The sequence below is a fragment of the Streptomyces sp. SID14515 genome, from assembly GCF_010548505.1.
GTDB classification, from domain to species: domain Bacteria; phylum Actinomycetota; class Actinomycetes; order Streptomycetales; family Streptomycetaceae; genus Streptomyces; species Streptomyces caviscabies.
The window spans coordinates 1-54821 of sequence record NZ_JAAGMH010000085.1; the positions used below are offsets into that span (position 1 = coordinate 1).

Annotated in this window: 54 protein-coding genes and 1 tRNA gene (1 of these 55 running past the window's edge); 23 read left to right on the top strand and 32 right to left on the bottom strand. The window is 73.3% G+C overall.

Translation table 11 applies throughout. The features are described from left to right. A partial coding sequence (locus G3I54_RS18215) for a serine/threonine-protein kinase (RefSeq protein ID WP_343240358.1) occupies positions 1–909 on the bottom strand: 909 nt, incomplete at its 3' end. 260 nt (positions 910–1169) lie between these two features. Beyond that, positions 1170–1979, bottom strand: coding sequence for a VOC family protein (locus tag G3I54_RS18220; protein WP_164615920.1), 810 nt, complete (start codon positions 1977–1979; stop codon positions 1170–1172). Between the two features lie 380 nt (positions 1980–2359). Between G3I54_RS18220 and G3I54_RS18225 the strand changes: the two genes are divergently transcribed. Continuing rightward, positions 2360–3007 carry a TetR family transcriptional regulator gene (locus G3I54_RS18225; RefSeq protein ID WP_006126763.1) on the top strand — a complete coding sequence of 216 codons (648 nt, stop codon included), beginning with the start codon at positions 2360–2362 and terminating at the stop codon, positions 3005–3007. Positions 3008–3213: 206 nt separating this feature from the next. On the opposite strand, the gene G3I54_RS18230 is transcribed toward G3I54_RS18225, so the two are convergent. Together G3I54_RS18230 and G3I54_RS18235 are read right to left on the bottom strand one after the other, a co-directional pair. Then, positions 3214–3699 (bottom strand): nitroreductase/quinone reductase family protein, encoded by a 486-nt coding sequence (locus G3I54_RS18230; protein ID WP_164615921.1) that lies wholly within the window; start codon positions 3697–3699, stop codon positions 3214–3216. After that, complete coding sequence (locus tag G3I54_RS18235) at positions 3696–4931, bottom strand: acyl-CoA dehydrogenase family protein (protein WP_164615922.1); 1236 nt, start codon at positions 4929–4931, stop codon at positions 3696–3698. Before G3I54_RS18235 ends, G3I54_RS18230 begins: the two co-directional genes overlap by 4 nt. Before the next feature lie 163 nt (positions 4932–5094). On the opposite strand from G3I54_RS18235, the gene G3I54_RS18240 reads away from it, so the two are divergent. The 4 genes from G3I54_RS18240 to G3I54_RS18255 all read left to right on the top strand — a co-directional run bounded on the left by G3I54_RS18240 (position 5095) and on the right by G3I54_RS18255 (position 8713). After that, on the top strand, positions 5095–6282 hold the full coding sequence (locus G3I54_RS18240) for an acetyl-CoA acetyltransferase (protein ID WP_164615923.1): 1188 nt from the start codon (positions 5095–5097) through the stop codon (positions 6280–6282). Positions 6283–6359: 77 nt separating this feature from the next. Next, positions 6360–7052, top strand: a complete 693-nt coding sequence (locus G3I54_RS18245) for a pyridoxal 5'-phosphate synthase (protein ID WP_164615924.1) — start codon at positions 6360–6362, stop codon at positions 7050–7052. 128 nt (positions 7053–7180) lie between these two features. Beyond that, positions 7181–8089, top strand: a complete 909-nt coding sequence (htpX, locus tag G3I54_RS18250; protein ID WP_018510731.1) for a zinc metalloprotease HtpX — start codon at positions 7181–7183, stop codon at positions 8087–8089. Between the two features lie 39 nt (positions 8090–8128). Next, positions 8129–8713 (top strand): hypothetical protein, encoded by a 585-nt coding sequence (locus G3I54_RS18255; RefSeq protein ID WP_164615925.1) that lies wholly within the window; start codon positions 8129–8131, stop codon positions 8711–8713. A gap of 25 nt (positions 8714–8738) precedes the next feature. Here G3I54_RS18255 and G3I54_RS18260 read toward each other — a convergent pair whose 3' ends face one another. Next, positions 8739–9956 carry a cytochrome P450 gene (locus G3I54_RS18260; protein ID WP_343240359.1) on the bottom strand — a complete coding sequence of 406 codons (1218 nt, stop codon included), beginning with the start codon at positions 9954–9956 and terminating at the stop codon, positions 8739–8741. Between the two features lie 356 nt (positions 9957–10312). Between G3I54_RS18260 and G3I54_RS18265 the strand changes: the two genes are divergently transcribed. Further along, complete coding sequence (locus tag G3I54_RS18265; protein WP_164615927.1) at positions 10313–11566, top strand: cytochrome P450; 1254 nt, start codon at positions 10313–10315, stop codon at positions 11564–11566. Between the two features lie 93 nt (positions 11567–11659). On the opposite strand, the gene G3I54_RS18270 is transcribed toward G3I54_RS18265, so the two are convergent. From G3I54_RS18270 to fepB, 5 genes are all read right to left on the bottom strand, one after another. Then, entirely contained in the window at positions 11660–12106 is a 447-nt protein-coding gene (locus G3I54_RS18270; protein ID WP_164615928.1) for a Zn-ribbon domain-containing OB-fold protein, read from the bottom strand. Continuing rightward, positions 12103–12555, bottom strand: a complete 453-nt coding sequence (locus tag G3I54_RS18275) for a DoxX family protein (protein ID WP_164615929.1) — start codon at positions 12553–12555, stop codon at positions 12103–12105. Before G3I54_RS18275 ends, G3I54_RS18270 begins: the two co-directional genes overlap by 4 nt. 108 nt (positions 12556–12663) lie before the next feature. Beyond that, complete coding sequence (locus G3I54_RS18280; RefSeq protein ID WP_164615930.1) at positions 12664–13743, bottom strand: iron chelate uptake ABC transporter family permease subunit; 1080 nt, start codon at positions 13741–13743, stop codon at positions 12664–12666. Beyond that, positions 13740–14783: an iron ABC transporter permease gene (locus G3I54_RS18285; RefSeq protein WP_164615931.1), complete on the bottom strand. Its 1044-nt coding sequence runs from the start codon at positions 14781–14783 to the stop codon at positions 13740–13742. Before G3I54_RS18285 ends, G3I54_RS18280 begins: the two co-directional genes overlap by 4 nt. Positions 14784–14785: 2 nt before the next feature. Then, entirely contained in the window at positions 14786–15817 is a 1032-nt protein-coding gene (gene fepB, locus G3I54_RS18290) for a Fe2+-enterobactin ABC transporter substrate-binding protein (RefSeq protein ID WP_164615932.1), read from the bottom strand. A 226-nt stretch (positions 15818–16043) separates the two neighbouring features. Between fepB and G3I54_RS18295 the strand changes: the two genes are divergently transcribed. From G3I54_RS18295 to G3I54_RS18310, 4 genes are all read left to right on the top strand, one after another. Beyond that, positions 16044–17240 (top strand): NAD(P)/FAD-dependent oxidoreductase, encoded by a 1197-nt coding sequence (locus G3I54_RS18295; RefSeq protein ID WP_164615933.1) that lies wholly within the window; start codon positions 16044–16046, stop codon positions 17238–17240. Between the two features lie 52 nt (positions 17241–17292). Continuing rightward, entirely contained in the window at positions 17293–17790 is a 498-nt protein-coding gene (locus G3I54_RS18300) for a hypothetical protein (protein WP_164615934.1), read from the top strand. Next, positions 17790–18149, top strand: coding sequence for a VOC family protein (locus tag G3I54_RS18305; protein WP_164615935.1), 360 nt, complete (start codon positions 17790–17792; stop codon positions 18147–18149). The genes G3I54_RS18300 and G3I54_RS18305 overlap by 1 nt, the downstream gene beginning before the upstream one ends. 109 nt (positions 18150–18258) lie before the next feature. After that, positions 18259–18741: a carboxymuconolactone decarboxylase family protein gene (locus tag G3I54_RS18310; protein WP_164615936.1), complete on the top strand. Its 483-nt coding sequence runs from the start codon at positions 18259–18261 to the stop codon at positions 18739–18741. Between the two features lie 209 nt (positions 18742–18950). On the opposite strand, the gene G3I54_RS18315 is transcribed toward G3I54_RS18310, so the two are convergent. Further along, positions 18951–19802 (bottom strand): NAD(P)H-binding protein, encoded by an 852-nt coding sequence (locus G3I54_RS18315; RefSeq protein ID WP_164615937.1) that lies wholly within the window; start codon positions 19800–19802, stop codon positions 18951–18953. A 102-nt stretch (positions 19803–19904) separates the two neighbouring features. Between G3I54_RS18315 and G3I54_RS18320 the strand changes: the two genes are divergently transcribed. Then, positions 19905–20864 (top strand): AraC family transcriptional regulator, encoded by a 960-nt coding sequence (locus G3I54_RS18320; protein ID WP_164615938.1) that lies wholly within the window; start codon positions 19905–19907, stop codon positions 20862–20864. 192 nt (positions 20865–21056) lie between these two features. On the opposite strand, the gene G3I54_RS18325 is transcribed toward G3I54_RS18320, so the two are convergent. Both G3I54_RS18325 and G3I54_RS18330 read right to left on the bottom strand, forming a co-directional pair. Next, entirely contained in the window at positions 21057–21932 is an 876-nt protein-coding gene (locus G3I54_RS18325) for an NAD(P)H-binding protein (RefSeq protein ID WP_203686628.1), read from the bottom strand. 144 nt (positions 21933–22076) lie between these two features. Then, positions 22077–22150: transfer RNA gene (locus tag G3I54_RS18330), tRNA-Met, on the bottom strand. A 202-nt stretch (positions 22151–22352) separates the two neighbouring features. Here G3I54_RS18330 and G3I54_RS18335 point away from each other — a divergent pair. Together G3I54_RS18335 and G3I54_RS18340 are read left to right on the top strand one after the other, a co-directional pair. Further along, on the top strand, positions 22353–24581 hold the full coding sequence (locus G3I54_RS18335; RefSeq protein ID WP_164615939.1) for an acetate--CoA ligase family protein: 2229 nt from the start codon (positions 22353–22355) through the stop codon (positions 24579–24581). Beyond that, positions 24578–25399: an enoyl-CoA hydratase-related protein gene (locus G3I54_RS18340; protein WP_343240360.1), complete on the top strand. Its 822-nt coding sequence runs from the start codon at positions 24578–24580 to the stop codon at positions 25397–25399. The genes G3I54_RS18335 and G3I54_RS18340 overlap by 4 nt, the downstream gene beginning before the upstream one ends. A 26-nt stretch (positions 25400–25425) precedes the next feature. On the opposite strand, the gene G3I54_RS18345 is transcribed toward G3I54_RS18340, so the two are convergent. Together G3I54_RS18345 and G3I54_RS18350 are read right to left on the bottom strand one after the other, a co-directional pair. Next, positions 25426–26364, bottom strand: coding sequence for a pyridoxamine 5'-phosphate oxidase family protein (locus tag G3I54_RS18345; RefSeq protein WP_164615941.1), 939 nt, complete (start codon positions 26362–26364; stop codon positions 25426–25428). Between the two features lie 26 nt (positions 26365–26390). Continuing rightward, a complete protein-coding gene (locus G3I54_RS18350; protein WP_164615942.1) occupies positions 26391–26846 on the bottom strand; it encodes a VOC family protein in 456 nt (151 codons plus the stop codon). Positions 26847–27015: 169 nt separating this feature from the next. Between G3I54_RS18350 and G3I54_RS18355 the strand changes: the two genes are divergently transcribed. Next, positions 27016–27621: a CGNR zinc finger domain-containing protein gene (locus tag G3I54_RS18355; RefSeq protein WP_164615943.1), complete on the top strand. Its 606-nt coding sequence runs from the start codon at positions 27016–27018 to the stop codon at positions 27619–27621. Positions 27622–27727: 106 nt separating this feature from the next. Continuing rightward, positions 27728–28327, top strand: coding sequence for a flavin reductase family protein (locus G3I54_RS18360; RefSeq protein ID WP_164616012.1), 600 nt, complete (start codon positions 27728–27730; stop codon positions 28325–28327). Here G3I54_RS18360 and G3I54_RS18365 read toward each other — a convergent pair. The 3 genes from G3I54_RS18365 to G3I54_RS18375 all read right to left on the bottom strand — a co-directional run bounded on the left by G3I54_RS18365 (position 28317) and on the right by G3I54_RS18375 (position 31667). Continuing rightward, positions 28317–29636 (bottom strand): MFS transporter, encoded by a 1320-nt coding sequence (locus G3I54_RS18365; RefSeq protein ID WP_164615944.1) that lies wholly within the window; start codon positions 29634–29636, stop codon positions 28317–28319. The two genes, G3I54_RS18360 and G3I54_RS18365, sit on opposite strands and share 11 nt — an antisense overlap. A 121-nt stretch (positions 29637–29757) precedes the next feature. Further along, positions 29758–30276, bottom strand: coding sequence for a DUF2809 domain-containing protein (locus G3I54_RS18370; RefSeq protein WP_343240361.1), 519 nt, complete (start codon positions 30274–30276; stop codon positions 29758–29760). 29 nt (positions 30277–30305) lie between these two features. Next, on the bottom strand, positions 30306–31667 hold the full coding sequence (locus tag G3I54_RS18375; protein WP_164615945.1) for an MFS transporter: 1362 nt from the start codon (positions 31665–31667) through the stop codon (positions 30306–30308). A 73-nt stretch (positions 31668–31740) separates the two neighbouring features. Between G3I54_RS18375 and G3I54_RS18380 the strand changes: the two genes are divergently transcribed. After that, entirely contained in the window at positions 31741–32733 is a 993-nt protein-coding gene (locus G3I54_RS18380; protein WP_164616014.1) for a helix-turn-helix domain-containing protein, read from the top strand. Positions 32734–32751: 18 nt separating this feature from the next. Here G3I54_RS18380 and G3I54_RS18385 read toward each other — a convergent pair whose 3' ends face one another. Further along, positions 32752–33417, bottom strand: coding sequence for a TetR/AcrR family transcriptional regulator (locus tag G3I54_RS18385; protein WP_164615946.1), 666 nt, complete (start codon positions 33415–33417; stop codon positions 32752–32754). A 140-nt stretch (positions 33418–33557) separates the two neighbouring features. On the opposite strand from G3I54_RS18385, the gene G3I54_RS18390 reads away from it, so the two are divergent. Continuing rightward, the gene (locus G3I54_RS18390; protein ID WP_164615947.1) at positions 33558–34169 is read left to right on the top strand and encodes an SRPBCC family protein; all 612 of its coding nucleotides are present in this window, start codon (positions 33558–33560) and stop codon (positions 34167–34169) included. Between the two features lie 13 nt (positions 34170–34182). On the opposite strand, the gene G3I54_RS18395 is transcribed toward G3I54_RS18390, so the two are convergent. The 3 genes from G3I54_RS18395 to G3I54_RS18405 form a co-directional block, all read right to left on the bottom strand. Beyond that, positions 34183–35232, bottom strand: coding sequence for a Zn-dependent alcohol dehydrogenase (locus tag G3I54_RS18395; RefSeq protein WP_164615948.1), 1050 nt, complete (start codon positions 35230–35232; stop codon positions 34183–34185). Next, positions 35229–36347 carry an acyl-CoA dehydrogenase family protein gene (locus tag G3I54_RS18400; protein WP_164615949.1) on the bottom strand — a complete coding sequence of 373 codons (1119 nt, stop codon included), beginning with the start codon at positions 36345–36347 and terminating at the stop codon, positions 35229–35231. The genes G3I54_RS18395 and G3I54_RS18400 overlap by 4 nt, the downstream gene beginning before the upstream one ends. Before the next feature lie 127 nt (positions 36348–36474). Next, a complete protein-coding gene (locus G3I54_RS18405; protein ID WP_164615950.1) occupies positions 36475–37452 on the bottom strand; it encodes an SDR family oxidoreductase in 978 nt (325 codons plus the stop codon). 84 nt (positions 37453–37536) lie between these two features. Between G3I54_RS18405 and G3I54_RS18410 the strand changes: the two genes are divergently transcribed. After that, positions 37537–38463: a cyclase family protein gene (locus tag G3I54_RS18410; protein ID WP_164615951.1), complete on the top strand. Its 927-nt coding sequence runs from the start codon at positions 37537–37539 to the stop codon at positions 38461–38463. A 27-nt stretch (positions 38464–38490) separates the two neighbouring features. Here G3I54_RS18410 and G3I54_RS18415 read toward each other — a convergent pair whose 3' ends face one another. The 4 genes from G3I54_RS18415 to G3I54_RS18430 form a co-directional block, all read right to left on the bottom strand. Beyond that, complete coding sequence (locus tag G3I54_RS18415) at positions 38491–38991, bottom strand: ATP-binding protein (protein ID WP_164615952.1); 501 nt, start codon at positions 38989–38991, stop codon at positions 38491–38493. A gap of 407 nt (positions 38992–39398) precedes the next feature. After that, entirely contained in the window at positions 39399–40445 is a 1047-nt protein-coding gene (locus G3I54_RS18420; protein WP_164615953.1) for an acyl-CoA dehydrogenase family protein, read from the bottom strand. 7 nt (positions 40446–40452) lie between these two features. Further along, positions 40453–41610, bottom strand: a complete 1158-nt coding sequence (locus tag G3I54_RS18425) for an acyl-CoA dehydrogenase family protein (RefSeq protein ID WP_164615954.1) — start codon at positions 41608–41610, stop codon at positions 40453–40455. An 11-nt stretch (positions 41611–41621) separates the two neighbouring features. Then, positions 41622–42821 (bottom strand): amidohydrolase family protein, encoded by a 1200-nt coding sequence (locus G3I54_RS18430; RefSeq protein WP_164615955.1) that lies wholly within the window; start codon positions 42819–42821, stop codon positions 41622–41624. Between the two features lie 170 nt (positions 42822–42991). On the opposite strand from G3I54_RS18430, the gene G3I54_RS18435 reads away from it, so the two are divergent. Then, complete coding sequence (locus tag G3I54_RS18435; RefSeq protein ID WP_164615956.1) at positions 42992–44563, top strand: AMP-binding protein; 1572 nt, start codon at positions 42992–42994, stop codon at positions 44561–44563. Between the two features lie 87 nt (positions 44564–44650). Here G3I54_RS18435 and G3I54_RS18440 read toward each other — a convergent pair whose 3' ends face one another. After that, positions 44651–45172 carry an EF-hand domain-containing protein gene (locus G3I54_RS18440; RefSeq protein WP_164615957.1) on the bottom strand — a complete coding sequence of 174 codons (522 nt, stop codon included), beginning with the start codon at positions 45170–45172 and terminating at the stop codon, positions 44651–44653. Positions 45173–45256: 84 nt separating this feature from the next. Then, on the bottom strand, positions 45257–45631 hold the full coding sequence (locus G3I54_RS18445; RefSeq protein ID WP_030083270.1) for an STAS domain-containing protein: 375 nt from the start codon (positions 45629–45631) through the stop codon (positions 45257–45259). A 330-nt stretch (positions 45632–45961) separates the two neighbouring features. Between G3I54_RS18445 and G3I54_RS18450 the strand changes: the two genes are divergently transcribed. Together G3I54_RS18450 and G3I54_RS18455 are read left to right on the top strand one after the other, a co-directional pair. Continuing rightward, on the top strand, positions 45962–46555 hold the full coding sequence (locus tag G3I54_RS18450; RefSeq protein ID WP_164615958.1) for a sigma-70 family RNA polymerase sigma factor: 594 nt from the start codon (positions 45962–45964) through the stop codon (positions 46553–46555). Next, a complete protein-coding gene (locus tag G3I54_RS18455) occupies positions 46552–48027 on the top strand; it encodes a zf-HC2 domain-containing protein (protein WP_164615959.1) in 1476 nt (491 codons plus the stop codon). Before G3I54_RS18450 ends, G3I54_RS18455 begins: the two co-directional genes overlap by 4 nt. Positions 48028–48057: 30 nt before the next feature. On the opposite strand, the gene purU is transcribed toward G3I54_RS18455, so the two are convergent. Beyond that, positions 48058–48954, bottom strand: a complete 897-nt coding sequence (purU, locus tag G3I54_RS18460) for a formyltetrahydrofolate deformylase (protein WP_164615960.1) — start codon at positions 48952–48954, stop codon at positions 48058–48060. 28 nt (positions 48955–48982) lie between these two features. Continuing rightward, positions 48983–49429 (bottom strand): hypothetical protein, encoded by a 447-nt coding sequence (locus tag G3I54_RS18465; RefSeq protein WP_010061054.1) that lies wholly within the window; start codon positions 49427–49429, stop codon positions 48983–48985. A 174-nt stretch (positions 49430–49603) separates the two neighbouring features. Here G3I54_RS18465 and G3I54_RS18470 point away from each other — a divergent pair, with 174 nt between their 5' ends. Next, entirely contained in the window at positions 49604–50875 is a 1272-nt protein-coding gene (locus G3I54_RS18470) for an ABC transporter substrate-binding protein (RefSeq protein ID WP_164615961.1), read from the top strand. 40 nt (positions 50876–50915) lie between these two features. On the opposite strand, the gene G3I54_RS18475 is transcribed toward G3I54_RS18470, so the two are convergent. Both G3I54_RS18475 and G3I54_RS18480 read right to left on the bottom strand, forming a co-directional pair. Further along, positions 50916–52523, bottom strand: a complete 1608-nt coding sequence (locus tag G3I54_RS18475; protein WP_343240362.1) for a hypothetical protein — start codon at positions 52521–52523, stop codon at positions 50916–50918. A gap of 186 nt (positions 52524–52709) precedes the next feature. Further along, positions 52710–54092: a transcriptional regulator gene (locus tag G3I54_RS18480; protein ID WP_164615962.1), complete on the bottom strand. Its 1383-nt coding sequence runs from the start codon at positions 54090–54092 to the stop codon at positions 52710–52712. Between the two features lie 289 nt (positions 54093–54381). Between G3I54_RS18480 and G3I54_RS18485 the strand changes: the two genes are divergently transcribed. Then, positions 54382–54821 carry the 5' portion of a bifunctional DNA primase/polymerase gene (locus G3I54_RS18485; RefSeq protein ID WP_164615963.1) on the top strand. The gene runs 247 nt beyond the window's last position, so 440 of the gene's 687 nt are visible here — the first part of the coding sequence; its start codon is at positions 54382–54384; the stop codon falls past the right edge of the window.

Sequence of the window (54821 nt, forward strand, 5' to 3'; positions counted from 1 at the left end):
CGGGGCGGTGCGCCCGCCGCCCCTGCGCCGCTCGATCATCGCGGTGGCGCGGGACGGCAGCCAGGCCGAGGCCGTGCCGCTGTCGTCGCTGCCGGAGGCGAAGAGGTGCGGGGCGAGCTGGGCCTGGAGGTCGGCGGGGCTGGGCCGCTGGGTGGCGTCCATCTGCATGCAGGACTCGATCAGCGGCCGCAGGTCGTCCGGCAGGCCCTCGGTGTCGGGGCCCTCGCGCAGCAGCATGAACACCGTCTCGACCGGGTTGGCCCCGTGGAAGGGGGCGTGGCCGGTGGCGGCGAAGACGAGCGTGGAGCCCAGCGAGAAGATGTCGCTGGCCCCGGTGACGCTGCGGGAGTCCCGGGCCTGCTCGGGCGACATGTACGCGGGCGTGCCGACGGCGACGTTCGTCATGGTCAGCCGGGTGTTGGAGACGCCGGACGCGATGCCGAAGTCGATCACCCGGGGGCCGTCCTCGACGACGAGCACGTTGGACGGCTTCAGGTCGCGGTGGACCAGGCCCGCGCCGTGGATGGACTGGAGGGCCTCGGCGATGCCTGCGGCCAGCCAGCGCACCGCCTGGGTCGGCATGGGACCGCACTCGTTCACTATCTCTTCGAGCGAGGGCGCGGGCACATAGGCGGTGGCGAGCCAGGGCACGGCGGCACGCGGGTCGGCGTCGACCACGGCGGCGGTGTAGAAGCCGCTGACCGCGCGGGCGGCCTCGACCTCGCGCGTGAAGCGGACCCGGAAGAGCTGGTCCTCGGCGAGTTCGGTCCGCACCGTCTTGATCGCCACCCGTCGGCCGGACGCCGAGCGCGCGAGATAGACCAGCCCCATGCCGCCGGCCCCGAGTCGTCCCAGCACCTCGAACGGGCCGATCCGTCTCGGGTCGTGCTGCGTCAGCTGCTCCACCACTTGCCTGCCACCTCCCCGTAACGAACCTCGGCGACGAAGTCCGCGAATTTCCGGCCGTTGCTGCCCGGTCGAATCCCGCCCTGCGCAGCGCGCCCTGTGCAGGGTCTCACCACTGGGCATCACCTGGCGGTACGCACCCCGATTCTTCCTGGCTCGGGCTCCGGTTGCGAACCCGGGGGCGGATCGGGGTGTCCCATGTCACTTCATCCCGTATCCGTCCACACCGGGCCTCCCCTGCACGGAATCTCCACCCGCGCCGGTTACGGAAGCAGTTCGGCGGGCTGCAGTACGGCGAAGGCGGCCCCCTGGTCGTCGTGCAGGACGGCCATCCGCCCGTACGGGATGTCGAAGGGCGGCTGGGCGACCCGGCCGCCGAGCTGTACGGCGAGTTCGGCGGCGGCGTCGCAGTCGGCGACGGCGAAGTAGACGAGGAAGTAGCTCGGCATCTCGGCCGGGAACGCGTCCGTGATGACGCTGCGGCCGCCGACCGCGGAGTCCGGGCCCGGTTCGGCGCCCTCGGGGGTCCACATCCGGAAGTCGACCAGCGCCTCGGTGTCGTCGGAGACGTCGTGGCCCGCCTCGTCCAGGTCGGTGCCGTGGAAGCCGAAGACCTTCTCGTAGAAGGGGTCCACCCGGTCCGGCTGCCGGGTGTAGACCTCGGTCCAGCAGAAGGAGGCGGGGTCGTTCTGCTTCTCGAAGCCCGCGCGCTCCTCCGGCTGCCAGAGCCCGAAGACCGCGCCCCCGGGGTCGGCCGCCTGGGCCACGATCCCGGCGCGTCCCGCCCGTACCGGGTCGGTGATGATCTGGCCGCCGTGCTCGCGGATCGCGGCGACGGTGGCCCGGATGTCGTCGGTGGCGAAGTAGACGCCCCAGGCCGTGGGCATCCGGCCGTCCTTCTTGGCGGCGAGCGCGGCGACCAGGCGGCCGTCGCTGAGCGCGTCCGCGAAGGGCATGCCGTCGCCCGCCCGGAAGGTCCAGCCGAAGAGCCCGCCGTAGAAGCGCTTGCCCGCTTCGAGGTCGGAGAGCTGCACGTCCGCCCAGCACGGCGCGGAATGCGCGAATACGGCCATGGGACCGGGTCCTTCCGTAGCAGTGACGCCCGTCACAGTCAACGTAACGTCGCCTCCGGTCCGGCGCGCCCCGAAGCGCGGCGGGTGCACCTGAAGGGAACCTTTGACCGATTGATGAAGGATGCGCCCACCATGTGGACGAAAGTTGTCCACCGAAGTTGTCCACAGGCTGTTGATAACATTTACTCCCGGCGGCATCCCCAGCTCCGGGCCGGCTCCGACCCCGCCTCCGGGCCCACCTGCGCGGCCGACTCCGAGGTCCCGCGCGCCGCGGCCGAAAACCGCCGCTTCCCGCCCCCGCGCACCCCGCCGGTCCTGCGGCGTTCCCCATTTGCAGTCGGCCGAATCGCGCTCCCATCGCCCCTCGGTAAGCTGACGGCATGACAGGACAAGTACGCACCGTCGACGGCCGCGTGGCCGGTCGACGCGGTCAGGCGACGCGGCAGAAGCTGCTCGACTGCCTCAGCGAGATGCTCAGCTCCTCGCCGTACCGGGACGTCAAAGTCATCGACGTCGCCCGGAAGGCCGGGACTTCACCCGCGACTTTCTACCAGTACTTCCCCGACGTGGAGGGCGCCGTCCTCGAAATCGCCGAGGAAGTCGCCAAGGAGGGCGCCGGACTGACCGAACTGGTCGCCGGGCGCTCCTGGGTCGGCAAGGCCGGCTGGACGACCTCCGAGCAACTCGTCGAGGGATTCCTCGACTTCTGGCGGCACAACGACGCGATCCTCCGCGTGATCGACCTCGGCGCGGCCGAGGGGGACAAGCGGTTCTACAAGATCCGCATGAAGATCCTGAACTCGGTCACCAACTCCCTCACGGATTCCGTGAAGGAGCTCCAGAGCAAGGGCAAGGTCGACAAGGACGTCAGCCCCGCCGCGATGGCGGGCTCCCTGGTGGCGATGCTGGCCGCGGTCGCCTCGCACCAGAAGGGCTTCACCACCTGGGGTGTGAAGCAGGCCGAACTGCGGCCCAACCTGGCGCTGTTGGTCCACCTCGGCATCACCGGCAAGAAGCCGACGAAGTAGGCCCGGGTGCCGGAGGCCCACCGGCCCCGGACGCCCCGCGCCACCGGGCGGGCACCCGCTCGCCCGGACGCCCCACGTCCTGTCTCACCGACGGCGGACCACCCACGCACCCCTGCGGGTGGTCCGCCGTCGGCGTTCCCGGAGGACGTCGGCGTTCCCGGAGGACCGGGCCGACTTCGGGGCGGCCCGCGGGCAGCCGGCAGCCGCTACCTCCGCTCCAGCCGGAAGAGCCGTATCTGCCGCTCCACCCGTCGCTGGTACGCCGCGTACGGCGGCCAGAACACCAGCGCGGCCTCCCACACCCGGGCCCGCTCCTCGCCCTCCAGCAGGCTCGCGCGCACGGGGATGTCCCGGCCGCGCCAGTTGACGACGGCCTCGCCCCCGTGGGCCAGCAGATTCGTGGTCCAGGCCGGATGCCCCGGACGGCCGAAGTTGCTGCCGACCAGGATCCAGCCGCTCTCCGCCTCGCCCTCGGGCATGCAGGCCAGCGGGGTGGTCCTCGGCCGGCCCGTGCGCGCCCCGGGCACCGTGAGGACGAGCCCCGGCAGCATCCGGGCGCTGAGCAGCACCTTGCCCCGGGTGAGCCGGTGCACGGACCGGTCCAGGGTGGGGACCACGTGCGGGGCGATCCGTGCGAAGGCCCGGGTGGCGGAGACCTTCTGGATCAGGCGTGCCCCTCGGGCGCCGGTCATCGGACGCCCGCCCCGGGCGCTACGGCGAGCGGTGTCCGCTCGGGCCCGAAGAGGCCGGCCCGCCGTGCCGCGTGGTCGCGCAGCCGGTGGACGGGGCCGAACAGCAGCTCGTCGCCCGCCGCCCGTTTGAGGTAGCGGTGCGCCTCGTGCTCCCAGGTGAAGCCGATGCCGCCGTGCAGCTGGACGGCCTCGCCCGTGGTGATCCGGGCGGCCTCCAGGGCCTGGGCCAGCGCGAGCGGTCCGGCCTCCGGCTCCCGGGCGGCGTGGTACGCGGCGGAGCGGGCCGCCTCGACCCGTACGTACAGGTCGGCGAGGCGGTGCTTGACGGCCTGGAACGAGCCGACGGTCCTGCCGAACTGTTCGCGCGTCTTCACGTACTCCACGGTGCGCTCCAGGGCGCTCGCCGCCGTCCCGACGGCCTCGGAGGCGAGGATCGCGGCGGCCGTACGCCCGACGGCGGCGAGCGCGTCGGCCGTGTCGGCGGTGTCGTCCGCGCCGAGGAGCGTGGCGGGGGTGTCGCGGAGTTCGACGCGGGCCAGTGGGCGGGTCTCGTCGAGGGCGGTGAGCCGGGTACGCGCCAGCCCGGCCGTGTCACGGGGAACCAGGAACAGGAGCGTACGGCTGCGCGGATAGCCGCCGGTATGGGCGGCGACCAGGAGCAGTCCGGCGCTGTGGCCGTCCAGGACCCGGTCGGCCTCCCCGTAGAGCCGCCAGCCGGGGCCCTCGCCGTCACCGCCGCGCCCGCCGTCACCGGATCTGCGGGCCTGGATGCCGCCCGCCCGGCCGCCGCCCGCCCAGGCCCCGTCGCGGTTGTCGCCGGTGAGACCGAGGGCCCCGGCGAGCGAGCCGCCGGGGACGGCGAGGGCGGCGGTCAGGGCCCCCTCCGCGATCCGGGGCAGCAGGGCGGCGCGCTGGTCCGGAGTGCCGAGGGCGGCGATCAAGGGTGCGGCGAGGGCGGCGGTGGCGAGCAGCGGTGAGGGCAGCAGTGCGCGCCCGGTCTCCTCGCAGGCGAGGGCCAGCTCGGTGGCCGTGCAGCCGGCCCCGCCGTACTCCTCCGCGAGCGCGAGGCCCGGCAGCCCGAGGTCCCGGGCCAGCCGACGCCACAGGACCGGGTCGTGGCCCTCCGCGGTGCCCACGGCGGCGGGGATCGCTTCGGGTCCGGCGGCCCGGGCGAGCAGTTCGCGCAGGGTGCGGCGGATCTCGTGCTGTTCCGCGGTGAAGGCGGCGTCCATCTGCGGGCTCCTTCCACCCAGGGGCCGGCGGCCCCTGATCTGACGAGCCGTCATATTAGGTGCGGGGTACGGGAATTCCCAGGGTCGCGCAGTCATGCGGGCCGAAGGAAGACGTCGCACGCACGAGGTTGCGGCCACCCTCATCTGATGTACCGTCAGATTCATGACGCCCGCCTCGATCCCTTCCCGTCGTCCGCGCAGGGTCGCCGTCGTCGGCGTATCGCTCGCGGACTGCGGTCGCGTCGACGACGCCACCCCGTACGCCCTGCACGCCCAGGCCGCCCGCCGCGCCCTGGCCGACTCCGGACTCGACCGCTCGGTCGTCGACGGCTTCGCCTCCGCCGGGCTCGGGACGCTCGCCCCCGTGGAGGTCGCCGAGTATCTGGGGCTGCGGCCCACCTGGGTCGACTCCACGGCGGTGGGCGGCGCCACCTGGGAGGTGATGGCCGCCCACGCGGCGGACGCCATCGCCGCGGGCCGCGCCCGTGCCGTGCTCCTGGTCTACGGGGCGACGGCCCGGGCCGACATCAAGGCGGGCCGCCGTACGTCGAACCTGTCGTTCGGGGCGCGGGGGCCGGCGCAGTTCGAGGTGCCGTACGGGCACTCGCTGATCGCCAAGTACGCGATGGCCGCCCGCCGCCACATGCACGAGTACGGCACGACCCTGGAACAGCTCGCCGAGGTGGCGGTGACGGCGCGGGCGAACGCGGCGGCGAACCCGGAGGCGATGTTCCGGGAGCCGATCACGGTGGACGACGTCCTGTCCGGCCCGATGATCGCGGACCCGTTCACCAAGCTGCACTGCTGCATCCGCAGCGACGGCGGCTGCGCGGTGCTGCTGGCCGCCGAGGAGTACGTACCCGACACGGCGAAGCGTCCGGTGTGGATCCTGGGCGCCGGCGAGCACGTCTCGCACTCCACGATGTCCGAGTGGGAGGACTTCACGGTCTCCCCCGCCGCCGTCTCCGGCCGCCTCGCCTTCGAACGGGCCGGGGTGCGGCCCGCCGACATCGACCTGGCCGAGATCTACGACGCGTTCACGTACATGACGCTGGTGACGCTGGAGGACCTGGGCTTCTGCGCGAAGGGCGAGGGCGGCGCGTTCATCGAGAAGGGCCGCACCGGGCTGCGCGGCGAGCTCCCGGTGAACACGGACGGCGGCGGCCTGTCCGCCTGCCACCCCGGGATGCGCGGGCTGTTCCTGCTGGTGGAGGCGGTACGCCAACTGCGCGGCGAGGCCGGCGAACGCCAGGTGCACCGGCCCGGTGGCGGACTGCCGGAGCTGGCGGTGGCCTCCGGGACGGGCGGCTGGTTCTGCTCGTCGGGGACGGTGGTGCTGGGGCGCGGGTGACGGCCGGCGGGCCCGGCGGCCTCACAGCCCGACGACGGTGACCGCGCTCTCCGGCCCCGTACGGTCCAATGGCCACCATGACCGACACCACCGACGCGTCCGCCCCGCGTCCCTCCCCCGGCTTCCGCGACCTCCTGCACGCCCAGCGCGTCTGGGACGTCGAGCTGCCGTCCTTCGACCCGGCGGCGGCCCCGCCCGCCCCGGTCCTGCTCTTCCACGCCTGGTTCGCCGAGGCCGTGGCCGCGGGGCAGCCGGAGCCGCACGCGATGTCGCTGGCCACAGCCGACGCCGAGGGTTTCCCCGACGTACGCACACTGCTTCTGCACGGCGCGGACGAGCGGGGCTTCCACTTCGCCTCGCACGCCACCAGCGCCAAGGGCCACCAGCTCGCCGCCCGGCCGCACGCCGCGCTCGGCTTCTACTGGCCCGTGCAGGGCCGGCAGGTGCGGGTCCGGGGCCCGGTCGTCCGCTGCACGCCCGCCGAGAGCCACGCCGACCTGCACGCCCGGTCCACCGGGGCGCTCGCCGCCGCGCTGACCGGGGCGCAGAGCGAGGTCGTCGACTCCGTGGCGGAGCTGCACCGGGCGGCGGACGCCGCCTGGGAGCGGGCCCGGGCGGAGCCGGACACCGAGGCGCCGACCTGGACCCGGTACGTGGTCGAGCCGGCCGAGGCCGAGTTCTTCCAGGGCGACGCCCGGCGACGCCACATCCGGCTGCGCTACCGCCGTACGGGAGGCGGCGACTGGACGCGCGAGCTGCTCTGGCCCTGAACGAGGCGGCTCCGGGCCGGACCGGAGCCGCCCCCGCCCCGACCGGTGTAGGCGGCACTTTTATCCGGTTCACACCGTCAAGGGGCACTATGGGAGTCAGGTGAGAGGTGAGCTGTCAGGAGGCACCGATGCCACGAGCCCGTTCGCGCTACGCCCCCGACCGGGGCCTGACCGGTCGCATGGTCACCACCATGTTCCTGATCGGTCTGCTCTACGTCGTCTTCGTGGGCGTACTCCTCGCGGCCCTGCGGGGCTCCTGGCCGATCATCCTGATCATCACGGGCGGTCTGTTCATCGCCCAGTTCTGGTTCAGCGACCGCATCGCCGCGTACGGCATGGGCGCCCGCGAGGTCACGCCCGAGCAGGCCCCCGAGCTGCACGGCACCATCGACCGCATCTGCGCGCTGGCCGACATGCCGAAGCCCAAGGTGGCCATCGCCGAGAGCGACGTACCGAACGCGTTCGCCACCGGCCGCAGCGAGAAAACGGCCCTGGTCTGCGCGACGACGGGCCTGCTGCGCCGACTGGAGCCGGAGGAGCTGGAGGGCGTCCTCGCCCACGAGATGTCGCACGTCGCGCACCGGGACGTCGCCGTCATGACGATCGCCTCGTTCCTCGGCGTCCTGGCGGGCATCATCACCCGGATCGCCCTGTGGGGCGGCTTCGCCCGCAGCCGGCCGGGCAACGACCCGGCAGGCATCCTGCTCCTGCTGATCCCGCTGATCAGCGCCGTCGTGTACGCGATCAGCTTCCTGCTCACCCGGCTGCTCTCCCGCTACCGCGAGCTGTCCGCCGACCGGGCCGCCGCCCTGCTCACCGGCCGGCCCTCGGCGCTCGCCTCCGCCCTGACGAAGGTCAGCGGGCAGATGGCCCGCATCCCGACCGAGGACCTGCGCAAGGCGGAGCCGTACAACGCGTTCTACTTCATGCCCGCGTTCTCCGCGAAGGAGTCGCTGGGCCGGCTGTTCTCCTCGCACCCGACGCTGGAACAGCGCCTGGACCAGCTGTCGCGCATCTCCACCGACCTGTCCCGCTGAACCGATCCCGAACCATCGAGCGTTGAAGGAGATACGTCCGTGGGCCTGCTCGACGCGATCCTCGGCCGGAGCAAACCGGTCCGCCCCGACCTCGACCAGCTCTTCGCGGTGCCCTCCGCCGCACTCACCCTCCAGGCCGCCGCCGGCTTCACGCCGACCGGCCTGGGCTCGGTCTGCTTCGCGGGCGTCGAGGGCGGCGGCTTCGCCCGGCTCCAGGAGGACGTACGCGAGCTGCTGGACGCGGACACGGACCGCGGCGGTATCCCGGTGGAGTTCAGCCGGGACGCGTACGGCTACACCTGGCTGCTCGCCCGCCACCCGGCCGACGACACTGCGGGCCTGGTCAACGATCTGCACGCGGTGAACACCCTGCTCCAGGACGGCGGATTCGGCCCGCATCTGCTCTGCTCGCTGATCGGCTTCCGGAACGCGGAGGGGCGGGCGCTGGCTCTGGTGTACCTCTACAAGCGCGGCACGTTCTATCCGTTCGCCCCGCTGCCCGGCGACGCCGAGAAGCGGGACAACCAGCTGGAGCTCCAGGTGCGGGGCGCGCTCGGGGACGATCTCCGGGTGGAGAAGGATTTGTCGCGGTGGTTCCCGGTGTGGGGCGCGCCGGGGCTGTGAACCCTCGGAGCGGCCGTACAGCACCTCACCAGCGGACCGGAACCTTCCGCTCCCCCTGAGCCAAGAGCCCCGAGAACCGGCCCCCCGGCCTCCCGTCCGGACCGAGCGTCGGGCAGCGGGAGAGGAGGGTGCGGAAGACGATGCGCCCTTCGAGGCGCGCGAGCGGGGCGCCCAGGCAGTAGTGGATACCGTGGCCGAACGCCAGGTGACCCCGGTCCACGGTCCCCGTGCGGCGGATGTCGAAGCGGTCCGGTGCGGTGAAGCGGGCCGGGTCCCGGCCGGCATCCCCCAGGGCGATCAGGACCACGGCACCCGCGGGCACGGACCGGCCGCCTATCTCCACCGGCTCCACGGCCACGCGCGGCGGCGCGGTCTCCACCGGGGCGTCGTAGCGCAGCATCTCCTCCACCGCACCCTCCACGAGGCCGTCCAGGTCGCTACGGAGGAGGGCGAACTGGTCGGGGTGGGCGAAGAGCGCGCGGACGCCCTTGCACAGGAAGTTCACCGTGGACTCGTGCCCGGCCAGGAGCAGCAGGAGCGCCATCGAGAGCAGTTCGTCCTCGCTCATCCGGTCCCCGTCCTCGTCGACCGTATGGATCAGGTCGCTGAGCAGGTCGTCCGCCGGTGCCGCGCGCTTGGCGGCGATCAGCCCGCCGAGATACGGCACCGCCTCCGCCTGCGCCGCTCGCGCCGCCTCCGCGCCGGTGGGTGCGGTGATCTCGTCGGACCACCCCCGGAAGACGTCCCGGTCCAGGTCCGGAATGCCGAGCAGTTCGCAGATGACGGTCATCCGCAGCGGGTAGGCCAGCGCGTCCACGAGGTCGGCGCGACGGTCCTCGGCGGCGAGCATGGCGGTCATCAGCGCGTCGGTGACGTCCTGGATGCGCGGGGCGAGAGCGGCGACGCGGCGCGGGGTGAACGCGCGGGCGGCCAGCCGCCGCAGCCGGGTGTGGTCCGGCGGGTCGCTCAGCAGCATGTGGGCGTTGCCGGGGCCGTCGGTGGCGGGCGGGGCTTCGAGGCCGGTGGCCAGGTGCCCGTTGCGCGGCCAGTCACGGCTGAGCCGGGGGTCGGTGAGCGCCTCCCGGCAGGCGTCATGGCCGACGACGAGCCAGAACCGGTCCTTCTCCCCCGCGCGGATCTCGTGAACAGGCCCTCTGGCCCGCAGCACGGCATAAGCGCGATACGGATCGGAACCGAAATCCGGATCGATGTCGAGGAGATCGACCGCGGCCGGTTCCGTCACAACAGCTCCCCCTGATGGCTCCGGATGGGTCCGGATGGGACCGTTCGGATCGCCCGGCCACCTTATCCCGTCAACTTTTCTGCCGTAATCGCGAGTTGTTGAAACTTTTCCTGTAACTCTGTTTATCAACAGCCCCTTTGGGCTATGCCTCACACCGTTGCTGTTCCCCATGACGGAGGAGGTGTCTGATGGCTAAGCGCATTCTGTACAAGGCTGCGAGCAAGCTCGGCTTCACGACCAAGGGAGCCGCCGGGGCCTACCCCTGGATCCCGTAGCACCCGCAGCACGTCAGGCTTGACGGACGGCCCGGCCCCGCCTGTCGGGACCGGGCCGTTCTCCGACCCAGGGGCGTCACGTTGACCGAACAGACCATGCCCCGGCCCCCGGTCCCTACGGGCGCGACCCAGGCCGGGCTGATGGAGCAGTACGAGAAGGACCGCCTCGGCCATCTCCTGGCCTCGGTCGAACGGCACGGCCCGGTGGTGGAGCTGACCGAGGGCACCGTCCTGGTGAACGACCCGGCCGCCGTCCACGACGTACTCCGCCGCACCAACACCGACTTCCTCGTCACCGGCAACATCCGGCGCGACGAGGTCAGCGGAGTCCGCGGCGACCCGGCCACCGAAGCGTGGATGCGAGGCCGGCGCGCCACCCAGAAGGGCATGTCGCCCTCGGCACTGGAGGCCCACCGGGCCTGGCTGGCCGAGGAGACCGAGCGGCTGTGCGACCGGTGGCGGGTCCGCTCCTCCGTCACCGACCCCGTCGCCGAACTGGAGCAGCTCTCCGCCCGCTCCTTCGCCCGCTTCTGCTTCGGCACCCGCGACGCCGGATCCGCCGCCCTGCGCACCGGCGACCTGCTGAACGCGCTGACCCCGCTGATCAGCAGCCCGTTCCACTTCCCGCCCGCCGTACGCCGCTTCCTGCCCCGCTACCGCCGGTCGGTCAGCGCGCAGAAGAACCTGGAGGCGGAGCTGCGACGGGTGCTCGACGGGCCGGGCGAGGGCGGGCTCGTCGACTCACTGGCCGCCGCCGGGCTGGACGCCGAGGCGACCGTACGCATGCTGGTCTCCAACGGCCTGGCCTCCTACCGGGTCCCGGCCGCCGCGGTCACCTGGGCCTTGGTGGCACTGGCCCGCGAGCCGGGGGTCGCCGAGGAGTGCGCCGCCGCCGTGGACCCGGGCAGCGGCGCCGCCACCCCGGACATCCTGCGCTGGACGATCGCCGAGTCGCTGCGCCTGTGGCCGCCCAACTGGCTGATCCTGCGCACGGCCAACGGCGAGCAGAGCTGCGGCGGGTGGAGCGTACCGGCGGGTGCGGCGGTCATGATCTCGCCGTACGTCGTGCACCGCACCGCACCGGTGTTCACCGACCCCATGGCGTTCCGACCGCACCGCTGGGCGTCGCTCCAGCCGGCTGCCGGGGAGTACCTCCCGTACGGCATCGGCAGCCGCTGGTGCGTCGGCAAGGCGCTGGCCGACCTGGAGCTGGCGACCGTCCTGGCCACCCTCGTGGCCCGGTTCCGCTTCACCGTGGAACACATGGACCCGCTGCCGGACGTACGGACGACGCTGCTCCCGGCGCGCCTCACCCTAGGGTTACGGGCCCGCTGACGGTGGCATGGTCCAGGAACGCGGTCCAGGGTTTTCAGCGGGGTACTTCTCCTCGTCCACCAGCTAGCAGCACGCCAGTGACTCCGGTGGGCCTCAGTCTGCGGGCCGGAAGACCGCCACGGCCTCCCCGCCCACGCTCCCGCCCGCGCCTTCCTCCGCCCCCCGGAACGTGACCGTCAGCTCCATCCCGATCCGGAGGCCGGCGGGCGCGCACTCCACGATCTCCGTCATCATCCGGGGCCCCTCGGCGAGGTCGACGACGGCCGCGACGTACGGCACGCGCCCGCCGAAGGGCGGCAGGTCGTTGCGGTGGACGACGGACCAGGTGTAGAGGGTGGCGTCCCCGCTCGCGCGCTCCCACCCGACGTCCTCGCCCCAGCAGTACGGGCAGAATTCGCGCGGGTAGTGATGGGCCCGGCCGCACCCGGCGCAGCGCCGCAGCAGCAGGCGGCCCTCCGCCGCCGCGTCCCAGTAGGGGCGGGTGAAGGCGTCCGGCTCCGGGAGGTCGAAGCGCGGGCCCGCCGCGGGCTCGCGCGTCACAGGAACAGCCCGAACGCCGCGTCCAGCGACCAGGTCTGCCAGGCCATGGCGAACAGGGCCACCAGCGAGATCAGCGCCATCATCGCGTTCTGCCCCTGCTCGGCCCAGTCGTGGATCATCAGGACCAGGTAGAGGAGGTTGAGGAGCAGGCCCGCGACGAGCGCGACCGGGGTCAGGAATCCGGTCACCAGGCCGAGTCCGAGGGCGAGTTCGGCGTAGACGACGAGGTACGCCATCACCTTCGGGCGTGGTTCGACGACCCGCCGGAAGCCCGTGCGCACCACGCCCCAGCGGTGCTTGCCCGCGACGTCCGCCGCCCAGGCGATGCCCGTACCGCGCTCGAACCAGCCCTTCCGGTCCTTGTGCCGCCAGCTCTCCAGCCACCACAGGCCGAGTCCTATGCGCAGGACGGCGAGCCATTCCGCACCACTGAGCCAGATCGTCCGCATCGGGCCTCCGGTCGCTAGTTTCTGACGGTACGTCAGTTCACCGGATGCGGGCGGCCCCGCGCAAGAGGCGCGCACACCGCCTGTGCGCACGCACCTGTGCGCCCCGCGTCAGCGCCGCCGCCCGCGCCCCAGCAGCCACGCCAGATAGAGGCCGCCGAGCGCCCCCGTGACCACGCCCACGGGGAGCGGGCCGGCCGTCGGGAGGGAGACGGCGAGCAGGTCGGAGGCGGAGAGCAGCAGGGCCCCCATCGCGGCGGCGGGCAGCAGCCCCGTTCCCGTACCGCGAGCGAGCCGGCGGGCCAGCTGCGGCGCGCAGAGGGCGACGAAGACGATCGGGCCGGCCGCCGAGACCGCCACCGCGCTCAGTCCGACCGCGATCAGGAGGACGAGCACCCGGGTCCGGCCCGCGTCCACGCCCAGGCCGCCCGCCGCCTCGTCGCCCATCTCCAGCAGGTCCAGGCGGCGGACGACGGGGAACGCGGCCGCCAGCAGGGCGGCGAGGGCGAGAGCGGCGGGAAGGACCTGGTGGCGCTCGGCGCTGCCGAGGCTGCCGATCAGCCAGAGCTGGGCGGACTGGGCGTGGTCGAGGGCGGCCCGGGTGAGCAGATACGCGTTGACCGAGGCGAGCAGCGAGCCCACCGCGATCCCGGCGAGGATCAGTCGGTTGCCCCGGAACGAGCCGCGCCGGGCGAGGAGTTGGACGACGACGGCCGTGGCGAGACCGCCGCCCGCCGCACCGGCCGCCACGTAGGCCGGGTCGCCGTGCAGCAGGACCAGCAACGCACCGGTCGCCGCACCGGAGTTGAAGCCGACGATGTCGGGGCTGCCGAGCGGGTTGCGGGAGAGCTGCTGGAACAGCGCCCCGGCCGCGCCCAGTGCCGCGCCGACGACGAGGCCGAGGGCCACCCGGGGCAGCCGCAGCTCCAGGACGACGAACGCGGCCTGCTCCGAGCCCGCGCCGAACAGGGCGCCCAGCACCTCGGCGGGCGGTACGAGACCGTCCCGGGTCAGCGCGAGCGCCCCGCTGCCCGCCGCGAGGAGGACGAGGATGAGCGTGACGGCGAGGGGGCGGGGGCGGAGGCGGACGGAGAGGCGGCCGGGGGCGAGGCGGAGGGTGCGGTGGGCGGGGCCCCGGCCTCGGCCTCGATCCCGGCCCCGTACGGCCACGGGCCTGCCGGGAGCGCTCATGCCGTCGCCACCTCCTTCCGGGGAGCACCGCGCCGGCTCCGCCGATTGCGGCCGATCAGCCAGATCAGTACGGGCGCGCCCACGAACGCCGTCACGATGCCCACCTGGATCTCGGCGGGGCGGGCGACGACCCGGCCCACGAGGTCCGCGACGAGCAGCAGTCCGGCCCCGATGAGGACCGCGTACGGCATCAGCCGGCGGTGGTCGGGGCCGGTCAGCAGGCGGGCGCAGTGCGGGGCGACGAGGCCGATGAAGCCGACCGGGCCGATGGCGGCGGTGGCCGCGCCGCTCAGCAGCACCGTGGCGAGCGTCCCGAGCAGGCGCACCCGCCCCGGCGCGACGCCCAGCGCGCGGCCCGCCTCGTCGCCGAGGGCGAAGGCGTTGAGGGCGGGCGCGACGGTGAGGGCGAGCACGGCGCCCAGGGCGAGGAACGGCAGAACGGCCCACAGCACCGGGAGTTCGCGTCCGGCGAGGGTGCCGACGGACCAGATGCGCAGGGTGCCGTACGCGTCGGCGTCCAGCACTCCGAGCCCGCTGACGACCGCGCCGAGCACGGCGGTGACCGCCACCCCGGCGAGCACAAGCCCTTCGGGGGTGCCGCGCCCCGCGCCCCGGCCGCCGAGCAGATACACGACCACCACCGCGAGGGCCGCACCCAGCAGCGCCCACCAGACGACGGCGTGCAGCGAGCGCGTGCCGAGCAGCACGGTCGCGGCGACCACGGCGCAGGCGGCCCCGGTGTTGACGCCGAGGATGCCGGGGTCGGCCAGCGGGTTACGCGTCAGCCCCTGCATCACCGCCCCGGCGAGGCCGAGCGCGGCCCCGGCGGTGACGGCGAGCAGGGTGCGCGGCACCCGGACCTCCCGGACGATCGAGGCGTGCGGGGCGTCCGGGTCGAGCAGCGCGGCGAGTACGCCGGCCGGCGGCACGGGCTGCGCGCCCACGGCGAGGCCGCCGGCCACGGCGAGGGCCAGGAGGACCAGCCCCGCCGTGAGCCCGGCGGCGTACCGCGCGCGTGCGGTGGTTGTCTGGCGGACCACTGTCAGCCGAAGGCCTTCTCGATCTTGTCGATCAGGTTGCCCGCGCTGTAGTAGTCCAGCCGGAAGGTGTCCAGGCCGAGGTCGTGAACGCGCTTGTCCTCGACGGCGGGCAGGTCCTTCCAGACCGGGCGCGCGGTGGCGGCGGTGATCTCCTCGGGGGTGTGGCTGACGAAGAGCAGCGAGCTGTCCTTCGCGGTGTCGGCGACCTTCTCCTGGCTGAACTCCGCGAAGTCCGAACGCCCGCCCTGTGTCTGGCCCTTGCCCGCGGGCGGCTCCAGCACGGTGAAGCCGAGCGCGGTGAGCAACCGGCCCTGGGCGGACTCCGGGGTGAAGACGGTCATCGCGGACTGGTTGTCGCGGACGAGGGCGGCGGACTGCTTCGGCACGGTGATGGCGGCCTTGACCTCGCCGACCCGCTTCTCGTGGGCGGCGACGACCTCGCTCGCGCGCTTCTCCAGGCCGAGGTCCTTGCCGAGCCGGGCGGTCAGGTCCTGCCAGGAGACGTCGTCGTGGCGGTAGAGGAGGGTGGGGGCGACGGCGGAGAGCTTGTCGTAGAACTTCTCGGCGTTCTCCGCACCGGAGGAGGCGCCCACGATGAGGTCCGGCTTCAGCGCGAGGACCTTCTCCACGTCGGGCTCGAAGCCCTGGTAGGCGACCTTGACGCTGTTCTTCGCGGCGGCCTCGGACCACTGGGTGAAGAAGCCCTGCTTGTCGGTGATGACCGAGGGCGGGGTGGCCTGGGAGGCGACGACCGGGGCGTCGAGGGCCAGCAGATGGCCGGTCATGGTGACGCTGACCGAGACGATCCGCTTCGGCTGGGCGGGCACCTTCGCGGTGGTCCCGGCGTCGTGCTTCACGGTCCTGACGGCGGCCGCCTTGTCACCGCTCTTCGCGTCCGAGCCGCCCTCGCCGCCACCGCACGCGGTGAGCGCGAGGACGCCGGCGGCGAGCACCGCCACCCCCTTGAACCGGGCCCGGAGCCCTCCGGATCCCCCACGGCCGGTCACGGTCCGGGCCAGCTGTCTGCCGTTCATGTACGTCCCACCCCTTCGACCGCCGGGTGGGCGCGCGGCACGACGCCACGCGGCTGCCCCCCGAGGTCACTCCACGATCAATCTAAGCAAGGTTAGCCTTACCTTAGAACGAACAATCGGCGCGAATGGTCGCCAAGTGCCGCATCACGGCCCCCGTGATCAATTCGCAATCGTTTTCCCTCTTGACCGAGACCCATCAACAGAGTGGGCGATTACGCTCCGAACCATGCCCAACAGCCCGTCCACCGCAGCCAGTCGCGACGCCGTCGCCCTCACCGACCGTACGGACGACCGTCCCGTCTACGTCATCGGCGGCGGCCCCGGAGGTCTCGCCACCGCTGCCGCGCTGCGCGCCCGGGGCGTGCGGGCGGTGGTCCTGGAGAAGTCGGACCGGGTCGGCGCGTCCTGGCGCGGCCACTACGACCGGCTGCGCCTGCACACCACCCGGCGCTGGTCGGCGCTGCCGGGTCTGAAGATGCCGCGCAGGTTCGGGCGTTGGGTGGGCCGGGACGACGTCGTGCGGTATCTGGAGAAGTACACCGAGCACCATGAGCTGGAGGTGGTGACCGGCGTCGAGGTGACCAGGATCGACCCGGCCCCCGACGGCTCCGGCGACTGGCAGCTCACCGCGACGGGCGGCCGGGCCCTGCGGGGCCGCGCGGTCGTCGTCGCCACCGGCTTCAACCACACCCCGCGCATCCCCCGGTGGCCGGGCGGCGACACGTTCACGGGCGAGCTGCTGCACGCGGCGCAGTACCGCAACCCGGCCCCGTACGCCGACCAGGACGTGCTGGTCGTCGGCATCGGCAACACGGGCGCGGAGATCGCGGCGGACCTGGCGGAGGGCGGGGCCGCCCGGGTGCGGATCGCGGTGCGCACCGCCCCGCACATCGTGCGCCGCTCGACGGCGGGCGTGCCCGCGCAGGCCGGGGGCATCCTGATCCGCCGGCTGCCGGTGTGGCTGGTCGACCGGGCGGCCGGCCTGCTGAGCCGCGTCGCCTCCCCCGACCTCGCCGACCGGGGCCTGGCCCGGCCCACGACGGGCCTGTACTCCCGCGCGAAGCAAGGAGCGGTCCCGGTCCAGGACGTGGGCCTGGTGGCGGCGGTGAAGGCCGGCCGGGTGGTGCCCGTCGCCACGGTCGCCTCCTTCGAGAAGGACACGGTGGTCCTCGCCGACGGCACCCGCCTCACCCCGGACGCCGTCATCGCGGCCACCGGCTACGACCGCGCCCTGGAGCCGCTGCTCGGCCACCTGGACGTCCTGGACGGGCGCGGCCGCCCGGTCGCCCACGGCGGCCGCTCGCCCAAGCAGGCCCCGGGGCTCTACTTCACCGGCTTCACCAACCCGATCAGCGGGATGCTCCGCGAACTGGCCCTGGACGCCGAGAAGATCGCCAAGAGGGTGGCCCGGACCCACCGGTGACCGGAACGGCTCGCGGAGGGCTGTGTCGGAGCCCGTGGATAGGGTGCGCCCCGTGAGCGACGTCTACGAACTGACCGTGGCGGTCGACCTGCGCGACGAGCTGTCGGACCGGCAACTGGCCGAGCTGCGCTGGCACCTGGGGCTCGGACCGCGGCCCGAGCGCCTCACCGTCGTGACCGACTTCCCGTGTGTGGTGGTCGACGACGACGGCGTACCGCGGATCGAGAACGACCCCCGTCCGCTGCTGGCCGGCAGCGGACCGGCCGCGCGGACGGGGGGCGCGCTCTGCTCGGCGCTGGCCGCCCGTGCCGGTCTCCCCGGCGGCGGCTGGGCGCTGACCTCCCGTACCGAGATCCACCCGGACGAGGCGGAGGAGGTCGGCGCACTGCTCCGCTGGCTCGCCGAGCGCGTACACGACACCCACCGGCAGGACGAAGACACGGTGGTGATCGGGCACTACCGTGCGCACGAGGACCCGACGCCGAGCGCGCTGCTCGTCGAGGCCGGTCGGGTCAATCTGGTTCGGGACCTTCTTCCGGGGAGTGAATGATGACCGTTCGCCGCGTCGTGCCCAACATCCGTTCGGAGGCGGTGGAGGAGAGCCGCGAGTTCTACGGCCTGCTCGGCTTCGAGGAGGTCATGAACCTCGGCTGGATCACCACCGTCGCCTCGCCGGACCGCCCGCAGGAGCAGGTCAGCTTCATGACCCACGACCTGACCGCCCCGGTCGTCGCCGACATGAGCATCGAGGTGGACGACGTGGACGCGGCCTACGCGGCGGTGCGGGAGAGCGGCGCGGAGATCGTCCACCCGCTCCAGGACGAGGAGTGGGGCGTACGGAGGTTCTTCGTCCGGGACCCCAACGGCCGGGTGGTCAATGTGCTGGGCCACCGCCGGGCCGACCAGTAGGCGGAGGGGGCGGATGGGGGTGACGCCCGTCACTCCTCCGGATGTCACATCCTCCGGGGCCGGTTCCGTCCTGTGTGTGCAGCCACTGACGACAGCAGAGGAGCACACCATGAACGCCCGCATCGACGCCTTCGCCAGCCCGGTCACGGGAAAGCTCGTCAAGCATCTGATCTCGGCCGGAAAGGTCGTCGAGGGCACGGCGCTGCCCGCAGCGACGCAGGAGCTGGTGAAGATCCGCGCGAGCCAGATCAACGGCTGCGGCGGCTGCCTGGACATGCACACCAAGGAAGCCGCCGCGGCCGGTGAGACCTCGCTGCGCCTCAATCTGATCGCCGCCTGGCGGGAGGCCACCGTCTTCACCGACGCCGAGCGCGCCGCGCTGGAGCTGACGGAACAGGGCACCCGGATCGCGGACGCGGCGGGCGGTGTCCCGGACGACGTCTGGGCGAACGCCGCCGAGCACTACGACGAGGAGCAGCTCCTCGCCCTGGTCTCGCTGATCGCGATGATCAACGCCTTCAACCGGCTGAACGTCATCCTCCAGCAGCCGGCCGGCGGCTACCAGGTGGGCCGACTCGCGCATCCTGCCTAGCGTGCGTGCCAGGCGTCGCGCGGCAGGCGGCAGTTCGACGACAGGCCCTAGGGGGTGTCTTGTCGATCAGGCCGGATCAGGGAGCGGGGTCTGGTGCCGTGCATCGCAAGGCGGAGGAGGGAGTCATGGCGGAGCCATGCCAACCGACGACAACGCGGCGAGGCGCGGTGCCAGGGCACGCGAGCCCGGCGTGATCGGCAAGACACCCCCTAGGCCCAGACCCCCGTGGCCGCGATGCGTCGCGCCCACGGTTCCAGGTCGGCGGCCTCCCGGCCGAGCACCTGGCGGACGCCGTCGGTCACCTCGGCCGTGTGGCCCGCGCGGTGCAGGGCGAACATCGCGCCGAGGGAGTCGGCGGCGGCCTCCGGCCAGCCCTGGGCGAGGAGTTCGGCGCGGTACGCCTGCGGGGTCAGCTCCTCGTAGCGGATCGGGCGGCCCGCCGCTCGGGCGATGATCCCGGTGGCTTCGGCGAAGGTGAGGGCGCGAGGGCCGGACAGTTCGTAGGTGCGGCCCGCGTGGCCGTCCTCGGTGAGGACCGCCGCCGCGACCGCGGCCACGTCGTCGACGTCGACGAAGGGTTCGGGCATGTCCCCGATCGGCAGCCCGAGGCGGCCCGCGCGGAGAGGGGCCTGCCACAGGTCCTCGTCGAAGTTCTGGAAGAAGTTGTTGGGGCGCAGGAGCGTCCATTCGGCCCCGGACGCCCGGACCGCCTCCTCGGCCACCGCCATGCCCCGGCCGAAGTCCTCGCCCGCCTGCTCGATGCCGTGGCCGGAGAGGACCACGAAGCGGCGGACCCCCAGGGCCTCGGCGCGGGTCACGAACTCCTTTACGGGGGACGGGTCGTCGGGGGCGACCAGGTAGAGGGCGTCGGCCCCGGCGAGTGCGGGCTCCCAGGTGTCGGGGAGGGTCCAGTCGAAGCGGACCTCGCCGGAGCGGGAGGCGGGGCGGACCGTGGCCGTTCCGGTCGCGCGGAGCCGGGCCACGACCCGGCGGCCGGTCTTGCCGGTCGCGCCGAGGACGAGGATGCCGGACGGGGTGCGGTGCGTGCTCTTCGTCGTCATGGTCCCAGTCGACCGCGGCGGCCCCTTCCGGCCCATGGGCGACCGTCCGTCGCGCATAGGCGATCGTCCGCCGCGCCCGCGACTCTGCCTAGGCTGGGTGTCATGGACGTGTTCGACGAGCTGTTGCGGGGCGTGCGGGGCAGGGGCGCGGTGTTCGGCCGTTCGGTGCTGAGGCCGCCGTGGTCGCTGCGGTTCACGGACGGGGCGTATCTGACCCTGTGCCTGCCGATGCGGGGCGCTGGGTGGATCGTGCCGGAGGGCGGTGAGCCGCTGCGGGTGAAGGTCGGCGAGGCGGCGATCGTGCGGGGTCCGGCCCCGTTCGTCTTCACCGACGACCCGGTGGACGGTACGGGGCCGGGGCGGGGCCGCGGTGTACGGGAGGTGCACTGGGGCCGGCTCCGGGACACCGGAGCGCCGCCGGACCCTGGGCCCGAATTCGACTGCCCCACCGTGCTGTTGGCCGCCACCTACGACGTACAGGCGCAGGTTCCCCAGCGGCTGCTGCGGGCGCTTCCGCCGGCCCTCCTGGTCCCCGACGAGCAGGACTGCGGGCCGATGCGCGACTACTTGGAGGCGCAGATCGGCGGCGGCCGGCCGGGCGATCAGATCGTGCTCGACCGGCTGCTGGACTGGATGCTGGTGTGCACGCTGCGGGACTGGTTCGACCGGCCTGAGGCGGATCCGCCGGGGTGGTACGGGGCGCTCGGCGACGAGGTGGCGGGGCCGGCCCTGCGGGCGATGCACGAGGACCCGGCGCACCCGTGGACGACGGCGGAGCTGGCGAGCCGGGCGGGGGTGTCCCGGACGACGCTGGCGAAGCGGTTCACCGAGCTCGTCGGGGACGGTCCGGTGGCCTATCTGACCGAGTGGCGGATGACGCTGGCGGCGGACCTGCTGACCCGCCCCGAGCTGACCGTGGCGGCCGTGGCCCGCCGGGTCGGCTACGCGGACGCGTTCGGCTTCAGCGCGGCGTTCAAGCGGCTGCGCGGCCGGAGCCCGAGCGCGTTCCGGCAGGAGGCGGCGTCGGTCGACGCGGTGGAGGCGGCGGCCCCGGCGGGGTGAGGCGATGCGGGCCGGGGCTGGCCGATCCGGCGGGTGAGCCGGTCCGGGCCGGGGTGAGCCGGTCCGGGCCGGAGTGGGCCAGGGTGAGCCGCCCCGGGCCAGGGCTTCTCAGGACCCGCCCGGTCCCGGAGCCCCGGCCCCAGGCCCTCCGCCCCACGCCCCTCGGCCCTCAGGCCCCAGCCCCTCCGCCCCTCAGCTCCACACCCCCTTCGCCGCCGCGTCCCGTACGAAGTCGGCGAAGTCGCGCGGCTCCCGGCCGAGCGCCCGGCGCACCCCGTCCAGGGCGGGCGCCTCCCGGCTCGTGGTGATCGGCAGCAGCGCGTCGGTCCAGAGACCGGCCTCCTCGTCCGAGAAGCCCTGGGCGACGAGCGCGGCCCGGAAGGCGGAGGTGTCGACGGGGACGTACGTGGCGCGCTTCCCGGTCTCCTTCGCGATCTCGTCCAGGACCTCGGCGATGCCCAGCGCGCGCAGGCCCGAGAGTCCGTACTCCTGGCCCGCGTGGCCGTCCTCGGTGAGCGCGGCGACGGCCACGTCCGCGATGTCGTCCGCGTCGACGAACGCGGCCCTGCCGTCCCCGGTGGGCAGCGCCAGTTCGCCGTCGCGTACGCCGTCGAGGAAGACGCCCTCGCTGAAGTTCTGGGCGAACCAGCCCGGCCGCAGGATCGTCCAGGTCACCCCGGAGGCGCGTACGGCCCGCTCGCCCTCGCCGTGCGGTCCGCCGTCCTCGTAACCGGGTCCGAAGTAGCCCGGCTCGTTCGTGCCCCGGGCCGAGAGCAGCACCAGCCGTCGCACCCCGCTCGCGACGGCCTGTTCGACGAAGGCGGGCGTCGGGGAGGGCGAGGCGTCGAGCGGGACGATGTAGACGGCGGCGGCCCCGTCCAGGGCGGCCGCCCAGGTGGTGGGGTCCGCCCAGTCGAAGGGGGTGTCGCCGGACCGGGAGGCCGCCCGGGTCTCCACCCCCAGCGCACGGAGGCGGGCCACCACCCGGCGGCCGGTCTTGCCGGTGCCGCCGGTCACGAGTACGGGTCCGGGCACGGAGTTCGTGGAGTTCGTGTCTGTCTGCGTCATGGCACCAGCCTCACGCGGCGGGGCGGCCCGCGCCCATGGCTCAGCGTCCGGGAGGGATGTCCGAGCGTCCGGCGTCGACCGGCCGGGCGGTGAACGGCCGAGGCCCGGATCCTGGTGGATCCGGGCCTCGGTCGTGTTCTTCAGTAGCGGGGACAGGATTTGAACCTGCGACCTCTGGGTTATGAGCCCAGCGAGCTACCGAGCTGCTCCACCCCGCGTCGGTGAACACCACCTTACGCCACGGATTCCCTCTCCGTGACCACGCGAGGTGCGCGCGGGCGGTCGCCCGGTGCTCGTACGAGCCTTTGCCTGCACACCCATTCCTGACGCAGCGTCAGTTCAGTAACCTGACAGGGTGTCAGCTAACCGGCCGGCCCCGCCCGTTCACCGGCGGGCCATCGAGCAGGAGTGGGCGGAACGATGCTTGGATCGACTCACGGCACCCTCACCACCGACTTCCGCGCCCGGGTGGTGGCCTGCGGCGAGGAGCCGCACGCCGCCGTCGTCAGCCTGCCGACGGCCTCGGCCCGGGGCGGCCTCGACGTCAGCGGGCGACCGCTGCACCTGACCGTGCCCGACCTGGACCGCTTCTTCCGGCCCCGATCGGTGGCCGTCGTCGGCGCCTCGGACACCGAGGGCCGCCCGAACACCGGCATCACCCGGCAGCTCATCGACTGGGCCGAACGGGTCGGGGCCCGGCTCCACCCCGTGCACCCGACCCGGCGGACCGTGTTCGGCCGGGACTGCTTCGCCTCGGTCGCCGAGGTCCCCGAGCCGGTCGACCTCGCGGTCCTGCTGGTCGCGGACCCGCTGCCGGTGATCGAGGAGCTGGGCGAGGCCAAGGTGCCCTTCGCCGTCGCCTTCGCCTCCGGGTTCGCCGAGACCGGGGAGGCGGGCGCGGCCGCCCAGGCCCGGCTGGCGGCGGCCGTGGAACGCTCCGGACTGCGGCTGCTCGGGCCGAACACCAACCTGAACGCCTTCGAGAGGTTCCGGGAGGACCTGGCGGGCCCCGCCATCGCCCTGATCACCCAGTCCGGGCACCAGGGCCGCCCGCTCCACGCCCTCCAAGAGCTGGGCGTCCGGCTCTCGCACTGGGCCCCGACGGGCAACGAGGCCGATCTGGAGACCGCCGACTTCCTCGCGTACTTCGCCCAGCTGCCCGAGGTCGGGGCCATCGCCTGTTACGTCGAGGGGCTCAAAGACGGCCGCTCCTTCCTGCTCGCCGCCGACCGGGCCGCCCGCGCCAAGGTGCCGGTCGTCGCCGTGAAGGTGGGCCGTACGGAGGCCGGGGCCAGGACCGCCGCCTCGCACACCGGCAAGCTGACCGGGGCGGACCAGGTGGTGGACGCGGCGATGCGGCAGTTCGGGGTGATCCGGGTGGACGGCCTGGACGAGCTCCAGGACACCGCCGCCCTGCTGGCCCGCGCCCGGCCGCCGCAGGCCCAGGGGGTCGCGGTGTACTCGATCTCCGGCGGCACCGGCGCGCACTTCGCGGACCTGGCGACGGCGGCGGGGCTCACCCTGCCCACGCTCCCCACCGCCAAGCAGGACGAGTTGCACACCTGGATACCGGAGTACCTGAACGTCGCCAACCCCATCGACAACGGCGGCCACCCGGTCGGCGACTGGCGCGGCCGCAAGATCATCGACGCGATCCTCGCGGACCCGTCCGTCGGGGTGCTGATCTGCCCGATCACCGGCCCCTTCCCGCCGATGAGCGACCGGCTCGCCCAGGATCTGGCGGACGCGGCGGAGGCCACCGACAAGCTGGTCTGCGTGGTCTGGGGCTCCCCCGTCGGCACCGAGGACGCCTACCGCACCACCCTGCTGGGCTCCTCGCGCCTCGCCACCTTCCGTACGGCTCGCAACTGCGTCACCGCCGTGAAGGCGTACCTGGACCACCACCGCTTCACCGACCGCTACCGCTCCCCCTTCGAGGACGCCCCGCGCACCCCGTCGCCCTCCTTCCGCAAGGCGCAGGGCCTGCTGCGGCCGGGGCAGCAGCTCAGCGAGCACGCGGCGAAGCAGCTGCTGCGGGCGTACGGGATCCGGGTGCCGCGCGAGCAGTTGGTGACCAGCGCGGCCGGTGCCGTACGGGCCGCCGGGCCGGTCGGCTACCCGGTGGTGATGAAGGCCTCCGGGCCCCGGCTCGCTCACAAGACGGAGCTGGGCCTGGTGAAGGTCGGCCTCACCTCGGCCAGCCAGGTCCGCGACGCCTACCGCGAGCTGACCGACATCGCCCGGTACGAGTCGGTGGACCTGGACGGCATCCTGGTCTGCCAGATGATCGACCGGGGCGTCGAGATGATGGTCGGGGTCACCCACGACGCCCTCTTCGGCCCGACGGTCACGGTGGGGCTCGGCGGGGTCCTGGTGGAGGTGCTGCACGACGCGGCGGTGCGGGTACCGCCGTTCGGCGAGCAGCAGGCCCGGGACATGCTGGGCGAACTGCGCGGCCGGGCCCTGCTGGAGGGGGTGCGGGGCGGGCCCCCGGTCGATGTGGACGCGCTCGTCGAAGTGGTGCTGCGGGTGCAGCGCATGGCCCTGGAGCTGGGCGACGACCTGACCGAGCTGGACATCAACCCGCTGGTGGTGCTGGGCCGCGGGCAGGGCGCGGTGGCCCTGGACGCGCTGGCGGTGTGCCGGTGAGCGGGGCGGCGGCGGAGGCCGCCCCCCGGGACGTGACCGTTCTGCACGCGGTCGACGGCGGCGTCTCATGGATCACCCTCAACCGGCCCGAGGCCATGAACGCCGTCACCTGGGACCAGCGCGAGCGGATCATCGCCCTCCTCGCCGACGCCTCCGCCGACCCCGCCGTACGGGCCGTCGTGCTCACGGCCACCGGCCGCGGCTTCTGCGCGGGCGCCGATCTGCGCGGCAGCCCGGCCCCCGCACGCGAACGGGTCCCGGGCGACGTCGCCCGGACGATCCGGCTCGGCGCGCAGCGGCTGATCTCCGCCGTGCTGGACTGCGAGAAGCCGGTGATCGCGGCCGTCAACGGGACGGCGGCCGGGATCGGCGCGCATCTGGCGTTCGCCTGCGATCTGGTCCTGGCGGCCGACACGGCGAAGTTCATCGAGGTCTTCGTACGCCGGGGGCTCGTCCCGGACGGCGGCGGCGCGTATCTGCTGCCCCGGCTGGTGGGCCCGCAGCGCGCCAAGGAGCTGATGTTCTTCGGCGACGCCCTCACGGCGGCGGACGCGGAGCGGCTGGGCCTGGTCAACCGCACGGTGCCGGGCGGGGAGTTGGAGGCGCTGGCCAAGGAGTGGGCGGGCCGGCTGGCGACGGGACCCACCCGGGCCCTCGCCCTGACCAAGCAGCTGGTGAACGCTTCCCTGGACGGCGACCGGGCCACGGCGTTCGCGGCGGAGGCGGCCGCCCAGGAGATCAACATGACCACGCGCGACGCCAACGAGGGCGTGGCGTCCTTCGTGGAGCGCCGGTCGCCGGAGTACCGGGGCCGCTGAGGCCGCCGCCGGCCGTACCGCTCGGTTCAGGCGGCGGCCACCGGCGGGTTGAAGCGATGGAAGTCGGGGGCCGACCAGCGCAGCGGGGAGGCGGCGGCGGCCTCCCGTACGGCGGTGACCTCGAACTCCACGAGCCGCTCGGCCCCCGGCACCCGCGCCACCGCGTCCGCGTCCCAGACCGTGCGGGCGGAACCGGTCAGGTGGAGGGTGGCCCCGGTGTCCCAGCCGGGCACGAGGAGACCGGCGGCCGGGTTGAGTTCGAGGTTGCCCAGGGTCAGGAACATGCCGTTGCCCGCGTAGTCGGGCCAGCGCAGCAGCCGGTCCGTGACCACCTGGACGAAGCCCGGGTTGCCGCCCCGGTGCGAGGCGTCGGCGTCGCCCCGGTCGGACGCGGTGGCGACGAAGAAGGTGTCGGCGGCCCGCAGCGCCTCCTGCTGCTCGGGGCTCAGGGCGTCGCCGTCCGTGACCGTGTGCCGCTGCCCGCTCTCCTCGCCCGGTGCGATCCGGTGGTGGTGGCGCTCCTGGATGTACTTGGGGCAGTTGGCGACCGCCTGGTCGAGAGTGACGCGGAGCCCGTCGCCGGCCCGGGCCGCCCGGCCGTTCATCCGCATCCGGCGGCGGGTGGCCGGTTCGATGGCGATCATGCCGATCCGGGCCGGGGCGGCCCCGCCCGTGCCCGCGTCGGCCAGCAGACCGGCCAGTGGATCGCCGGGCCGGGGCAGGGCCCCGACGAGCAGGGTGTCCGGCGCGGGAACGCTCAGGAATCCCGGCTCGCCGGTGAGCTGGGTCGCCCAGATCCGCCCCCGCTCGTCCGCGCCGCCCACCACCAGGAAGGGCTGTCGGGCGAGGAAGTCCGCCGCCACCTCGGGGATGTCGGAGCGGATGGCCCGTTCCGCGCTCGCCGCCCGGCGGGCGAGCCCCGCCCGCTCCTGCACCGCGATCTCACCCCGGTGATATCCGTTCATGGCCCTGCACCCGCCTTTCCGCCGGTCTAGAAGAAGCCGCAGGTGGGAGCCCCGGCGGTCGGTGCGTCCGCCGGGTCGGCCCCGGTGGGCGCGTAGACCTCCAGGCGGATGCCGTCGGGGTCGGTGAAGAAGATGCCGCCCGAGGTGCCGCTCTCGCCGTGCGGTACGACGCCCTCGTGGGCGAACTCCGCGCCCAGCCCGCGCAGAACCTCCTCCGTGACCCGGACCTCCTCGACGGAGTCCACCTGGAACGAGAGGTGGTGGAGACCGGGGAGGGCCGTCGCGAACGTGCCCTCGCTCTGCTGCCACAGGGTCACCACGAGCCGGGAATCGCGCCCCAGGAAGGCCCAGCGGCGATCGGCGTCCTTGCCTTCCGCCAGCACCTCGAAGTCGAAGACCTCGCGGTAGAAGGCGGCCGAGCGCTCCAGGTCGGTGACGTTGAGGCCGACATGACCCGTCTGGAGGTTCTTCGCCTTGCCCATGGTCGATCCCGTTCCTTCGGTCAGGGCCGCGAGACGATCTCGTAACCACTGATATCAAGTTTGAAGGTTAGAACACCCGGCGTCAACCGGTGATCTCCACTTGGCTGGTTATGATCGAGGAGTCGACCGCCCTCGCCCACCTCTCCCGCACGACGGAAGGAGCCCAGCCGTGTCGCATCCCCCCAAGGCCGACCCCCGGCCGCTGACCGGCGAGCCGCTCGCCCTCGATCTGCTCAACACCCGCTGGATCGACGGGGGCGTCCGGCACGACCTGCTGGACTCCGTGGCCGGCCTGGCCGTCTGGCTGGACAGCCCGGCGGTACGCGAACAGCTCCGCCCCACCGCGACCCCGGAGGGCGCCCCCGCCCCGCCCGCCGACCGCACCACGCTTGACCGCCTTCTCCAGGCCCGGGCGGCGCTCGACGCACTGGCCGACGCGGCCGCCCGCCCGGATCCGGCCGCCCCCGAGGACGCCGACCGGCTGAACGAGGTCCTCTCCCACGGGCACGTCCGCCGCACACTGGGGCCCGACGGGTCACCGGAGTCCGTGGTGGAGGTGGACGACCCGTCCTGGATCCCCGCCTGGTACGCGGCGGAGAACTGGCTGCGCCTGATCGCGGACCGGCCCGACCGCATCCGCCCGTGCGCGAACCACGCCTGCGTCCTGCACTTCTACGACGTCTCCAAGAACGGGACGCGCCGCTGGTGCTCCATGGCGGGCTGCGGCAACCGCGCGAAGGCTCAGCGCCACTACGCCAAGCGCTCCGGAACCTGACACCGGACCGCCCACCCGCCCGACCGATCGACCACCAACCAACCCACGAGGGTTCACATCTGACGATCCGTCAGCTCTAATGGACGGCGTGATGGGACACGCAGGCATGGCCGCCACCGCCGTCCGGTACCTCAGGTCCGTCGGCGCCGCCACGACAGCCGCACCGGAGGCGCCGCCCGAGGCGCTGCCCCGGCCGGACCTGCGAGCGGTCCGGGACGACGAGCGGCCGCCCGTCGCACCCGACGAATTCCGGCGCGTGCTGGGCCACTTCGCCAGCGGCGTCACCGTGGTCACCGCACACGACTCGGACGGCCCGACGGGCTTCGCCTGCCAGTCCTTCGCCTCGCTCTCGCTCGACCCGCCGCTGGTGTCCTTCATGGTCGCCCGTACGTCGACGACCTGGCCGCGCATCGCCCGCGCCGGGGCGTTCTGCGTGAACATCCTGGGGGCCGAACAGGGCGCGCTGTGCCGGGGGTTCGCGGTGAGCGGCGCCGACAAGTTCGCGGGAGTGGCCTACACGAACGCCCCGGCGACCGGCTCGCCGCTGCTCGACTCCGTACCCGCCTGGATCGACTGCCGGATCCACGCCGTCCACACCGGCGGCGACCATCTCATCGTGGTCGGCCGGGTGGAGGCGCTGGGGGCGGCGGCGGAGGGCGATCCTCTCCTCTTCCACCGGGGCGCGTTCGGCCGCTTCAGCCGCTGAGCCCGGCCTGCGGCTGCCGGACCCGGCGGATCACCAGCGACATCAGCGCCGCCATCGCACACAGCGCCCCCGACGCGTACCAGACCACGTCGTAGCTGCCGAAGACGTCCCGCGCGACCCCGCCGAGGAACGCCACCACCGCCGCGCCCACCTGGTGCGAGGCCAGCACCCAGCCGAAGACGATCGCGCTGTCCTCGCCGTACTGCTCGCGGCAGAGCGCCAGCGTCGGCGGGACCGTGGCGACCCAGTCGAGGCCGTAGAACACGATGAAGAAGATCATCGGCGGCTGCACCTCGGGGCCGATCAGCAGCGGCAGGAACAGCAGGGAGATCCCGCGCAGCGCGTAGTAGACGGCGAGCAGCCTGCGGGCGTCGAAGCGGTCGGTGAGCCAGCCGGAGAAGATCGTGCCGATGACGTCGAAGACCCCGATCACCGCGAGCAGCGAGGCCGCCACGGTGATGGGCATGTGGTTGTCGTGGGCGAAGGGGACGAAGTGGGTGCGGATCAGGCCGTTGGTGGAGGCCCCGCAGATCGCGAAGGTGCCGGCGAGCAGCCAGAACGGGCCGGTGCGGGCGGCGTCGAACAGCACCCGTACCGTCCGGCGCGCGGCGCCCCGGGCCGGGGCCGGCTTCGCCAGATACGTACCGCCGTACGGGGCGAGCCCCACATCGGCCGGGTGGTCGCGCATCAGGAGCCAGACGAACGGGACGACGACCAGAGCGGCCAGGGCGACGGTGATCGACGCGGGTTGCCAGCCGTGCCGGTCGACGATCCAGGCGCAGAGCGGCAGGAAGACGAGCTGTCCGGAGGCGCCCGCCGCGGTGAGGATGCCGGTGACCAGGCCCCGGCGGGCCACGAACCAGCGGTTGGTGACGGTCGCGGCGAACGCCATCGCCATCGAACCGGTACCGAGGCCGACCAACAGGCCCCAATAGATCATCAGTTGCCAGGAAGCGGTCATCCAGACGCTGGCGATCGCCCCGGCCGCCACCATGGTGAGCGCGACCGCCACGACCCGCCGGATGCCGAAGCGGTCCATGAGCGCGGCGGCGAACGGCGCGGTCAGCCCGTACAGCGCCATGTCGATGGAGACCGCGAGCCCGATCTCGCCCCGCGACCAGCCGAACTCGCTGTGGAGCGGTTCGATGAGCAGTCCGGGCAGCGAGTTGAAGGCCGCGCCGCCGATGATCGTCACGAAGGTGACGGCGGCGACGATCCACGCCCGGTGGACGGAGAAGGGGAAGCGGCGGCGCGTCTCGCGGGGCGGCCGCCGGTCGTCCTGCGCGGCGCTTTCGATGGTCTCGGTCACATGGACCAGCTTCTTGGCCTGCGGGTTCTCCGGCGAGTGGCCTGAAGGACATGGTTCGCAGGAATCGGGCCACGGTCCGGCGTACGGAGGGCCGGAGCTTCGCGCACAGCGGCACCACCGGTCAGCGGCGGAGCCTCGTGGCGCCCGCGTGGACGGACCAGGCCGCCGCCGCGCCCACCGCGTACCAGAGCAGGTCCGGTGCGTTGAAGGTCGAGCCGAGCACCAGCCGGGCCGCCGCACTGTGTGCCGACAGCTCCGCCGGTACGCCGGTGAGCTGCGCGAACTCCACCGCCCAGCTCACCGCCAGCGCCATGGCCGCCACCACGGCCGATCGCGCGCGGGGCGCGCAGAAGGCGACGAGGGCGCAGAGCAGCACCGTATAGAGCGCGCTCCCCGCGTACTTGGCGAACGCGCCGTCCGCCCCGGCGCGCACGGCGAGGCCCGCGGCCACGGTGGCGACGGCCGCCACCGCCGCGACGGCGCGGGCCACGAGCGGGCGGGGCACGGGCCCCCGGGACGCGGGTGGGCGCTCCGCGACCGTGCGCGACGTGGGCCTGCTCTCCACGACCGCGCGGGGCGTCAGCGTCCGCGTGGGCGTGGGCGTCGGCGTCGGCGTCGGCATGGGCGTCGGCGTGGGCATGGGCGTCGAGGGTGGCCGTGTCGAGCGCCTCATGCGAGCCCGATCCGCTTGAGCTGCCGGATCGGCCGGGCCACCAGCAGCACCGCCACCACCCCCATGTTGATCACGGCCGCCGCCACCAGCAGCTCCGGCGCCCCCACCGCCTCGGCCACCGGGCCCGCCAGCGCGCGGCCCGCCGCGACCATCAGGAGCGAGCCCGCCACATCGTAGGCGTGCAGCCGGTTCAGGGCCTCCGGCGGAACGTGCGTCTGGACCGTCGTGGACCACATCACCAGCCAGAACGCGGCCGCCCCGCCGGCCAGCAACTGCCCCGCCGCCAGCACCGGCACCGGCAGCCCGAGCGCCAGCACCAGCAGGCTCACCGCCACCAGCGGCAGCGCCACCGCGCCCGCCGCCAGCGGGTGCGACGGGCGCAGCCGCAGGGCGAGGAGACCGCCGACGACGCTGCCCGCACCGTTCACCGCCATCAGCATTCCGTACGCCCCCGAGCCGTGCGCCTCGGTGACCAGGACGGCGGTCAGCGGGAGCATCGGGCCGAGGACCGCGAAGCCGTACACCGTCCAGACCGCGATCACGCCCCACAGCCAGGACCGGGCCCGGAACTCCCGCCAGCCGTCGACCAGTTCGGCGGTGAACGTGCCGCGCGCCGCATCGTCGTGCGGGGCCGGGGCCAGCCGCATCAGGAAGAGGCAGGCGCCGGAGACCGCGAAGGTCGCCGCGTTGGCCGCGTAGACGGCCCCGGCGCTGGCGAGGCCGACGAGCGCTCCGGCGAAGGCGGGTCCGGCCATGGTCATCAGCGCCTCGGCGACCCGCAGGACGGCGTTGGCGCGCTGGACGTCGGTGGAGACGCGCGGCACGGTCGAGGCGACCCCGGGCTGGAAGAGCGCCGCGCCGACGCCGGCCACCGAGCTGAGGACGTACACCGCCCACAGCGGCGGGTTGCCGGTCGCGAAGGTCACGGCCAGCACGGAGGCGCCGATCAGCCGCAGCACATCGGCGATGATCATCATGCGGCGCGGGGTGAAGCGGTCGGCGAGCACCCCGCCGAACAGGACGAACACCGCCAGCGGCCCCATCCAGGCGGCGAGCGCGAAGCCGACCGAGGAGGCGGGCCGCCCCGCGCCGAGCAGCCCGGCGGTCAGGGCCACCGGGATCATGCCGTCGCCGAAGAGCGCGACCGTACGGGCCACGAAGAAGTAGCGGAAGTTACGGTTCCAGAGCCCTGCGGGCCCGGGGGCGGCCCCGAAGGAGGACCCGGCGCCCAAGCCCGTACCGCCCGGCCCGCCGGACCCGCCGCTGTCGAGCGGGACCGGGCCCGGGTCCGGGAGCGGGGACGTACGGGTGTCGCGCGTGGCGTCGGGAATGGACGCGCGCTCTGTCGGCTTCTCCATCACGTCGCTAACCTGTATCAGCTCATGGTCTATACCACTACGGATTTGTTCTGTGATCCTCGAGGAGGCCGCCGTGCCGCACCGCGTCGTCGTTCTGGCCCTCGACGGGCTGCTCCCCTTCGAACTGGGCATTCCGCAGCGGATCTTCGGCCGCACGATCGGCACGGAGTCGGGCGGCGGGAGCCGGACGCTCTACGACGTGGTGACCTGCTCGATCCGGCCGCCGGGCCCGGTCAGGACCGACGCGGACTTCTCGATCCTCGTGGAGCACGGCCCGGAGGCGCTCGCCACCGCCGACACGGTCGTCGTCCCCGCCTCCTACGAACTGGGCCCGGTCTTCGAGGAGGGTCGGCTCACCGAGGAGCTGGCCGCCGCGCTCGCCCTGGTCCGGCCCGGCACCCGCATGGTCTCCATCTGCACCGGCAGTTACGTCCTGGCGGCGGCCGGCTATCTCGACGGCCGCCCCGCCACCACGCACTGGTCGTCCGCCGACCACTTCCAGCGGATCTTCCCGCAGGTCCGCGTCGACCCGGACGTCCTGTTCATCGACGACGGCGACGTCCTCACCTCCGCCGGGGTCGCCGCCGGGATCGACCTCTGCCTGCACCTGGTGCGGCGCGACCACGGGACGGCCGTGGCGAACGAGATCGCCCGCCGCACGGTCGTGCCCCCGCACCGGGACGGCGGGCAGGCGCAGTACATCCACCGCCCCGTCCCCGAGCCGCAGTTCGCCACCACGACCGCCGCCCGGGCCTGGGCGCTGGCCCGGCTCGACCGGCCGATCCTGCTGCGGGACATGGCGGAGCAGGAGGCGATGAGCGTACGGACGTTCACGCGCCGCTTCCGCGAGGAGGTCGGGATCAGCCCCGGCCAGTGGCTCACCCAGCAGCGGGTGGAGCGGGCCCGCCAGCTGCTGGAGTCGACGGACCTGTCGATCGACCAGGTGGCCCGGGACGCGGGCTTCGGCACGGCGACCTCGCTGCGCCAGCACCTCCAGGCGGCCCTGGGCGTGCCGCCGACGGTCTACCGGCGTACGTTCCGGTCCTCGGCGGACAGCGTTTCCTGAGGTTCCGGGGCTCGGGCCTCAGCCCCGCCGCGCCACCAGGTCGTCCAGTTCGGCCCGGAAGAGCAGGGCGGGGTCGAAGGCCATGCCGGTGAAGTGCCCGGCCAGCTCCAGGGACAGCACGCCGTGCAGCCGGGTCCAGAAGGCGAGGGCCCGGTGCAGGGCCGCGGGCGGGGCGGGGTGGTCCCCGGCCCAGTCGCGGTGGTCGGCCAGATGGGCGGCGAACGGGGTGGCGGGCGCGTCCGGTTCGAGGGCCGCGCAGGCGGTCAGCAGGTCGGCCATGATCTCCTGCGAGATGCCGGTGATCTCCTCGGGCGCGTGATAGCCGGGGACGGGGGTGCCGTAGATGAGGAAGTACCGCTGCGGGTCCGCCAGGGCCCAGTCGCGCAGGACGTGCGCGAGCCCGGCCAGGTCGGCGCCGTCGGCGGCGGCCGTGTGGACGGCGTCGGCGAGGCTGCGGTACGCGTCCCGGATGAGCTCGGTGATCAGCTCGTCACGGCCGGCGAAGTAGCGGTAGAGCGCGGGGCCGCTCACGCCCATCTGCTTGGCGATCGCGTTGAGGGAGAGCGCGGAGGCGCCCGCCTCGGCGATCTGCTTCCACGCGTGTTCCTTGATCTCCGTACGCACCTGGGCCCGGTAGCGCTCGCGCGGAGTCGTCGCACCGGCCTTCGTGATCTTCTCCGCCATGGTCCGCCGCCTTCCCCGCCGACCTCGAGCTACCTGCTCAAAGTTTCGTTAGAAGGTATCACGCAAACCATTGACCGCCCGACGCGGCGTGCGTTACAACTTCTAACGAACGATTTAAGCACTCACCAACGGAGGCCGTCATGTCCCGTGCCCGCACCGCCGCCCTGCTCACCGTCCCGCTGGTCGTCGCCGGCGTCCTCGGCGCCGCCGCCGCGCCCGCCGGGGCGACGCCGCGCCCCGCGAAGCCCCTCACCTGCCAGGGCAAGGGCGTCGACTCCACGGCCCTGGTCCGCGCCCGGACCGAGGCCGTGATCGACGCGCCGCTGAGCACCGTCTGGAAGCTCCAGACCGAGGTGGAGCGCTGGCCGGACTGGCAGACCCACGTCACGAGCATGGACCGCCTCGACCACGGGCCCTTCCGACCGGGTTCGGCGTTCCGGTGGACGACCCCGGTCCCGCCCAACCCGGCGACCCCCGCCACCAGCCTGGACATCACCTCCACCGTCGAGCAGCTGAAGCGCGGCTCCTGCATGCGCTGGACCGGCCCCGCCGTCGGCGAGGGGCTGCACATCGACGGCGTACACGTGTGGACCTTCACCCAGGTCCGGGGCGGCGTCCTCGTCCGTACCGAGGAGACCCACACCGGCGAACAGGTCGACGCAGCCGTCCCCTACGCCACCGAGATCCTGAAGCAGGGCCTCGAAGCGTGGCTCGGCGAACTGAAGACCGCCGCCGAGGCCCGGGCGTGCTGACCCCGTGACCGCGTCAGAAGACCAGCACCCCCCGGGCCACCCGCCCGTGGTGCGCGTCGTCGGCCGCCTTGGCGAAGTCCTCCACCGGGTACGTCTCCGTCACCAGCTCGTCCAGCAGCAGCCGGCCCTCCCGGTAGAGGTCCGCGTACAGGGCGATGTCGCGCTGCGGCCGCGAGGAGCCGTAGCGGCAGCCGAGGATCGACTTGTCCAGGTACATCGAGGAGACCAGGAACGACGCCTCGGCGCTCGCCGCCGGTACGCCCAGGAGCACGGCCTGGCCGTGCCGGTCGAGGAGGTCGATCGCCTGGCGGATCAGCTCGGTGCGGCCGACGCACTCGAAGGCGTGGTCGGCCCCGTCGGGGAGGATGTCGCGCACTCCTTCGGCGCCGGTCAGGAAGTGTGTGGCACCGAACCGCCGGGCCACCGCCTCCTTCGCCGGGTTGCTGTCGACCGCGACGACGGTGAGCGCGCCGGCCAGCCTGGCCCCCTGGAGCACATTGAGGCCGATACCGCCGGTGCCGATGACCACGACGCTGTCGCCCCGGTCGACCTTCGCCCGGTTCAGGACCGCCCCGACGCCGGTGAGCACCCCGCAGCCGATCAGGGCGGCGGAGGTGAGGGGCAGGTCGGCCGGGATCCTGACCGCCTGGACGGCGCGCACCACCGTACGTTCGGCGAAAGCGGAGTTGGAGGCGAACTGGAACAGCGGCTTCCCGCCCCGCGAGAACGGCCGCCCGGGCCGCCCGATCGCCTTGCGGCACATCGTCGGCCTGCCCCGGTCGCACTGGGCGCAGGCCCCGCAGTTGGCGAGGGTGGACAGCGCGACGTGATCACCGGGCCGTACGTGGCCGACGCCGGGCCCGACCGCCTCCACCACGCCCGCGCCCTCGTGGCCGAGCACGACGGGGACCGGGAAGGGGATGGTGCCGTCGATGACCGACAGGTCGCTGTGGCAGAGTCCGGCGGCGGCGACCGCCACCAGCACCTCGCCGGGGCCCGGGTCGCGTATCTCCAGGTCGTCCACGACCTCGGTCCGTGTGCCGTCGAAGACGACGCCTCTCATCTCGGCTCCCTCGGTAGGCCGAGCACCCGCTCGGCGATGATGTTCCGCTGGATCTCGTCGGAGCCGCCGTAGATGGTGTCGGCCCGGCTGAAGAGGAACAGGTGCTGTGCGTCGGTGAGTTCGTAAGGTCGCTCCGCCGTCCACGGCTCCGGGCCGACGGCCCCGGCCTCGCCCGCCACCTGCACGGCCAGTTCGCCGAGCCGCTGGTGCCAGCCGCCCCACAGCAGCTTCGCCGTGCTGGGCGCGCCCGGGTCGCCGGTGGCGCCGAGGGTGCGCAGGGCGTGGCGGCGCATGGTGTCCAGCTCGGCCCACTGGCGGACGAGCCGGGCCCTGATGACCGGGTCCTCGGCGGCCCCGCTCGCCACGGCGGCGGCGATCACCCGGTCCAGCTCCGCGGCGAACCCGACCTGCTGGGCGAGGGTGGAGACCCCGCGCTCCAGGGCGAGGAGGCCCATGGCGACCTGCCAGCCGTTGCCCTCGCCGCCGACGGCCTCGGTGGCCCGCGCCCCGTCGAGGAAGACCTCGTTGAACTCGCTGGTGCCGGTCAGCTGCCGGATCGGCCGGACCTCGATCCGCCCCGGCTGGTCCATCTCCACCAGCAGGAACGACAGCCCGTGGTGGCGGGTGGAGCCGGGGTCGGTGCGGGCGAGGACGAAGCACCAGTCGGCGTCCAGGGCGAGCGAGGTCCAGATCTTCTGCCCGGTCACGGCGTACGCGCCGGTCCCGTCCGGTACGGCGGCGGTGCGCACCCCGGCGAGGTCGGAGCCCGCGCCCGGTTCGCTGTACCCCTGGCACCAGAGGGTCTCGCCCCGGGCGACGGGGGGCAGATGGCGGTGCTTCTGCTCCTCGGTGCCGTAGGTGATCAGGGTCGGCGCGAGGAGGTTCTCCCCGATGTGGCCCATCCGGGCGGGGGCTCCTGAGCGGGCGTACTCCTCGGCCCAGACGACCTGCTCGGGGAGGGTGGCGCGGCGGTTGCCGTAACTCTCGCCGTCTTCGCCGGGCCAGCCGATCCCGATCCAGCCGGCCTTCCCCAACTCGCGTTCCCACGTGCGGGGGTGGGGGGTGTCGGTGAGGTGGTCCGCCAGCCAGGTGCGCACCTCGGTACGAAAGTCCATACGTGCCTCCAGAAATCAAGCCCCTCCGGCGATTGAGAACCGGGGTCCGCACATCCAGCCCCTCCGGCGATTGAGGAGCGGGGTCCGGGGCAGCGCCCCGGGGGCTCCGCCCCCAGACCCCCGCTCCTCAATCGCCGGAGGGGCTGGAGTTACCCCGGTCGTCCCGCGCGGGCACGCCGGAGGGACTGGAGGCGTTCGGCCGGTCGCCCGACTTGGCCGCCGCCGCCATCTCCTCCAGCCGCGCCAGCATCGGCATCGGGTCCACGCCCACCGTCCCGGGCAGGAAGTCCGCGATCCGTTCCGGGGTCCAGGCCGCCCCCTCCGCGTACCCCGCCCGCAACTCCCTCGGCTGGGCCCACACCGCGATCTTCGGGCCCGCGATCGTGTACACCTGCCCGGTGATCCGCTCCGCCCGCGCCCGTTCGCTCAGCAGGTAGACGACGAGCGCCGCCACGTCCTCCGGCTCCCCGATCTCCTTCAGCTCCATCGGCACCCCGGCCGACATCCGGGTCCGGGCGACGGGCGCGACCGCGTTCGCCGTGACGCCGTACTTGTGCAGGCCGAGCGCCGCGCTGCGCACCAGCGAGATGATCCCGCCCTTCGCCGCGCTGTAGTTGGCCTGGGAGACGCTGCCCTGGTGGTTGCCGCTGGTGAAGCCGATCAGCGTGCCGCCGCCCTCCTGCTTCCGCATCACCGCTGACGCGGCCCGGAAGACCGTGAACGTGCCTTTCAGATGGGTGGCGAGGACCGGGTCCCACTCCTCCTCGGACATGTTGAACAGCATCCGCTCGCGGAGGATCCCGGCCACGCAGACCACCCCGTCGAGCCGGCCGTACTCCGCCAGCGCGGTGTCCACGATCCGCTGCCCGCCCGCCATCGTGGAGATGTCGTCGGCCACCGCGACCGCCTCGCCGCCCGCCGCCTCGATCTCCTTGACGACGGCCCCGGCGATCTCGCTGGTCGGTTCGGAGCCCGCGACGGAGACGCCGTAGTCGTTGACGACGACCCGCGCCCCCTCCCCCGCCGCGGCGAGCGCGACCGCCCGCCCGATGCCCCGGCCGGCGCCTGTCACGGCGACCACCCTGCCTGCCAAGAAGTTCCCCATGCCCGGCCCCTTCCCGCGGTTTCTGACGGACCGTTAGATTTTACGGGCAGTCGGATGCCCCGGCACAAGACCCAGGAGGTCCCCATGTCCCTGCCGGCCGAGTTCCACGAGATCGCCAAGCGCGTCAACAACTGGGGCCGCTGGGGAGAGGCCGACGAACTCGGGACGCTGAACCTGATCACCGACGCCGTCGTACGGGAGGCCGTCGGAACCGTCCGCACCGGCCGCCGGATACCGCTCGCGCTGCCGCTCCGGCAGGACGGGGTGCAGAGCGGCCTCATCCCGGGCCGGATCAATCCGCTGCACACGATGGTGCAGATCAACCAGGAGATCTTCGGCCCCGGTACGGTCGCCACCAGCGACGACGCCGTCACGATGGGGCTCCAGGCCTCGACCCACTGGGACGCGCTGACCCATGTCTCGCACAGCGGGAAGATCTACAACGGCCGCCCGGCGGACACGATCACCGCCCACGGCGGAGCCCGGTTCTCGTCCATCGCCGCCGTGGAGCACCTCGTCTCGCGCGGGGTCCTGCTGGACGTGGCCCGCGCCCGGGGCGTCGACCGGCTGCCCGGGGACCACGCCGTGACGCCGGAGGACCTGGCGGCGGCGGAGGAGTTCGGAGGCGTGACCGTACGGGCCGGGGACATCGTGCTCGTACGGACCGGGCAGGTGCGCCTCGCGCTCGCCGGGGACCGAGGAGCGTACGGCTATCCGTCGCCGGGGCTTTCCGTGCGCACGCCCGAGTGGTTCCACGCCCGGGACGTGGCGGCGGTCGCCAACGACACCCTGACCTTCGAGATCTTCCCGCCGGAGATCGAGGACCTGTGGCTGCCGGTGCACGCGCTGCACCTGGTCGAGATGGGCCTGCTCCAGGGCCAGAACTGGAACCTGGAGGCGCTGTCCGAGGCATGCGCGCAGGAGGGCCGGCACGCCTTTCTGCTCAGCGCGGCGCCGGAGCCGTTCGCCGGGGCCACCGGTTCACCGGTGGCCCCGGTCGCGGTCCTGTGAACGGCCGGAGGCGGCGGGCGGCGGCGCTCAGGCCAGATTCTTGGTGAAGAGGCAGGAGGGCGGTTCGCACACCTCGCCGCCCCGGCCCACGCCCGGCGGCTGCTCCGGGCCCCGCGCCGGGGCGCTCCGGTCGACCTCGCACCAGATCTGCTTCCCGGCGCCCTCCGGCAGCCAGCCCCAGCGGTCCGCGAGGCCGTCCACCAGTTCCAGGCCCCGGCCGCCCGTCTCGTCGCCCTCCGCGTGCCGCTGGAGCGGCGGACAGTCGCTGGCGTCCGCGACCTCGACCCGGACGGTCCCGGCCGCGCCGGAGGACCCGGCCCCGCCGAAGAGCATCCGCAGCACGGCGGGACAGCCCGTGTGGACGACGGCGTTGGTGACCAGCTCCGAGATCAGCAGGATGAGCGTCTCGGCGAGCGGCTCGTCATCCCCTATCCCGGAACCGACCAGACGCGACCGCGCCCACCTACGGGCCCGCCCCACCTCTGCGGGATCCGGACCGACCTCCAGCTGAACCTGAAGCACCTGCACCGCTCACACCATCCGAACCGGCGGACACATCGCCTCGCGCCTCCTCAGGGTCACGGAACGTGATTCCCTTACGCGACAGCATGGTTGACGTACAGTCACCGCAACAAGCGCTTCGGGCATATTCCAGCGCGAAGGAGTACGCGTGGTGCATACTGTGCGACGCACGCTGCGGGGAGTCGAACAGGAGCGCGCAGAGACTGCGAGAAACGCTCTTCGGGCAGGCCCGGCACATCTCCGGCGAGAGCCCTCGCTCCGGACCGGAGCCGCCGCACAGGCCGCCCCCGGATCGCCCGGTTCCAGAACCACTCGCATCCCACGGAGCGTACCCGAGCCGGGCCCCGACTCCACCCGGTGACGAATCACGCAAAGGACACAAGCCGGTATCGGCACGGCACGGATGCGTTGCGTCACCCTCCGCCCCCTGCTTCCGGGGCCCCCGGGCCGTACGCCGCCGAGCTGCCGGGAAGCGGCCGCGCGGCCCCCAGTCCGGCGGCCAGCAGCTCCTCCGCCCCGGCCCCGGTGAGCCAGCGCGCGGACCGGAGCCAGGCCCGTTTCAGGTGGAGGTGAACATCTGCCTCCCAGGTGAAGCCCATCCCGCCGTGGATCTGGAGGCAGTCGCGGGCGTTGCGTACGGCCGCCTCGTCGGCGAGCAGTTTGGCCGCCGCGATCTCGACCGGGTCGCCGGTCACGGCGGCCGCGTACACGGCGGCGCGGGCCGGTTCGGTGCGGGCGAGCATGTCGGCGCAGAGATGTTTGACCGCCTGGAACGATCCGATGGGCGATCCGAACTGCTCGCGGTCCCCGGCGTGTTGAACGGCCGCCTCGGTGGTCCGGGCGGCGCTGCCGAGCTGCTCGGCGGCGGTGAGCAACGCGGCCTCGTACCGCAGCCGCCCCGCGTACGCCGGGGTGCGCTCCGTCGCCGTCGGCGTGCGCTCTGTCATCGTCGGCGCGTCCGCCGCTCCCGTGACCGCCGCGGCCGTCCGGTGCAGCGGTGTGAGCGGGTCCATCGACCGTACGGGCCGGGCGGCGGCCACGACGTCCCGCAGCGCCTCCCCGCTGAGCGCCTCGGCCCCCACCAGCACCGCGTCCGCCTCCGCGAGGTGCGCCACCGGCAGCTGCCCGTCCGCGGCGGTCACCACCGCCTCGCCCTCGGCGGCGCCCTTCACCAGGCCTGCCGCGAGGTGTGTGGCGACCAGCGGGCCCGGGAGCAGCGCCCGGCCCGCCTCCTCGAAGAGCAGCACCGCCTCGGGCAGCCCGAGGCCCACTCCGCCCGCCTCCTCCGGCAGCCGGAGCGCGAAGAACCCGGCCGCGCCCAGTTCCCGCCACAGGGTCCGGTCCAGGGCCCCGCCCCGGTCCACCGCCGCCCGCAGCCGGTCCCGGTCGAAGGCCGCGTCGAGCAGGTCGCGCATGCCGGACCGCAGGGCCCGCTGGTCGTCCGAGAGCTGGAAGTCCATGGTGGCCTCAGCGCCCCTTCGGCAGGCCGAGGATGCGCTCGGCGACGATGTTCCGCTGGATCTGGGAGGTGCCCGCGGCGATCGTGTAGGAGAGCGAGGAGAGGCGGTCCAGCACCCATTCCCGGTCCAGGTCGAACGCGTCGCCGCCGCCGAGCACCTCCGCCGCCGCCTCGTACAGCTCCTGACGGGCCCCGGAGTAGCGCAGCTTGAAGACCGAGCCGCCGATGCCGGGGACGCCGCCCGTACGCTCCGACTCCGCCACGTTCCACTGGGTGAGCCGCCACAGGGCCCGGAACTCGGCGTTCAGGCGGCCCAGCCGCCGGCGCAGCACCGCGTCGTCCCAGGTGCCGTTGTGCCGGGCCGCGTCGGCGAGCGCGTCCAGGGTGCGGCGGCAGGCGACGACCTCGCCGACGAAGGCGGTGCCGCGTTCGTAGGAGAGGGTGACCATGGTGACCCTCCAGCCGTCGTTCTCGGCCCCGACCCGGTTGCGTACCGGCACCCGGACCTCGTCGAGGAAGACCTCGGCGAACTCCGTGGACCCGGCGAGCGTGCGCAGCGGCCGGACGGTGATGCCGGGCGCGTCCATCGGCATCGCCAGCCAGCTGATCCCCCGGTGCTTGGGCGCGTCCGGGTCCGTCCGCACCAGCAGTTCGCACCAGTCGGCCACCTCCGCGTGCGAGGTCCAGATCTTCTGCCCGCTGACCACGTAGTCGTCCCCGTCGCGCACCGCCCGCGTCCGCAGTGCGGCCAGGTCGGAGCCCGCGTCCGGTTCGCTGAACCCCTGGCACCAGATCTCGTCGCCGCGCAGCACCGGCGGCAGCCAGCGGGCCCGCTGCCCGGCCGTGCCCTCGGCGGCGATCGTCGGCCCGGCGTGCAGCAGCCCGACGAAGTTCGCGCCGACGTAGGGCGCCCCGGCCCTCTCCGTCTCCTCCAGGTAGATCAGGTGCTGGGTGGGGGTGGCGCCCTGTCCGCCCGCGTCGGCCGGCCAGTGCAGGCCCGCGTACCCGGCGTCGTACAGCATCCGCTGCCAGGTGGTGTCGTACGCCCGGCGCGCGGGCCAGTCGTCCGGCGAGGGCTTCGGGGGCAGGCCGGGGAGCACGGCGGCCAGCCACTCCCGCAGCCGCCGCCGGAACTCCTCCTCGGCCTCCGTGTACGCGAGATCCACGGGTCCGCCGCCTACTTGTCCAGGTCCAGGCCGAGCATGCGGATCGCGTTTCCGCGCATCAGTTTGTGGACGGTCTCCTCGTCCAGTCCCTTGACGTGGTCGAGGGCGACCTCCTTGGTGTGCGGGAAGGTCGAGTCCACGTGCGGGTAGTCGGTCTCGAAGGTGGCGTTGTCGCGGCCGACGACGTCCAGCGCGGAGATGCCGTGCTTGTCGCGGAAGAAGCAGCAGAACATCTGGCGGTAGTAGTACGTGGACGGCGGCTCGGGGATCAGATCGCGCACCCCGCCCCAGGCCCGGTGCTCCTCCCAGACGTCGTCGGCGCGCTCCAGGGCGTACGGGATCCACCCCATCTGGCCCTCGCTGTACGCCAGTTTCAGCGTCGGGAACTTCACCAGCACCCCGCTGAAGAGGAAGTCCATCATCGAGGCCATCGCGTTGTTGAAGGAGAGCGAGGCCTGCACGGCGGGGGGTGCGTCCGGGGACGCGGCGGGCATCTGGGAGCTGGAGCCGATGTGCATGTTGACGACCGTGCCGGTCTCCTGGCAGACGGCGAAGAACGGGTCCCAGTAGCCGGTGTGGATGGACGGCAGGCCCAGGTAGGTGGGGATCTCGGAGAAGGTGACCGCGCGGACGCCCCGGGCCGCGTTCCGCCTGATCTCGGCGACCGCGAGGTCGATGTCCCAGAGCGGGATGATGCAGAGCGGGATGAGGCGTCCTCCGCTGTCGCCGCACCACTCCTCGACCATCCAGTCGTTGTAGGCGCGCACACAGGCGAGGGCGACCTCCTTGTCGTGCGCCTCGGCGAAGGTCTGCCCGCAGAAGCGCGGGAAGGTCGGGAAGCAGAGGGAGGCCTCGACGTGGTTGAGGTCCATGTCCTTGAGGCGTTCGGCCGGGTCCCAGCAGCCGGGGCGCATCTCGGCCCGGGTGATGCCCTCCAGGGTCATGTCGTCGCGGTCGAAGCCGACGGCGGCGATGTTCCGCTTGTACGGGAACTTCAGGTCCTCGTAGATCCACCAGTCGGTGGGCGGCCCGTCCGGGTCCATCGTGATGACGTACTTCCCGCCCGTGTACGCCAGCTCCCCGATGCCCGCGGTGAGCGGCTGCGGGCCGCGCTCGCGGTATTTCGCGGGCAGCCAGGTGGAGAAGAGGTGCGCGGGCTCGATCACATGGTCGTCGACGCTGACGATCCGAGGCAGTTCCGTATCCGTCATGGTGTCGTCCCCTCCGGCGCGCCCGGCGCGGTCCCGGGTGCGGGCATTTTCTGATGACCCGTCAGATGTGCGTGCGGGACTCAGGCTAGCCCCGCACCCCTGGACCGACAAGGCGCGGAGCCCTACGCTCTCCGCATTATCTGACTGCCCGTCAGTTCGGAGGGACCGCTGTGACCGCCGTGAACGACGTGACCGCGACCGCCCACGCCCTGGGCGCCTCCCGCACCTTCTGGGAGCTGATCGAACGCCGCGCCGCCCTCACCCCGGACCGCCCGGTCCTGCTCCAGGAGGACCGGAGCCTGACCTTCGGCGAGCTGCGGGACCGCGCCGAGCGGGTCGCCGCCGGGCTGTACGGGATGGGCGTACGGGCGGGCAGCGTGGTGGCCTGGCAGCTGCCGACCCGGCTGGAGACGGCCCTGCTCTCCTTCGCCCTGACCCGGCTCGGCGCCGTACAGACGCCGGTCATCCCGTTCTACCGGGACCGCGAGGTGCGGTTCGCGCTGCGCGAGTCGGGGGCCGCGTTCTTCGCCGTGCCGGGCGTGTGGCGCGGCTTCGACCACACGGCGATGGCCGAGCGGATCGCGGGCGAACTCACCGACCCACCACGGGTCTTCGAGGCGTACGACGCCCTCCCCGACGGCGATCCGGCCGTGCTGCCGCCCCCGCCGGAACCGGCCGGCGGCGAGGAGGTCCGCTGGATCTACTGGACCTCGGGCACCACCTCCGACCCCAAGGGCGTCCTGCACACCGACCGTTCGCTGATCGCGGGCGGCTCCTGCCTGGCCCACGCGCTGAAGCTCTCGGCGGACGACGTGGGCTCGATGGCGTTCCCGTACGCCCATGTCGCCGGGCCCGATTACACGGTGATGCTGCTGCTGTACGGGTTCCCGGCGGTGTTGTTCGAGCAGTTCGCGCTGCCGGACGCGCTGGCGGAGTACCGGCGCCACGGGGTGACCGTGGCGGGCGGGTCGACGGCGTTCTACGCGATGTTCCTGGCCGAGCAGCGCAAGGCCCCGGACCGGCCGCTCATCCCCTCCCTCCGCCTCCTCGCAGGCGGCGGGGCGCCGAAGCCGCCGGAGGTCTACCACGCGGTGGTCCGCGAGATGGGCGTCCAGCTCACCCACGGCTACGGCATGACCGAGGTCCCGATGATCACCATGGGCGCCCCGGACGACACGACGGAGAACCTGGCCCTGACCGAGGGCCGGCCGCCGGAGGGCATGGAGATCCGGATCACCGACGAGCAGGGCAAGCCGCTCCCGTACGGCGTGGAGGGCGAGGTACGGCTGCGCGGGGAGGCGGTCTGCCGGGGCTACCTGGACACCGGGGCCTCCGCCGCGGCCTTCGACGCCGAGGGGTTCCTGATCACCGGTGACCTCGGCCGGCTCCGGGAGAGCGGGCACCTCACGCTCACCGGGCGGCTCAAGGACATCATCATCCGCAAGGGCGAGAACATCTCCGCCAAGGAGATCGAGGACCTGCTCCACACCCACCCGGCCGTCGCCGATGCGGCGGTGATCGGCCTGCCCGACCCGGAACGCGGCGAACGCGTCTGCGCGGTGGTCGAACAGCCGCCGGGAGCCCCGCCGCTGACCCTGGCCGCGCTCTCCGCCCACCTGCGGGAAGCGGGCCTGTCCACGCACAAGCTGCCGGAGCAGCTGGAGGTGCTGGACGGGCTGCCCCGCAACGAGACGCTGCGCAAGGTGCTCAAGTACAAGCTGCGAGAACGGTTCGGCGGGTGAGGCCGACGTTCACGGGGGCGGCGCTACGGGGGCGGCGCGACGGCCCCCGTGACGCCACCCCGGCAACACCCTGGATTCCTAGGATTCCTACGCGTCCGGCTCGATCACGGTGAAGTACACGGCGAACGCCGCCACCACATCGCTCTCCGCGACCCGCCCGTCCCGGTCCGTGTCCAGGCTCTGGGCGGCGATGCCCGCGATCTCGGTGCTCGCCCCGAGGACCCGGAGCGCCCGCTCCACCTCGGCCACCGACGCTCTGCCGTCGTTCCCGCCGTCCGCGACCGCGATGACCGCCCGCAGGAACGGCCGGGCGATCTCGGCGAACCGCTCGGGATTGTCCCGGAGCCGCTTCACCGCCCCACCCGCGAACTCCTCACGGGTGACCCGCTGGTCCCCGTCCACATCGGCGATCCCCGCCATGCCCTGCCAGAAGGCCTCGGCCCCGGTGTAGAGCGCCTGCCCCTTGTCGCAGCGGGCCGTCGTACCGAACTCGGTGAGCAGACGGGCGGCTGCGGCGTTGAAATCGGCACGATCGATGTAGCCGTTGCCGTCCTGGTCGAAGGCGGCGAAGCGGTGCGCGATCTTTCGCTCGTACTCTGCGCTGTCCATGCGGGGAGCGTACGACGCCCGGAGCGCTCACGTGTCACCGCGCAGCTCCTCCTCTGTGACAACCTGGCATCGGAGCCCGCCGCTTCAGGCGCTGAGCGGCCTGCACTCCTCGTCGGTGGCGGACAGCGCGTCCGGGTAGACGTCGAAGAGCCGGCGCACCCCGAGGGCGCCGAGCACCTTGTTGACGTGCGAACCGTCCTCCGCGCCCCGGGCCGGGAGGATCAGCCGCAGCCGGCCGCCGCAGGACTTCATCAGCCGGCGCGAGGCGATCAGCACTCCGACGCCGCTGGAGTCGCAGAAGAACACCTCGGACAGATCGAGCACCACATCGTGCTGCCCCTCCGCCACCGCCTCGTGGACGGACTGGCGCACGACGGGTGATGTCACCAGATCGAGTTCGCCGCTCATGCGCAGCACGGTCCAGGAGCCCTGCTCCGCCTCGTCCACCTTCAGCGTCACGCGACTGGACCTCTCGTTCCGGGGCTCCCGGCAATCCGGAAGTTTCCGTTCCTCCTCGCGGCTGCCCAACCGCACCTCCATGAAACACCGACGCGCCCATCCAGGCACAGGAGGTTTCCGGTGGAAAGGCGCACTTCGGCCCGTTTCCGCTGATCAGAGCGGCCGGGGATCCATCCGGGCCGAAAATCGACTACCGTCGTCGGCCACGCGTCGCGGGAAGAGAGTTGACGCAAAGGCGCGTGCGTCGCACACCGGGCGGACTACATTCGGTCCTCACGGGCACAGGGTGGATCACGGAGCTGGGCAGACAGGCCGGGGGCTGGGGGGTTCATGGCGAAGGACACGGCACCCCGCTGGGACCGCAGGATGCAGCAGAGGCTGGCCCGCGGCGAGGCGGCCGCGCTCGGCGAGCTCTACGACCGGTTCGCGGCTCTCGTCCACAGCCAGGCGCACCGGATGCTCGACGACGAGGACGCCGCCGACCTGGTGACCCGCGAGGTCTTCGCCCAGGTCTGGGAGAACCCCGAGGCGTACGACCCGAAGCAGGGCTCGATGCGCTCCTGGGTGGCCCGTCTCACCCACCGCCAGTCCGTCCAGCGGCTGCGCCGCGCGGCGACCTCCCGTTACGAGGCGGAGCACGGCGAGGGCGCGGTGCCCGACCCGGAGGAGCTGGAGCGGCGGGTGCGCAGCGCCACGGCCGCCGCCCGGGCCGACTACATCGTCTCCTCGATGCCCGCACCGCTGCGGCAGGCCCTGGAGCTGGCGTACATCCAGCGCCGGGACTACCGGCAGACCGCGGCCGATCTCGGGGTCACCGAGGACGAGGCGCGCCGTCGGCTCCGGCTGGGGCTCCAGCTGCTCTCCACCGCGAACGCCCGCCCGCTCGAAGGGTCCTCGCCACCCGGTTACGGGCGGGCCCTGTGAGCGGCGACGGACGCGCGAGCGAGGGCGGCGAGGAGGAGGTGCGCGGTGCTCGCCGGATACCGGGCCCGCGCGGGGCGGCGGACGACCTCGACCTGGAGTCGGTGCCGCTGCCTCCCCTGCCGCCGCCCGGCGGGAACGGCCCCGACGAGACGGTGCCGGAGCAGGCCGGGGCGGGGGAACAGGCCGTGCCGGGCGACGGATCGAAGCCCGCTGATCCGGACCGGGGGCACCCTGAGGCCGAGGCCGCCGCGCTTGAGCCGGAGCCGAAGCCCGAGCCGGGGCTTGAGCCGGAGAGCGGGCTTGAGCGCGAGCCGGAAGCCCGCGCCCCGGAGGCCCACGCCCCGGAGCCGTTCATGAGCTCCGCCGCCCCGGTCCTGCCGCACCGGGTCCTCAAGGCCCTGCTCGGCGCCTGGGCGCTGTCCGCGTGCTCGGCGGAGGAGACCGCCGCCGTGGAGGACCACCTGACCGAGTGCGCCCCGTGCGCGGACGAGGCGCTGCGGCTGCGGGACGCGGTGGGCCTGCTGCACACCGACGGCTCCCTGGACCTCGATCCGACCCTGCGCACCCGGGTGATCGACGGCTGCCTGGGCCGCCGCCCGGCCCGGATCCCGGTGCCGGAGTGGGCCGCCCCGTACGACGCCGAGACCGCCCGGCTCGACGCGCTGCTCCGTGACATCGGAGACTCCGAATGGCATGCGCCGGTGCGCCTGCAGTGGTTCGAGGAGGAGCGCGCGGTCAGCCGCAGGACCACGGTCGCCGGGGTGATCGGCCATCTGCTGGCGGTCGACGGGCTGCTGTCCGCCGCGCTCGGCCTCGACGACCCGCTCGGCGGCGGCGAGGTGCCGCTGGACCCGACCGAGCGCACCGAGACCTACTGGTCGGCGGAGGGCCCGCCGCCCACCCGGGCCGTCCGCGAGCCCTGGCGGGCGCAGAGCCACGAGCTGATCCGTACGGCGTCCTTCGCCGGGCGGAACGTCGCCGAGGCCTCCGTCTCCTACGGGACCTTCGCCCTGCCGCTCCAGGACGCCCTGCTGGAGCGGGCCTTCGAGTGCTGGGTGCACGGCGGGGACATCGCCGACGCCGTCGACTACCCGTACCAGGACCCGTCGGCGGCCCATCTGCACCGGATGATCGACCTGGCGGCCCGGATGCTTCCGGCCGCCCTCGCGGGGCGCCGCCGCGCCGGGCTGGCCGGACCGGCGAAGGACCTCGTCACGGCCGGGGCGCCGGGCCGCTCGCTCCATCTGGAGATCGAGGGCCACGGCGGAGGCGACTGGTACATCGCGCTGGACTCACCGGCCGCCGTCGGCTCTCCCGAGCGCGCGGTGGCGCAGGTGGCCCTGGACGGGGTCGAGCTGTGCCGGCTCGTCGCGGGCCGCATCTCGCCGGTGGAAGCGGCCGCGGGCCAGGAGGGCGACCGCGAGGCCATCCGCGACGTGCTCTTCGCGACGGCCTCGCTCAGCCGGCTCTAGAGGGCAGCCGGCGCTGAAGGGCAGCAGACCCTAGGCGAAGATCACCGTACGGCGGCCGTTGAGCAGGATCCGCCGCTCCGCGTGCCACTTCACCGCGCGCGCCAGCGCCTGGCACTCCACGTCCCGGCCGATGGCGACCAGCTGGTCCGGCGTGACGTCGTGACCGACGCGCTCGACCTCCTGCTCGATGATCGGGCCCTCGTCGAGGTCGGCGGTGACGTAGTGCGCGGTCGCGCCGATCAGCTTCACGCCGCGCGCGTGCGCCTGGTGGTAGGGCTTGGCGCCCTTGAAGCTCGGCAGGAAGGAGTGGTGGATGTTGATGATCCGGCCGCTCAGCTGCTTGCACAGATCGTCGGAGAGGACCTGCATGTAGCGGGCCAGGACGACCAGCTCGACGTCCTCCTCGCGGACCAGCTCCAGCAGCTGCGCCTCGGCCTCCGGCTTGTTGTCCTTCGTCACCGGGAGGTGCCGGAAGGGGATGCCGTACGAGGCGGTGAGCTCGGCGAAGTCCGTGTGGTTGGAGACGACGGCCGCGATCTCGACCGGCAGCGCGCCGGTACGGGAGCGGAACAGCAGGTCGTTGAGGCAGTGGCCGAACTTGCTGACCATGAGCACGATCCGCATGCGCTCCGCGGACCGGTGGATCTGCCACTCCATCCGGAAGGCCTCCCCGATCGCGGCGAAGCTGGCGCGCAGCTTGTCCACGGTGACGGTGGCGTCCGCCGAGAAGTGGACGCGCATGAAGAACAGGCCCGTGTCGTGGTCCCCGAACTGCTGGCTGTCCTCGATGTTGCAGCCGGTCATGAAGAGATAGCTCGACACGGCGTGCACGATGCCCTGTTTGTCGGGGCAGGAGAGCGTGAGGACGTACTGCTCGGTCGCGGCGGCGTCCGAGGTGGCGGCGGGGGCGGGCTGCGGCGCGGTCATCCTCGTAGGGTGCCACACCCGCCCGGCGTCAGGCCGCTCTGGTCATGATGCGGATGACGTCCAGCGAGCGCGGCGGTATGTCCGGATCCTCCGCGTCGTTGGTGGCGAGCATCACATGGGCCTCGCGCGCCGCTTGGACGGCCTCGGGCCAGCCGTGGTGCTCCAGGTAGGCGGAGACGGGGGCGTCCGCGCCGACCTGGTGCATGATCCGCAGCACCCGCAGGGCGGCGGCGTCCACGGCGGCGGCCTCGGCGGAGTCCCTGAATATGGTGCCGACGTACTTCTCGGCGGACCAGTTGTCGAGCCAGGTGTCCTCGACCAGGCGGTACACGGCGTCGGTGACGTCCCCGTACCCTTCCCGGCCGGCGAGCCAGCACTCGTGGTGGAAGACGGGGTCGGAGAGCATGTGCAGCGCCGAGCGCACGTTGGTGCGCCAACGCCACCACGGCATGTCAGTGAGCGGCATGCCGCCCATGGTGGAGGAGCGACGGCCGCGACGGGAAGAGTTCTCCGAACCTTGCTGCACGGTGCTCGATCGTACGTTCCTTCACACCGCCCCCGCACGGGCCCCCGTAATTCACCTGGACGTCACCGTGCGTTGAGAACAGCACACCGCGCCGTTACCCGGGGCCCGGAAGGGTCCTGTTCCATGACCGGACGGCGACGCCCCACCTTTCCCCGCCCCTTCCCGGGCGTCATCAGCGCGGCGGCGGCGGGGGCGGTGCTGCTGTCCGGCTGCGGTGTGCTCCCTGGAGTCTCGGGGGGATCCAGGGAGCCCGTCACCGTGATGACATGGGCGCCCGACCGGTCGGACGACATCAACGCGGTGAAGATGTCCGGGGTGCCCGCGATGGCCCAGACCTACGCCCGCTGGGTCAACGACACCGGCGGCATCGACGGACGCGAGCTGCGGGTGATCGTCTGCGACGAGGGCGACACCGCGATCGGCGCCGAGCGGTGCGCGCGGGAGGCTGTCGAGAAGAAGGTGGCCGCCGTCGTCGGTTCGTACAGCCGCCACGGGCAGAGCTTCATGCCCGCGCTGGAGGCGGGCGGCGTGCCGTACATCGGCGGTTACGGGGCCTCCACCGAGGAGTTCAGCAGCTATCTCTCCTACCCCGTCAACGGCGGCCAGCCGGCCCTGCTGGCCGGTCACGGGCGGCAGTTGGGCGGCAGCTGCGAGCGGGTCTCGCTGGTGCGGCCCGACTCGATCGGCGGCGACGGCATGCCGCCGCTCCTGAACAACGGGCTGATGGCCGCCGACCGGCCCGCCTCCACCGACATCGTGGCCCCCGAGGACGCCACGTCCTACGACGACCAGGCCACGAAGGCCCTGGAGCGGTCCGAGGGCAGCTGTGTGACCGCGGTGCTCGGCGCGCGTACGGAGACGTTCTTCGACTCCTTCCGCCGGCTGGAGCCGGACGGCGAGCGGGTCAGGGTCTCCTCGGTGCTGGGCAGCGTCAGCCAGCCGCTCATCGACCGCACGGGCGGCCGGAACAGCCCCTTCGAGGGCGCCTACGTCACCGGCTGGTACCCGGACGCGCGGAACGCGCGCTGGACGGAGATGCGCGAGGTGGTCGGGAAGTACGCCTTCGGCGACAACCGCATCGACCCGGACGACACGGCCGTGCAGACGACGTGGATCGCGTACACGGCCCTGCGGGCGGCCGTCCGGGCGCTCGGCGACGAGGACGTCACCTCGGGGCGGATCGTGGCCGCTCTCAACCGGGGCGTCGAGGTCGACACCGGCGGCCTGACCCCGACGCTCCGCTGGCGCTTCAAGGACCTGGTCGGCACGTTGAGCTACCCGCGCATCGTCAACACGAAGGTGACGTTCCAGGTGGTCCGCGAGGGCCGTCTCACCGCCCAGAAGAAGGGCTTCGTGGACGTCGCCGACGCCCTGACGGACGCCCCGCGCAGCTAGGGCCTGTCGTAGGCCTCGGGACGCCGTCAGGGCCCGTGGCTCAGAGCTCCACGTAGGTGTGCTTGGTGAGGCCGTACTTCACCGCGATGGCGTTCCACAGCTTGGACGCCTCGCGCTTGGCCTGGGTGGCCACCCCGCTCTGCTGGTTGGCCTTGGCCGTCTCGTTCGTCGACCGGGCCTGGCCGCCCTTGCAGACGGACTTGTTCTTCTTGGCCTGCCGGGCCCAGGTCGCGTAGTGCTCGTCGGCGGCCGCCGAGGCCTTCCACGCCCGGTTCAGCGAGGCGGTCAGCTCCGCGTTCTGCGGGAGCTTGTCGACGGTCAGGCCTTCGAGCCGGGTCACCAGGTCACGGCGCTGCTGGGCGGCGCCCTTGAGGTCGGTGTTGGCCTGGTCCAGGTCCTTGCAGGACTTGATCTTCTCGACCGCGCTGATCACCGCGGCCCGGCTGTTGTTGCTGTCGGCCAGCAGCTTGTCCAACGCCTCGGCCTGCGGCTTCGCCGGATCGGGCGCCGCCTTGGCGGTGGGCTCGGTCTCGGCCGGTGAACTCTGCGCGGCGACCGGCTGCTTGTCGTCCTGGCCGGAATCGTCGCCGCCGCTCATCAGCGCGCCCGCGCCGAGCCCGATGACGGCGCAGCCCACGACGACCGCGGCGATCAGCGGCACGTGCGCGCCCCGTCGGCGCGGAGCCTCGTCCTGCTGCGGCGGCGGCCCGTCCTGCTCCGCGCGGCCCTGGAGGCCCTGGAGGCCGGACTGGTGGCCCCCGGGGGCCTGCGGCGGCAACTGGCCGCCCTGGGGCTGCTGCTGGGGCTGGTAGCCCTGCTGCTGGTACGGCGACGAGGGCTGCTGCTGGTACGGCTGCGGGGGCCGCTGCCCCGCGTCGAACTGAGGCATCTGCTGCGTGGCGCCCGCAGGTTCCTCCGAACGGAACAGGTTGTCGAACTCCGCGGGCGGCTGCCGGTCGCCCGGCGCGCCCGGCCTGATCCCGTACGGGGCTCCTCCGGGCACCGGGGGTATGTACTGGGTCGCGTCGGCGTCCCCGCCGCCCGGCTGGGGGGCCACGGGGCCGGGGCCGCCCGGGACGGGCGCGATGTACTGCGTCGCGTCGGCGTCACCGCCGGGAACACCCTGACCGCCCGGACCGGCCTCCGGCGGCAGCGGCTGCGCGTACGGCTGCGGCTGGTGCTGCTGCGGGGCCTGCTGCGGCAGCTGGGACTGCTGGTGCTGCTGCTCGTGCTGCGCGTACGGCTGCGGCTGATACGCGCCGAGCTGCTGGGACTGCTGCGGCTGCGGCAGGTAGCCGCCGGGCTGCTGCTGAGGCTGCTGGTACGTCCCGGGCTGCTGGTACGCCTCCGGAGCGCCCGGCGACTGCTGCGCGGGCGGCAGGGGCTGCGCCGGCGGGTAGCCGTAGTGCCCCTGCGCCTGCTGGTCCGGCTGCGGCGGCCCGGCGGACTGCGGCCCCCACTGCTGGCCCCACGGCTGACCGCCCGCGGGCGCGCCCTGCTCGCCCTGCTGCCCGCCCTGCCCGGCCGCGGGCGCACCCGGGGTCCAGGGGGCGCCGCCGTCGGCAGGCAGCACGACACCCTCGTGCGCGGGTCGTGCGGCGGGGAGCTGTTGCTCGCCGCCCTGTCCGCCCTGTCCGCTCTGCGTCACCGGGACTCCTACGTGTGAACCTACGGAATCGTCGGCTCACGCTATCGGGTGGTCGCCCGCCTCCGCCAAGCGCGTGGCGCCCCTCACGACCCCTTCACAGGGCGGGTAACATCCCGCTGCCGCGCGACGCTGTTAACGGTCGGACCGCCGAGAACGCGGCCCGGACCGCACCCGGACCGCGTGTCCTCAGGCCGCCTGGAGCTCCAGGCGCTCGCCGAACTCCCGCACCGCGGGCTCCTCGCCGTAGGGCGTGAGCCGCTGCTGGAGGTCGTCGAGATATTCGGCGCCCCGGCTGGAGCGCACCGTCGACAGCAGCTCCATCGCCCGGGTCCCGGTGTGGCACGCCCGCTCCACCTCGCGCTGCTGCACCTGGGCCGAGGCCAGCAGCACCAGCGCGATGCCCCGGCGCCTGGCCCGGGTCTCCGGCAGCGCGGCCAGCGCCTCCTTGGCCCGCCGGGCCGCCGGCTCCGGCTGCCCCAGGTCCCGGTGGCAGTGGGCCAGTTCGTCCGCGAGGTAGCCCGCGTCGAAGTGCGCGATCCAGACCGGGTCGTCGCCGGAGTCCGGGCCCGCCTGCTCCAGCGCGGCGATCGCCCGCCCCGCCACCGCGTTGCAGGTCCGGGCGTCCCCGAGCAGCGCGTGGCCGCGGGCCTCCGCCGCGTAGAACATCGCCTGGGCGCGGGGGGTGACCTGGCCCCGGGCGCCTTCCTGTGCGGCGCGGGCCAGTTGGGCGATCTCGCGGGGGTTGCCGAGCTGGGCGGCGAGATGGCTCATCGAGGCGGCGAGCACATAGCCGCCGTACGCCCGGTCGCCCGCCGCCTGGGCGAGCCGCAGCGCCTGGATGTAGTAGCGCTGGGCGAGGCCGGGCTGGCCGGTGTCGACCGCCATGTAGCCGGCCAGCTCGGTGAGCCGGGCCACCGCGCCGAACAGCTGGCGCCCCACCTGTTCGCGGTACGCGCCCGAAAGCAGCCCGGAGACCACGCTGTTGAGGTAGTGCACGAGCACCGGCCGCACATGGCCGCTGCCGAAGCGGTGGTCGAGGTCGGTCAGCGCGGCGGTCATCGCCCGCACCGCCTCGACGTCGGACATCCCGACCCGGGCCCCCGCCGTCCGCTCGACCTGCGCGTCCGGGCCCGAGATCAGCCAGTCCCGGCTGGGCTCGACCAGCGCGGACGCGGCGACCGCCGAGCCGGTGAGCAGATCGCGGCGGCCCACGTCGCTGCGCCACAGCTCGCAGACCTGCTCGACGGCCCCGGCGACGGTCGGCGCGTACTGGAGGCCGACGCCGGAGGCCAGGTTCTTGCCGTTGGCCATGCCGATCTCGTCGATCGTGACCGTACGGCCGAGCTTGCGGCCCAGCGCCTCGGCGATGATCCCCGGGGCCCGGCCCCGGGGCTGCTGTCCGCGCAGCCAACGGGCCACGGAGGTCTTGTCGTAGCGCAGATCGAGACCGCGCTCGGCCCCGACCATGTTCACGCGGCGGGCGAGACCCGCGTTGGAACAGGCGGCTTCCTGGATGAGCGTCTGGAGCCGTTCGTTGGGCTGGCGGGCTACGAGAGGCCTTGCAGCCATATGTCCCCCTGAAACATCGGTTATGTGCAGTGATCGGTGGAAGGGATCACTGCCCGGCACATACACAAGAAATGCGCATATTCCATCGGCATTCGGTACGGACATGGCGCGTTGCGCCGTCGCGGGGGTCCGAGCGCGGTCCCGGGCGGCGGTCCTGGAGGTGGTTACCCGTCCTTCGGTGCGACGCCTCACGCGCGCCCCCGCCCATGCACCGATGCGCCCCGCGTGCAGGATCGATGCGCCCGCCCCGGTTCAGGGGAGGCCGTAACCCCTGGTGACGGCGGGAGTTGTGCTGAACGTGGAAGAGCCCATCGGAGTCACGGAAGCCGCACAGGTCCCTCAGCAGCGGGGCGAGCCGCTGCTCGACGCCGCGGTGCGGTACGCGGAAGAGCGCCACTGGGACGTGTTCCCCGGCACCTGGCTGGAGGCGGTGGGCGGCGGGGAGCGGTGCTCGTGCGGCGACGCCGGCTGCGCCCTGCCCGGGGCCCATGCGGACCGGCCGGACTGGGCGGGCCAGGCGACCGGCAGCGGGGCCGCGGCCCGGCGCATGTGGACCAGGCGGCCCGGCGCCTCGGTGCTGCTGCCCACCGGCCGGACCTTCGACGCGTTGGAGGTGCCGGAGTCCGCGGGCTTCCTGGCGCTGGCCCGGATGGAGCGGATGGACCTGACCCTGGGCCCGGTGACCCGCACGCCGGACCGCCGGATGCTGTTCTTCGTGCTGCCGGGGGC

What these genes read in the sequence shown, in the direction of transcription:
- G3I54_RS18220 (WP_164615920.1), bottom strand. Translation starts at nt 1,979, where the DNA reads ATGGCCGTATTCGCGCATTCCGCGCCGTGCTGGGCGGACGTGCAGCTC.
- G3I54_RS18310 (WP_164615936.1), top strand. Translation starts at nt 18,259, where the DNA reads ATGAACGCCCGCATCGACGCCTTCGCCAGCCCGGTCACGGGAAAGCTC.
- G3I54_RS18325 (WP_203686628.1), bottom strand. Translation starts at nt 21,932, where the DNA reads ATGACGCAGACAGACACGAACTCCACGAACTCCGTGCCCGGACCCGTA.
- G3I54_RS18320 (WP_164615938.1), top strand. Translation starts at nt 19,905, where the DNA reads ATGGACGTGTTCGACGAGCTGTTGCGGGGCGTGCGGGGCAGGGGCGCG.
- G3I54_RS18275 (WP_164615929.1), bottom strand. Translation starts at nt 12,555, where the DNA reads ATGCGGACGATCTGGCTCAGTGGTGCGGAATGGCTCGCCGTCCTGCGC.
- G3I54_RS18395 (WP_164615948.1), bottom strand. Translation starts at nt 35,232, where the DNA reads ATGAGAGGCGTCGTCTTCGACGGCACACGGACCGAGGTCGTGGACGAC.
- G3I54_RS18225 (WP_006126763.1), top strand. Translation starts at nt 2,360, where the DNA reads ATGACAGGACAAGTACGCACCGTCGACGGCCGCGTGGCCGGTCGACGC.
- G3I54_RS18370 (WP_343240361.1), bottom strand. Translation starts at nt 30,276, where the DNA reads ATGCCCACGCCGACGCCCATGCCGACGCCGACGCCGACGCCCACGCCC.
- G3I54_RS18350 (WP_164615942.1), bottom strand. Translation starts at nt 26,846, where the DNA reads ATGGGCAAGGCGAAGAACCTCCAGACGGGTCATGTCGGCCTCAACGTC.
- G3I54_RS18235 (WP_164615922.1), bottom strand. Translation starts at nt 4,931, where the DNA reads ATGGACGCCGCCTTCACCGCGGAACAGCACGAGATCCGCCGCACCCTG.
- purU (WP_164615960.1), bottom strand. Translation starts at nt 48,954, where the DNA reads ATGACCGCGCCGCAGCCCGCCCCCGCCGCCACCTCGGACGCCGCCGCG.
- G3I54_RS18245 (WP_164615924.1), top strand. Translation starts at nt 6,360, where the DNA reads ATGACCGACACCACCGACGCGTCCGCCCCGCGTCCCTCCCCCGGCTTC.
- G3I54_RS18480 (WP_164615962.1), bottom strand. Translation starts at nt 54,092, where the DNA reads ATGGCTGCAAGGCCTCTCGTAGCCCGCCAGCCCAACGAACGGCTCCAG.
- G3I54_RS18280 (WP_164615930.1), bottom strand. Translation starts at nt 13,743, where the DNA reads ATGAGCGCTCCCGGCAGGCCCGTGGCCGTACGGGGCCGGGATCGAGGC.
- G3I54_RS18335 (WP_164615939.1), top strand. Translation starts at nt 22,353, where the DNA reads ATGCTTGGATCGACTCACGGCACCCTCACCACCGACTTCCGCGCCCGG.
- G3I54_RS18470 (WP_164615961.1), top strand. Translation starts at nt 49,604, where the DNA reads ATGACCGGACGGCGACGCCCCACCTTTCCCCGCCCCTTCCCGGGCGTC.
- htpX (WP_018510731.1), top strand. Translation starts at nt 7,181, where the DNA reads ATGCCACGAGCCCGTTCGCGCTACGCCCCCGACCGGGGCCTGACCGGT.
- G3I54_RS18405 (WP_164615950.1), bottom strand. Translation starts at nt 37,452, where the DNA reads ATGGGGAACTTCTTGGCAGGCAGGGTGGTCGCCGTGACAGGCGCCGGC.
- G3I54_RS18450 (WP_164615958.1), top strand. Translation starts at nt 45,962, where the DNA reads ATGGCGAAGGACACGGCACCCCGCTGGGACCGCAGGATGCAGCAGAGG.
- G3I54_RS18240 (WP_164615923.1), top strand. Translation starts at nt 5,095, where the DNA reads ATGACGCCCGCCTCGATCCCTTCCCGTCGTCCGCGCAGGGTCGCCGTC.
- G3I54_RS18465 (WP_010061054.1), bottom strand. Translation starts at nt 49,429, where the DNA reads ATGGGCGGCATGCCGCTCACTGACATGCCGTGGTGGCGTTGGCGCACC.
- G3I54_RS18315 (WP_164615937.1), bottom strand. Translation starts at nt 19,802, where the DNA reads ATGACGACGAAGAGCACGCACCGCACCCCGTCCGGCATCCTCGTCCTC.
- G3I54_RS18230 (WP_164615921.1), bottom strand. Translation starts at nt 3,699, where the DNA reads ATGACCGGCGCCCGAGGGGCACGCCTGATCCAGAAGGTCTCCGCCACC.
- G3I54_RS18390 (WP_164615947.1), top strand. Translation starts at nt 33,558, where the DNA reads ATGTCCCGTGCCCGCACCGCCGCCCTGCTCACCGTCCCGCTGGTCGTC.
- G3I54_RS18420 (WP_164615953.1), bottom strand. Translation starts at nt 40,445, where the DNA reads ATGGACTTCCAGCTCTCGGACGACCAGCGGGCCCTGCGGTCCGGCATG.
- G3I54_RS18345 (WP_164615941.1), bottom strand. Translation starts at nt 26,364, where the DNA reads ATGAACGGATATCACCGGGGTGAGATCGCGGTGCAGGAGCGGGCGGGG.
- G3I54_RS18440 (WP_164615957.1), bottom strand. Translation starts at nt 45,172, where the DNA reads ATGGACAGCGCAGAGTACGAGCGAAAGATCGCGCACCGCTTCGCCGCC.
- G3I54_RS18360 (WP_164616012.1), top strand. Translation starts at nt 27,728, where the DNA reads ATGGCCGCCACCGCCGTCCGGTACCTCAGGTCCGTCGGCGCCGCCACG.
- G3I54_RS18400 (WP_164615949.1), bottom strand. Translation starts at nt 36,347, where the DNA reads ATGGACTTTCGTACCGAGGTGCGCACCTGGCTGGCGGACCACCTCACC.
- G3I54_RS18375 (WP_164615945.1), bottom strand. Translation starts at nt 31,667, where the DNA reads ATGGAGAAGCCGACAGAGCGCGCGTCCATTCCCGACGCCACGCGCGAC.
- G3I54_RS18430 (WP_164615955.1), bottom strand. Translation starts at nt 42,821, where the DNA reads ATGACGGATACGGAACTGCCTCGGATCGTCAGCGTCGACGACCATGTG.
- fepB (WP_164615932.1), bottom strand. Translation starts at nt 15,817, where the DNA reads ATGAACGGCAGACAGCTGGCCCGGACCGTGACCGGCCGTGGGGGATCC.
- G3I54_RS18385 (WP_164615946.1), bottom strand. Translation starts at nt 33,417, where the DNA reads ATGGCGGAGAAGATCACGAAGGCCGGTGCGACGACTCCGCGCGAGCGC.
- G3I54_RS18410 (WP_164615951.1), top strand. Translation starts at nt 37,537, where the DNA reads ATGTCCCTGCCGGCCGAGTTCCACGAGATCGCCAAGCGCGTCAACAAC.
- G3I54_RS18295 (WP_164615933.1), top strand. Translation starts at nt 16,044, where the DNA reads ATGCCCAACAGCCCGTCCACCGCAGCCAGTCGCGACGCCGTCGCCCTC.
- G3I54_RS18305 (WP_164615935.1), top strand. Translation starts at nt 17,790, where the DNA reads ATGACCGTTCGCCGCGTCGTGCCCAACATCCGTTCGGAGGCGGTGGAG.